The following is a 57,671-nucleotide window of genomic DNA, read 5'->3' as shown; positions in this document are numbered from 1 at the left end:
GTTCACGTTCTGCGACGTGATGCCGGGCGCCAGCCGCGCGATGTCGAGGAAGTTGCGCTCGAAGTTCGGCAGGTTCTGGATCTGCTCGCGCGACACGTTGGTGCTGATCTCCGACGTGCGCGCCGTCGTCCCCTCGGCCTCCGCCTGCACGGTGACGGTCGTGAGCTGCACGGCCGCCTCGGACACCGACAGGTTGAGGTCCAGCGTCTGGCCGATCTGCAGCTGCACCGTGCGCGTCGCGGGCGCGAGGCCGACGCGGCGCGCCGTCACCGTGTAGCGCCCCGGCCGCAGCCCGCCGATGTAGTAGAAGCCGGCCGCGTTGGTGAGCGTGCCGCGCTGCTGGTTGGTGGCGACGTCGCGCGCCACGACCTGCACCTCGGGCACCGCGATGCCGCCCGCACCGGTGACGTAGCCGCGCAGGTTCGACGTCGAGGTCTGGGCGCGCGCGGCGCCCGGCGAGCCGAGCAGCACGAGCGCAGCCAGCATGGACGCGGCATGCAGGAGCGGCCGCGCGCGGCCGGCCGCCGGGCGGGACGGGAGCGGGAGTGCCGGCATCTGACGGTCTCCGGAGAGGGGGAGCCAGCAATACGACACGCACCAGCCCCGGAGCAGCACGCTTGGTGCCGCCACCCTCGCGGCCGCCCGATCAGCGCACGGCCGGCGCGCGCCCGTACTTCCGCAGGGCCGTCAGCAGTCGGTCCACCGGCAGCGCGGTCACGCGGTGCATGTCGGCGCCGGTCATCGTGTCGGCCGCCAGCAGCGCGTTGACGATCGCCTCCTCCGTCGCCTGCACGGTCGCCGCGAACAGCGGGTTGATGCGCGCGTTCGGCAGCATGCCCACGCGCGCGACGCCGGTGTCGGCGGCCGTCCCGGGGTTCGCCGTCGAGAAGGCGACGAAGATGTCGCCCGAGCTGTTCTCGCCGCGGCCACCCATGCGTCCCACGCCGAGCGAGGCGCGCGTGGCGATGCGCTTGAGCTGGTGCGGCAGCAGCGGCGCGTCCGTCGCGACGACGATGATGATCGAGCCCTGTCCGGCGGCGGCATCGTCGTCGTGCGGCACCGGTGGCGTGGCGGGCGCGGCGCCACAGCGCGGCGATCCGCGGCTGATCGTCGTGTCGGGCGAGTCGGTGCACGGCAGCAGGTCCGGGATCTCCTCGCCCACCGGCACGCCCGCCACGCGCAGCTCGCGCCGCGCGCCGTAGTTGCACTGCACCAGCACGCCCACCGTCCACCCGCCCTGCGCGGGCGTCAGCCGCCGCGACGCGGTGCCGATGCCGCCCTTGAAGCCGTGGCAGACCATGCCCGTGCCGCCGCCGACGTTCCCCTCGGCCGGCACCGCGCCGCCGCGCGCGCCGTCGAGCGCCGCGAGCGCGTGCTCGGGCTTCACGTGGAAGCCGTTGATGTCGTTCAGGAAGCCGTCGAACGTCTCCGCCACCACGGGCAGGCCCCACGGCTGGAGCCCCGGGCGCTTCACCTGCCACTGCAGGATCGCGTCGCGCACCACGCCGACGCTGTGCGTGTTGGTGATCGCGACCGGCCCCTCCAGCAGGCCGCTCTCCTGCAGCCACGTGGTGCCGGTCATCTCGCCGTTGCCGTTGAGCGTGAACCACGCGCCGAACACGGGGTCCGCGCTCGCGCGGCCGCGCGGATGCACGACCGTCACGCCCGTGCGCACCGGCCCGCGCCCCACCGTCAGACGCCCGCTCCCGCTGATCAGCGTCGTGTGCCCCACCTCGACGCCGGCGACGTCGGTGATCGCGTCCAGCGGACCGGGCGCGCCGCCGATCAGGGCGCTGATCCCGAGGTCGCGCGCCCGCGGCCGCGCCGGTGCGGCGGCGGTCTGCGCGAGCGCGAGCGTGGGCCCGAGCGCCAGCAGGAGGGTCGCACGGAGGATGGTGGCGGGCATGGGCGAGCGGGCGAGGGTCGGTGGCGGGAGGTCGAGCGCGTGCATGCGATACGGCGCCAGGCGGCGCCCTGTCAAGCACGCGCCGCTTCGGCGGGCCGCCGGCCGCGTGTAGCTTCCGCCCATGCGCCTGCTGACCGTCTCGCCGTCCACGCCCGATCCCGCCCTCGTCGCCGAGGCCGCGCACGTGCTGCGCGCGGGCGGGCTGGTCGCGTTCCCCACCGAGACGGTGTACGGGCTGGGCGCGCACGCGCTCGACGCCGCGGCGGTGCAGCGCATCTTCGCCGCCAAGGGGCGCCCCAGCTTCAACCCGCTCATCGCGCACGTCCCCGACGCCGCCGGTGCGCGCGCGCTGACGACGGCGTGGCCCGACGCGGCCGCGCGGCTGGCGCGCGCGTTCTGGCCCGGCCCCCTGACGCTCGTGCTGCCCAAGCGCGCGCACGTGCCCGACGTGCTCACCGCCGGCCTGCCCGCGGTCGCGGTGCGCGTGCCGGCGCATCCCGTCGCGCTGGCGCTGCTGCGCGCGGCCGCCCTGCCCGTCGCGGCGCCGAGCGCGAACCGCTTCACCGAGCTCTCCCCCACCACCGCGCAGCACGTGCAGAAGGCGCTCGGCGACCGCGTGGACCTGATCCTCGACGGTGGCGCGGCGAGCGTCGGCATCGAGTCGACGGTGGTGGACCTCACGGGCGCGCGCCCGACGCTGCTGCGCCCGGGCACCCTCTCGGTTGCCGCGCTGGCGGAGGTGCTCGGCGACGTGCCGCTGCCCGCGCCGTCGCCCGGACGCGAGGACGCGCCGCGGCCCGCGCCCGGCATGGTGGAGCGCCACTACGCGCCGCGCGCGACCGTGTGGCTGTTCGATGCGTCCGCGCGCGACGCGATGGCCGCGCGCCTCGCGCGCGAGGCGGTGGACGCGCGCGCGGGCGCGCTCCTGCTGTCGCCGTGGGACGCGCGGCCCGCGCCCGCGTTGCCGCTGCCGATGCCCGACGATCCCGCCGCGTACGCGCAGCGGCTGTACGCCGCGCTGCACCAGCTGGACGACGCGGGGTGCGCGGTGGTGCTCGTGGAGCGGCCGCCCGACACGCCCGCGTGGCAGGGCGTGCGCGACCGCATCGAGCGCGCGTCGCGCTAGCCGTCGGCCGCCGCGCGCACGTCCGCGGACACGGGCGTCACGCGCCGGGCCACGCGGCGGGACGGCGTGACGATGGTCACGCCGGCCTTTCGGGAAGGACACGATCCTGGTCGTGCAGCCGCGCCGCTGATGGCGTTGCCGCCCACTCTCAGGAGGACCAGCCGATGCCCCTCTCCCGTTCGATGCGACTCGGCGCCTGCGCGGCGCTCCTCGCCGGCTCCGCCATCGCGTGCGGCGACGACGCGTTCGTCGACGGCCAGACCGGCCCGCGTGGCTCGGGGCGCCTCGTCGTGCAGCTGACCGACGCGCCGTTCCCGTTCGACTCCGTGAAGAGCGTCGACGTCTACGTGGTGCGCGTCGACGCGAAGGCCGAGGCGACGGACTCCGCGGCCGCCGCCGTGGGCACCGCGGACTCGACGAAGGATTCCGGCGGCTGGGTGACGCTGGCCGAGCCGAAGGCCAAGTTCGACCTGCTGACGCTGCGCGACGGCAAGTTCGCGACGCTCGGCGAGAAGGGGCTGCCGGCGGGGACCTACAGGAGCTTCCGGCTCATCATCGATCCGGCGCAGTCGCGCGTGACTATGAAGAGCGGCGACTCCGTCGCGGTGCAGTGGCCGAGCGCGGGCCGCAGCGGGATCAAGCTGCAGCTGGCGAAGGACGTGACGGTCGGCAAGGACTCGACGACCGCGCTGCTGGTGGACTTCGACGTCGGCGAGAGCTTCGTGATGCGCGGGAACTCGCTGAAGAACGGGCTGCTGTTCAAGCCCGTGATCAAGGCCGCCACGCGCTGAGCCGACCGTGGTCCAGATCTGGTGGTAGACGCCGCGCTCCCCAGCGCGTCGAGCGCCGGCTCCCTCTCCCGAGGGGCCGGCGCTCGTGCTTTCGGGGTGTGGATTCGTGCGCCGCGACGGGGTGGCATGGGCGTGCTGCGGCTCCCAGTGATCGCGGCCGCTGCGGAGCCTCACCGCTGCGCGTGAGTCTCCTTGCTGCGATCACCGGTCGCCTTCGCGCGCCCGCGCCCTTCCCGCCCATACATCACTGTCGTCCCGAGTGTGCGCGCAGCGCACCGCGAGGGACCTCGGGGCTCGCCACGCGCGCAGCGCGCTCACCCCGCCCCGACCGTCTCCTCCACGCGCGCGGGCGCGGCCGCACGCGCCGGCGAGAGCACGATGCTGAACGTCGAGCCGACGTTCGGCGTGCTCTGGAGCGTGAGCTGGAAGCCCATCAGCTCGCACAGCGACCGGCTGATGGCGAGGCCCAGGCCCGTGCCGCCGAACTCGCGGCCGGTGGAGGTGTCGGCCTGCTCGAACGCCTCGAACACCGCCGCCTGCCGGTCGAGCGGGATGCCGATCCCCGTGTCCACGACCTCCATCCGCAGCGGCACGCCCGACACCGGGTCCGTGACGACGCGCACCGTGACGCTGCCGCGGCGCGTGAAGCGCAGCGCGTTGCTCACGAGGTTGACGAGCACCTGCCGCAGGCGCGACGGATCCGCCTCCAGCCGTGCGGGCGCGTCGGGCAGGTCGGCGTAGAGCCCGAGCCCGCGGCGGCGCGCGTCCTCCTCGAACGCGCCGACGACGTCGCGCACCAGCGCCTCCAGCGCCACCGTGCGCGAGTCGATGGCGATGCGGCCCACCTCGATGCGCGCGATGTCGAGCAGGTCGTCGATCATCGTCAGCAGGTGCATGCCGTTGTCGCGGACGCGCTCCAGGTAGGTGCGGCCGTCGTCGCCCAGATCCGACGCCCGCGTCTTCAGCAGCACGTTGGAGAAGCCGATGACGCTGTTGAGCGGCGTGCGCAGCTCGTGGCTCATGCGCGCCAGGAAGTCGCTCTTGGCGCGGTTGGCCGCCTCGGCCGACTCCTTGGCGTCGCGCAGCGCGCGCGCGGCGGCGGCGCGGCCCGCGAGGTCGCGGCGGATGACGTTGAGCACCAGCAGCCCGGCCGCGAGCGCGGTGGCGAGGCTGAGCGCGATGCTGCCGATGACCTGCCGCACCCACGCGCGCTCGCCCTCCGACTGCAGCACGAGGACGAGCTCCTCGTTGCGTTCGAGCTCGTCGATCAGCGTCCGGATGCTGTCGCTGAGCACGCGGCCGCGCCCCGAGCGCACGATCGCGATCGCCGATTCGAGGTTCTCGCGGCGGCGGTCGATGGTCTCGCGCAGGAGGCTGAGGCGGCGCCCGACCAGGCCCTCCAGCTGGTTGAGGCGCTCGCGCTGCGGCGTCCCCTCGTCGATGACGGCGCGGAGGCTCTCGACGTTCGCGTCGACCTCGCGGCGCGAGTCCTGGTAGGCCCGCAGGTAGGGCACGTCGCCCGTGAGCACGTAGCCGCGCGCGCCCACCTCGGCGTCGGCGACGCGCGAGTAGGTCGACTCCAGCAGGCGCAGCACGCGGTGCGTCTCGCTGACGGCGGTGGCCGTGTCGAGCAGCCGGTGCATGCTCTGGTAGGCCGCCGTGCCGACCAGCACGAGGAAGAGCAGCCACGCGGCGACGGCCAGCGCGACGGTCCGCCGGATCGACTCCGCCACGGGACGCGCTAGCCGCCGACGCGCCGCAGCGCCCGCTCGATCGCGCGCAGCAGCACCGTCTCGTCGAAGATGGGCTTCGCGACGTACTCGTCGAAGCCGGCCTCCAGCAGCGCCGCCCGGTCGCCGTCCATGGCGTGCGCGGTGAGCGCGACGACGGGCAGCTCCGCCAGCCGCTCGTCGGCCCGCATGCGCAGCAGCACGTCCAGCCCGCTGATGCCCGGCAGCGAGATGTCCATGAGGACGATGTCCGGCACCTCCCCGCGCCCGAACGCGGCCAGGGCGTCGCTCCCGTTCACGTACTCCCGCACGTGGTACAGGTGGCCCAGCAGCGCGCGCACGAGCAGGCGGTTGTCGGCGTTGTCCTCGACGACCGCGAGGACCTTCATCGTGCGCTCATCGCACGCCCGAGTCTGGAGGCAGCGCGTGCACGAGCCACGCGACCAGCTCGTGCACCGCCTGCTCCGCGCGGTCGATCGCGGGCGCGAGCCCGAACAGCTGCTCGGCGCGCGCCGCGTGCTCGACCTCGGCGCACAGCCGCGCGGCGCCGGTGCCGCCCAGCTGCGCGCTCGACGACTTGAGGCCGTGCATCGTGCGCACCAGCGTCTCGGTGTCGGCGGCGACCAGCGCCGTCCGGGCGGCGGCGAAGCGCTCCGGCACCGAGTCGGCGAACAGCGCGATCATCTCGCGCGCCAGCCGATCCCCGCCGAAGCGCCGCAGCCGGTCGATCGCGTCCTGCCCCTCGAGCGCCGCGGTCGCCGGGGTGGCGTCGACCGCGCCGGCGGTCCCCTGGATCACGCCGTCACTCCTCCGACGGGCCGAGCGTCAGCACGTAGCCGGTGCCGCGCACCGTGACGAGCGTCGGCTTCGCGTGGTGCTCGCGGAGCTTGCCGCGCAGCCGCGCCACGTGCACGTCGACGACGTTCGAGCCGGGGTCGAGCGTCAGGTCCCACACCTTCTCGAGGAGCTCGCTGCGCGTGACGATCTGCTCGGCGTGCTGGACGAGGAAGGCGAGGAGCGTGAACTCGCGCGGCGCGAGCGCGACGCGGTGCCCGTCGATCGTGGCGCGCCGCATCGCCCGGTCGATGACGATGCCGCCGAACGACAGCGTCTCGATCCCGCGCGGCTCGCGGCGTCGCACGAGGGCGCGCACGCGGGCCTTGAGGATCTCGTCGTCGAGCGGCTTGGTCAGGTAGTCGTCCGCGCCGGCGTCGAGCCCCTGGACGACGTCGCGCTTGCCGTCGTTGCCCGTGATCATGAGGATCGGCGTCTCGCTGCCTTCCTGGCGCAGCTCGCGCGCGAGGGTGAGGCCGCTGCCGTCGGGCAGCGAGACGTCGAGGAGGATGCCGTCGTAGGCGTGCTCCGACGTCGTGGCGCGGGCTTCGGCGCAGTCCGTCGCGACGTCCACGAGGTGACCTTCCTCGCGCAGCGCGTGGCGGATCAGCTCCGCGAACATCCGATCGTCCTCGACTACCAGTAGCTTGGCCATCGACAGAAGCTCTAGGGCGGTCGGCGTCCGCGGGAGGGGGGCGGGCCGACGTGCAGGAGGCTGGTCGCGTGGGAGCCACGCGCTAGCACGGCTAAATGTGATGCCGGACACACTTTCCGGCCAGATGGCGAACGCGCCATGTCTCGCGCCGGACGTGCTTTGTATGACGCCTCAGCAAGGCAAGAAGGTTCGTGACAATACCTTCATACCTGGTCTCACACGCCGCTCCGAACGCCGCAGGCGGCACGGCGAAAGGCTCGCTGGCCCAGTGCCAGCGAGCCTTTCATCACACTCGCCGTGCGGACTGCCTTACGGCTTCAGTCGCACCTGGACATTGCCGCCGAGGAGCTGCACCTGCGTGCCGTTCGGCGGCGTACCGTTCATGTCCGTGCGGGCCGTGCCCACCTGCATGAACGTCTGGCTGGCCGTCCAGACCTTGATCGCGAAGCGATCGGTCGAGCCAGGCTCACCATTGTCGACCAGGTCGATCTGGAACTGCTGCTGGTTGCCGATGTAGCCGGCCGACAGCGTGTACTCGATGCCGGTCAGGCGGTCTACCGCCTTCACGTTCGAGCCGCCGGTGAACGTCGCCCAGCAGGGCTCCGTGCCGGTCGTCGTCGAGCACCGCTGCGTCAGCGCCGACATCTGGTTGCTCTTGATGATGAAGTTGTAGTCGCGGGTGCCGCTCGGCGCCGAGACCGTCGCACCGTTCACCGTCCCGGTCGCCCGGCCGCCACCAAGGTCGGCCGACTTCCGGTAGATGAAGAGGCTGTTCCCCTGCACGCCGCCGTTCTTCAGGAAGCGCGCGGTGAAGCCGAAGTTGCTGCGCGCGCCGGTGTTCGGGTCGTTGATCGAGCCGCCGCCGGTCGTGAAGCCCGTGCCCGGATCGACCGCCGTCAGCGCGGCATTCGGGACGGCCGCCCGGTAGAAGGCGTTGCTAAGGAGCTCCGCCTGAACGATGTACTGATCCTCCTTCAGGCCAGACACGGAGCAGGACGCCGTACCGGCCCCCGAGCCGCTAGCGGACACTGGCGCGTCGCACTTGACGGCGCTGCTCGGGTCCGTGGTGTACACCGAGAAGCGAACCGTCAGCGGGATGCTCGCCCATGGGACCGACCCCAGGTTGCCGTCCTGACTCTCGCTGACGCTCACCGAGAGCTGAGCGCTCGCGGTGCCGCCAGACCTGTTCGTGCTGACGAAGGTCTGGCCCGTGTAGTCGAGGACCATGTCTTCCTTCGTCACGCCGAGCGATCCCGCGGTGTAGCTGAAGGCGTAGTCGTTGTCCGCGCCGCCCGAGCAGGTGATCGGGTACGACGCCTCCGGAGAGATCGCGGCCGCTGTCGTCGAGCAGGTCGGCTTCGTGTCGAGGACCGCGTCGGTCTGGCCGTTGACAAACCCGGTGTACTTCGGCGCGAACGTGGGGTTCGGATCGCTGTACTGGCGCGGATCCGGAGTCTTCGGGTTCGGTTCGACGTTCAGCGCCGCCTTGGCGATGGTGACGACCTGCGACGGGGACGTGATGAGGCTGTAGTTGTCATCGGCGGCCTTCGTCGCCGTGAGCGCGCACGTGCCGGTGCCGCTCGTGATCTCCAGCTTGCCGGCATTCGGGCCAGTGCTGGCGATAGAGCACGCGGTGCCGGTCGCGGTGAAGCTGGCCGTGTGAATCGAGCTGCCGCCGGTGGCGCTCATCGAAAGCGCCTCACCGAACGTACCCGCCGTCGGACCCGTGACGCTGAGCGCGGCCTGCGCGATCTTGCGCGCGGCCACCGTGCGCTCCACCGGAGCAGCGGCGAGGTAGTTCCCGTTGCCGATCTGCGAGGCGGTGATCACGCAGTTGCCCGTGCCGCTGGTCATCTTGACCGAGTTCCCCGTCTGCGTCTCGCAGACCCCAGAGACTGCGATCGCAACGACGAGATTCGAAGCCGTCGTCGTGGGGCTCACCGTGAACGTGCTGTTGTAGTCGGCCGGGGTAGTCGGCTGCACGAAGGTGATGGTCTGGGGCGCCTTGGCGATGGAGAACTCCTTCGCGTCCTGGCTCGCGCCGTAGTTCGCGGTCTCCGCGTAGCTCGCGCTCGCGCGGTAGTCGCCCGCGTCACGCGGCGTGCCGCTGACCTGCCACGCGCCGTTCGCATCCTTCTTCTGGTACGTGACCGTCAGGCCCTGATTCAACCCGGCGGCGCCCGTGACCGTCGCGGACGCGACCTTGTTCGTCCCGTCGTACACCACCGGCGGTGTCGGGACCTCCACGATCGTCGTCGTGCTGGCCTTCGCGATCGTGGTCGTCGCCGTGTTCGTGGCCGCCTCATAGTTCACGGTCGCCGCGAAGCTGGCCGTCACCTTGTAGCTGCCGGCGTTCGTCGGCGCGGTGGCGCTCGCCGCGTAGACCGTCGGACTCACACCCTCGTAGCTGAAGGTCGGGGTCCCGAGGTTGACGCCGCCCACGCCCGACACCGAGCCGGTGGCCGCGCTCGTGGCGCCGAAGGTCCCGCCCGTCCAGCTCACGCTCACGGTCGGCGTCGCCTTGCCGATGTTGAGGTCGGAGCTCGCCTCGGACGCAGCTTCGTAGTTGGCGTTCCCGGCCTGATTCGCCTTCACCGTGCAGGAACCGGCCTCCACGATCGTGAGCAGACCGGCCGCCGTGACCGTGCACTTGCTCGGCGTCGCGCTCGAGTACAGGACGTCGTTGCCCGAGCCGCCGCCGGTCACCCCGCCCGCGACGCTGAACGGTGCATCACCGAACTTCTTCGTGAACGACGTGAGGTTGAATCCGGCGATGGTCTGCGTCGCCTTCGCCGCAGTGGCGGAGGCGGTGACCTGCGTGGCGGGGAAGTAGTTGTTGTCACCGGCACGGTTGACCTTCACGGTGCACGTGCCGGTACCGCTGTTCATCGTCACCGTGTTGCCCGCGATCGTGCAGACCCCCTCAGTGGTGACCACCACCTGCGAGGTGCCACTGCCACCACCAGGCGTCACGTTGAAGCTGGTGTTGTACGTCGCCGTCGCCGGCACGCCCGTGAGGGTCAGCGCCGCTTGCGTCGCCTGATTGATCACCAGCGTGGCGATGGTCGGGTTGCTCAGCGCAGCCAGCTGGTAGTTGGCATTGTCCAGCGTCGCCTCGACCGTGTAGCTGCCGGCGCTCTTGACGTCCGCCGCCTGTACCACGTTCGCGTTCTGCTTGTAGACCAGGCTGACGCCCGAGAGACCCAAGGGCGCGGTCGTCGCGGTCGCCGCCTTCGCGGAGCCGTCGTACGTATGGCTCAGGTTCGTCAGCGTGATCGAGGCCGTCGCCTTCGCGATGGCGAAGGTGCGCGATAGCGCGCTGCCCGCGTACGCGGTCGCAGCATCGTAGTTGTCGTCGCCTGCCTGGCTCGCCGTCACCGTGCAGCTGCCCGCGCCGGTGATCGAGATCGTGCTCCCGCTCACGGTGCAGTTGCCGCTCGCGCCGTAGGTGACCGTCAGGCCGGAGGTCGCCGTCGCCCCGAGCGCCGGAGCCGCCTCGTTGTACTTGGTGTCGGCGAGCACGGGGAACGTGATCGTCTGCGCGGCCTTCGCGGCCGCCACCGTGCGCGTCAGGCTGCTGCCCGCCGCGGCGGTGGCAGCTTCATAGTTCTCGTTGCCCGCCTGCGCCGCAGTGATGATGCAGTTCCCGGTGCCGCTGGTCATCTTGATCGAGCCGTCCTGCTGCTTCTCACACACGCCGGACACCGATACGGCCACCGGCAGGGGGGACGTCGCCGTGGGGTTCACGGTGAAGCTGCTGTTGAAGACCGCGGGGCTCGTCGGCTGCGCGAACGTGATCGTCTGCGACGCCCTCGCGATCGTGATCGTCTTCGTCTCCGAGGACGTCAGGTAGTTCGTGTTGCCCGCGAACGTCGCCCTGACCGTGTACGTCCCGGCCGCCGTCGGCGCGCCGCTCAGCGCCGTGCCGGCCGCCGTCGAACCGCTGTAGTACGTCAGCGTCGCCGTCGCCCCGCCGATCGCCGCGCCGCCCGCATCCTTCACGGTCGCCGTCGCACCGTTCGCCGAGCCGTTGTACGTGCTGTTCTCCCAGGTGATCACCACCTGCGACGTCGCCTGGGTGATCGCGTACGAGCCGTTCACGGGCGTCGCGTCGAAGTTGCTCGCCGCCGGCCCGGTGATGCTCGGCACGATCGTGTACGTCCCGACGTTCGGTCCCACCGTGGCCGGGTCGTTGGCGCAGCTAATGCCGGTCGTGTAGGTCCCGGTCACCGCACACGCGGACGGCGTCTGCGCGCTGCCCGTGTACGTCCCGGTGCCGCTCCCTGCCGTCGCCGTCACGGCCGCCCTGCCGATCACCAGCGTCTCGGTGGCCTCCGGGGCGTCGTAGTTCGTGTTGCTCAGCGTCGCCTTCACGACGTAGCTGCCGGCGTTCTTCACGTCCGCCGCCGCGACCTCGGTCGCGTTCTGGAAGTACCGGACGGTCACGGCGGTGAGACCGGCGGGGCTGGTCGTCGCCGTCGCCGCCTTCGCCGCGCCGTTGTACGTGTGGCTCAGGTTGGTCAGCGTGATCGACGCCGTCGCCTTGGCGGCGGCGAAGGTCTGCGTGGTCGAGGCACCGAGATAGTTGCCCCCCTCGGCCAGCGTCGCCGTGACCGTGCAGCTGCCGACGCCCGCCTTCATCGTGACCGTGCCGTTGCTGATCTCGCAGGCATCCGTGGCACCCACGGAGAGGGTCACGCCGCCGTCGCCGACCTTGGAGGTCGTCACCGCATAGGTGGCGTTGTAGGCCAGCGTGCCCGGGTTGGTGCTCGTGATGCTCACCGAGCCCTGCGCCTTGTTGACCGTCAGCGAGACCGACTTGCTCGTCGCGATGTAGTTCGGCGTCTCGGCTGCCGTGACCGTCAGGGTGTGCGCCCCCACCGGCAGCACATCGGTGGTCGCCTTGTCGTAGCTCAGCGCACCATCACCGGTGGTCAGTGTCGCGTTCAGCACCCCGGCCAGCGTGGTGCCGTACGTGATCGCGGCCGGGGTAGCCCAGCTGATCACCTGGCTCGCCTTGCCGATCGTAAGGCTTCCGGACTTCGTCTCCGCCTCGTAGTTGTCGTTCACGAGCGAGGCCACCACCGCATAGGTGCCGGCGTTCGTCGGCGCGGTCGTGCTCCCCGCGTACGTCACCGACAGCCCCGTGATACCCGCCGGGTCCACCGCGGCGGTCGCGGCGATCGGCGAGCCCGTATAGGTCGCCGCCGCCCCCGTCGGCACCGTCAGCGTGATCGTCGCCTGCACCTTCGCGATGCTGAAGGTGCGCTCGACGCTCGGCGCCGGCAGGAAGTTCGTGTTGCCGGCCTGGCTGGCCGTCACCGTGCAGCTCCCCGCCTTCACCACGTGCAGCTTGCCGTCGACGATGGTGCAGACGCCGGTCGTCGAGCTCGCGTAGCTGACCGTCAGCCCGGAGCTGGCCGTCGCGCCCAGGGCCGCATCCGCGTCCCCGTACTTCGCCGTCGTCGGCGCCGTGAAGGTGATCGACTGCGTGGCCTGATTGACGACGAGCGTCAGCGAGTTGTCGCTCGCCGCCGCGAAGTTCGTGTTCTCCGCGAAGCTGACCGTCACCTCGTGCCCCGTCGTGCTGCCGGCGAGCAGGTTCGCGTTGGTCACGGTGATCGAGAACGCGCCCGTCGACGCGTTGATGGTGCCCGTGCCGCTCACCGCGGCGCCGCCGCCGGTGGTGGTCACGAGCGCCGTCACCGAGCCGCTCGGCACCAGCCCGCCGGTGGTCTTGAGGGTACCGGTCACCGTCGCCGTGGCGGTCCCGAACGTGATCGCGGGAGCCGTGAGCCCACTGAACAGCGGGGCCGCCTTCCCGATCACCAGCGTGCCCGTGGCATTGGTCGCCTGGTAGTTGTCGTTCGTCAGCGACGCGACGACCGCGTAGCTGCCGGCCGCCGTCGGCACGGTCGTGACACCGTCGTACGTGATCGCGACGCCCGCGAGGCCTGCGGGATCCGTCGTGGCCACCGCCGCCTTCGCAGTGCCGTCGTACGTCGCGTTGAGCGCCGAGAGGCTGATCGTCGCTGCCTTCTTGGCGATGCTGAAGCTCTGCGGGACCGACGCCGCCGCGTTGTAGTTCGTGTTGCCGGCCTGCGACGCCGTCACCGTGCAGCTGCCCGCGCCGGTGATCGTCACCGTGCTGCCGCTGATCGTGCACTTGTCCGTGCTGCCGACGCTGAAGCTCACCGCCAGCCCGGAGCTCGCGGTCGCGCTCACCGTGAAGGCCGCGTCGCCAAAGGACTTCCCCGCGAGCGCCCCGAAGGTGATGGTCTGGTCGGCCTTGCCGACCGTGAGCGTCGCGCCGCCGCTCGACGCCGTGTACGACGCGTCACCGACGAAGCTCGCCGCGACGCCCGTGTTCGTGCCGGCTGCGTACGACCCCGCGTTGATCCCGGTCAGGCTCACGCCGGTGAGCGTGGCGACACCCGAGACGTTCGTCGTCGCGCTGCCTACGGAGTTCCCGTTCAGTCGGAAGGTGATGGTCTTTCCGTTCACCCCTGTGGCGGGACTCCCCGAAGTGAGTGTCGCCTTGAGGGTCGTCGTCCCGCCGTAGGTACCGGTCGCCGCGTCGACCGCGACGCTCGTCGCGACGGCGGTGCCGAAGTTCGCAGTGACCTTCTTCGTGTTGTTGGTGTTCGTCGGAACGCAGATCGAGCGGTTCGCCTGATTGAACGTGATGTCCGTGTCCTTCGACTCTGCAGTCCACTTGTCGAACGGCCGCCCATTCGTCGAGGTGGCATTGGCCACGAACTGGATCGCCGCGCCTTCAAAGCTCCAGCTGCTGTTCTGGCTCAGCAGGAATTCCTGGGTGTACTGCCCGGCAGGCGATCCGGTGCACGTCGTGTTGTCGTACCAGAGGAGACGGTAGCCGTAGTCCAACCCGGTCGGTGCGACGAAGAGCTGCACGTTGCCGTCGGTGAACGTCGTCTGCGCCCGCCGCGCAGAGGTCTGCCCGGTGGCGGTGAGGACAAAGCGCACGCCCAGGTGATGGGCTTCGGGCGAGAACGTGGTGTCGACGAACGCGCCCGCCTGATCGGCCGTCGCGGAGAGCGTGCGATCCTCGTGCACGAGCGGATCCTCGTGCAGCGTGATCTTGATGGTCTCACCCGGCGCGAAGCCCGCGCCCGTGATCGTGACCATGCTGCCAGGGACGTAGTCGTTGCGATCGGTCTGTACCGTCGCCCCACCCGTGTTCGCGCCCTCGGCCGTCACCAGCACGACCTGGCCGCCGGCCGACGTCCCCGTCTGCCCGACGGCGTCGAGCGACAGGCCCGGCGCGCCGCTCGGGAAGTAGAAGCCGAACGACGCCATGTTGTCGTAGGCGAGCTGCGTCCCGCCGTTCGACATGATGGCCATGCCCGTCGCGGTCATCGTGCGGACGCTCGCGTACGTCTTCAGCGCGATGTCGGCCGTCACGGTCAGCCCCGTCAGCCCGCGCACCCAGTCGTAGCGCGTCGCCTCGACGTCGGAGTTGTCCTGCAGCACGACGAGGCCGGGCCCACGCACCGCGTCGAAGTTCGCGCCCGCCCAGCGCGCGAGGTTCACGATCAGCGCGTTCTTCGCGAGCCGATTGGTCGCGCCGAGGTCCGGCGTGCCGGAGTAGAAGGCGCGCCGGCCGAGCAGCGCGAGCTTCAGTCGCCCCGCCACCGTCGCATCGCGCAGCAGCGCGAGCGGCGTCCCCTCCTCGTCGTCCGACAGCGAGGGCACGACGAACAGGGTGTAGGCGAACAGGTCGGCCGTCCGGAGGTCGACGGTGCCGTTGCTGCCGTCGTACGCCTTGTCGACGCCCTCGGGATAGGCGCCGGTGGAGCTGAGGGCGGCGACGACGTTGCCGCACGTCTCGACCTCGTCGGTCGGGCAGTACACGAGCGCCTTCTGGGCGGCGGCGGCGGAGGCGTCGAACGCCAGCGCGAGCAGGGCCACCAGCAGAAGCGCGGGGAGGCGCAGGAGCTTGGACATGGGAGGAGCGGGGCGGAGCGTCGCGCCGTCGGGCGACGGCGGTGCTGCGCGGGGCACGGAGGGGGACCCGCGACGTCGCGGGCGAAGCGTCAGGGAGGACGGGCGACGGGGCGGCTGACGCAGGCCGACCCGGTCAGGGCATCAGGCGACCGGCGGTTGCCGTCAGTCGCACGCGTCCTTCTTGATCACCTCGAGCGCCGCGAGCTGCTCGCGCAGCTCCTTCTCCTCGTCGCCCTTGGCCTTGCCGATGGCGGCCTGGAGGGCGGCCTGCTTGCGCGCGTAACCGCGGCAGGTGGACGCGATCCGGTTGCCGAGGGCGGCGGCGACGTTCGGTCCCGCCGGCGCGGCGGAGAACGCGGGCCCCGCGGGCTCGGTGGGGGCCACGGGAGTGGCCGCGGGCTCGGTGTCGGACGCGCAGGCGGCGACCGCGACGAGCGCCGTGAGGGAGACGGCCGCGAAGAGGAGGGTGCGGGACTGCATGGGAAGAACTCCGGGGGGGTTGGAGCCGCCCCCGTTCCCGCGTCGCGGCACCATGCCGGAGCGGGTGGAGACGGTCGGAGTCCTCCTCGGCGGCCGGGCGGTCTCGACGGGGCGAGATCCCGTGCTTTGCGGACCGGCCTCGCGACCGGGGTGCCTTGTGCGGGAGGGGAGGGACTGCGAAGGGGCTGCGAAGAGGGGCGGCCGGGGGCGGCCGGGGGCGGCGCCGTGACGCCGATCGTGCCGAACGCACTCGCCGGGCCAGAGCGAGCGCGACCATAACCCGTTTTTAGCGCACGCGTTGAGCGATCACGGAGAACCGGTCGACCGGCTCCACGCGGCAGCGATCCCGCATCTGGCGTTGTCACCCCGCAGCATTTGGCCGCCGAGATGACGAAACGGTAATGTGTTGTCCCCCAAGGTGATACGTGTCACCAGGGAGGCCCCCGAATGTTTGTAACAAGGGCGTCATAGTCAAGCAAACGCGGCCGTAAACCCCTGTTTACCGTCCGCCCGCGCCGAGCTGACCCGCGTTGCGACGCTCCCCCCCGCGTCTACATTCCGCGCCATGCTCCCCATCGACCTCTCCGGGCGCCGCGCGCTGGTCGCCGGCGTCGCCGACGACAACGGCTTCGGCTTCGCCATCGCCAAGGCGCTCGCCGCCGCCGGCGCCTCCGTGTGCGTGGCCACCTGGCCGCCCGCGCTCAACATCTTCCTGAACCTCATCGAGCGCGGGAAGATCGACGACTCGCGGCGCCTCGCCGACGGCTCGCTGATGACGTTCGAGCGCATCTATCCCCTCGACGCGACGTTCGACACGCTCGCCGACGCGCCCGAGGAGATCCGCACCAACAAGCGCTACGCGGAGCGCGGCGACTTCTCCATCGAGGGGCTCGCGACGCAGCTCGTCGCCGACTTCGGCGAGAAGCCACTCGACATCGTCGTGCACTCGCTGGCCAACGGCCCCGAGGTCAAGAAGCCCCTGCTCGAGGTGAGCCGGCACGGCTATCTCGCCGCCGTCAGCGCCAGCGCCTACTCGATGGTCTCCATGGTGCAGCGCCTCGGGCCACTCCTGCGGCCGGGCGGCTCGTTCTCGTCGCTGACGTACATGGCGAGCGAGCGGGTGATCCCGGGCTACGGCGGCGGCATGTCGAGCGCGAAGGCCGCGCTGGAGAGCGACACGCGCACGCTCGCCTTCGAGGCGGGCCGCAAGTTCGGCGCGCGCGTCAACGTCATCTCGGCCGGCCCGTACGCCAGCCGCGCCGCGAGCGCGATCGGCATCATCGGCAAGATGGTCGAGTACTGCGAGCGCAACGCCGCGCTCCCCGAGCAGCTGGACGCGATGGACGTCGGCAACACCGCGGCGTTCCTCGCCAGCGACCTCGCGCGCGGCATCACGGGCACCACCGTCTACGTGGACAAGGGCTACCACGCGATGGGCATGGCCGTCGACGCGCTGACGACCGTAGCGGGCGCGGACTGAGTCGCTCCGCAGCACCCGAACGCGACGCGGGGCCGGTCCGCCAGGTGGTGGACCGGCCCCGCGTGCATTCCCATCGGACGGCCGGAGCCGCGCGTCAGTAGCCCGAGAACAGCAGGTGGTTGTTCGTGGTCTTGGCGCTCGACACGGCGCCCTTGGTGGTGCCGGCGAACAGCGCGTCGCGCACCTGCGCCGGCGTCGCGCCGCCGTTCGACTGGAGGTACAGCGCGGCGACCCCCGCCACGTGCGGAGTGGCCATGCTCGTGCCGCTGATGGTGTTGACGTCCGCGTCGCTCCGGTACCAGGCCGATGTGATGCTCACGCCCGGCGCGAAGAAGTCGACGCAGGCGCCATAGTTGGAGAACGACGCCTTCCTGTCGGTCCTGTCCGACGCGCCGATGGTCATCGCCTCGGCGACGCGTGCCGGCGAGTACTTGCACGCGTCCTGCGCGATGCCGATGATGTTGCCGTTGCCGGCGGCGATGGCGTAGCTGACGCCGTCCGCGATGGAGTTCCTGACGGCGTCGTCGAGCGCCGTCGAGGCGCCGCCGCCGAGGCTCATGTTCGCGACGGCCGCGCCCGTGGTGTGATGCTCGGTCACCCAGTTGATGCCCGCGATCACGCCCGAGGTGGACCCGCTGCCCGAGCAGCTGAGGACACGCACCGCGACCAGTGACACGCCCTTCGCGACGCCGTACGTCTCGCCGCCCACCGTGCCGGCGACGTGCGTCCCGTGGCCGTTGCAGTCGTCGGCGGCGCCACCGTCCACCGCGTCGAATCCGCTCGTCGCGCGCCCGTCGAACTCGCCGTGCGAGAAGCGGATGCCGGTGTCGATGATGTACGCGGTGACGCCGCTGCCGGTCGCGGTGTACGCGTACGTGGTGCTCAGCGGCAGGCTGCGCTGATCGATGCGGTCGATGCCCCACGTCGCGCCGGCCTGCTCCGTCGACGCGTACATCTCCTGGTCCTGCTCCACGTACGCGACGTTCGGGTTGCGCGCGAGCGCCCCCGCGGCCTGCGCCGACATGCGCGCCGCGAAGCCGCGGAGCGCGTGCTGGTACGTGTAGCGGATCTCGGCGCCCTGCGACGCCGCGAGGCGCTGCGCAAGGCCCGGCGCGTCGGCGACGTCGCCGTTGAAGACGACGATGTACTCGTCGGGGATCGGCTGGCCGGCGTCGCCGGCGGCCGCGGCGCGCTCGAACGCGGGGCGGTCCTCGACGTCGGCGGCATCGACGCGCGGACCGGCGGGATCGGCGCAGGCGGCGGCGAACAGGGCGGTCGCGGTGCACGCGACACGAGCGGAGCGGGGCGGGAGCTTCATCGGGCCGACCTCGACGCGCACGGAAGGCGGGTCTCCGTCGGCGGGCGGACGCGCGGGCCGACGGAGGTGGTCACCCATTCGTGACCGACGCGCGAACATCCGGGCCAAGCGCGCGGCTGTCAAGAATCCACCCGTTTACTTTGCCACACGAAGTACTTGACACGAGCCGGCGCGCGACGCATCCTCCGCCCATGCCCGCCGCCCCGACGCGCCGACCGGCCGCCGCGCAGGACCCTGCCGATCCCCCGCAGCTCCACGCGCGGGCGATGGACAACCTGCACTTCATCCGCAGCACGATGGAGCGCGCCGCCAGCGTCACCGCCGTGTCGGGGTGGGGCATCGCGGGCACGGGCGTGGTGGGACTCGGCGCGGCGCTGCTGGCCGCGCGCGAGCCGGACGCGGGCGCGCGCCTCATCATCTGGCTCGCCGCCGCACCGCTCGCACTCGGCGCCAGCGTCGCCGGCGCGGTGTGGAAGGCGCGGCGCAGCGAGCTGCCGGCGCTCGTCGGCCCGGCGAAGAAGCTCGCGCTCGCCTTCCTGCCACCGATGCTCGCGGGCGCGCTGCTGACGCTCGCGCTCTGGCGCGCGGGGGCGCTCGACGTCGTACCCGCGCTCTGGCTGTCGCTCTACGGGACGGCGATCGTCGCCGGCGGCGCCTACTCGGTGCGCGCGGTGCCCGCGATGGGCGCCGCCTTCCTCGCCCTGGGCGCCGTCGCGGTGGCGGCCCCGGTCAGCTGGGGCGAGCTGCTGCTGGGCCTCGGCTTCGGCGGGCTGCACCTGGCCTTTGGACCCTGGATCGCGAGGCGTCACGGTGGCTAGATCCGGAGCGGCCCGCCGCGCGGCGGGCGAGGAGCGTCCGGCCGCGCCCGCGCTGGCCGGCGTGCGCGGGGCGGCGGCCGGCACCGCCCCGGAGCTCGACCAGCTGGTGCACGAGCGCGTGCGCCTGGGCATCGTCAGCGCGCTGGCGGTGAACGAGTCGCTGAGCTTCGCCGAGCTGAAGGCGCTGCTGCAGGCGTCCGACGGGAACCTGAGCGTGCACGCGCGCAAGCTGGAGGACGCGGGCTACGTCGCCTGCACGAAGGGGTTCGAGGGGCGCGTCCCCCGCACGGACTACCGGCTGACGGCCGAGGGGCGCCGGGCGCTCGAGCGCTACCTCGACCACATGGAAGCCCTCATCCGCGCCACGCGCGATCGCTGACCCGGCACGTCTGCGGGTCCGCGTCGCGTGTGGCGCATTCTCGTGTCCGCTGACTTTACGATGCAAAGTACTCCACACCTCCAGCTCGCCGGCGGCGGCCGCGTCCCCGCGCACGTCGCGATCATCATGGACGGGAACGGGCGCTGGGCCACGCGCCGCGGCCGGCCGCGCGCCGCCGGCCACCTCGCGGGCGCGCGCGCCGTGCGACGCACGGTCGACGCCGCGCTCCGCGCCGGCGTGCGCACGCTCACGCTCTACGCCTTCTCCGGCGACAACTGGCGCCGCCCCGAGAGCGAGGTGCAGCAGCTGATGCGCCTCTTCCGCCGCTACCTGCACGGCGAGGCCGCGCGCTGCGTCGCGCACGGCGTGCAGCTGACGATCGTCGGCCGCCGCGACCGCCTCGATCCGCTGCTGCGCCGCGCCATCGAAGCAGCGGAGGAGACGACGCGCGGCGGCGACCGCCTGCGCCTGCGCATCGCGCTCGACTACTCGGCCCGCGACGCGATCGTGCGCGCCGCCACGCAGGCCGTCGCGGCCGACGACGAGTACGCGCGCGACGCCTTCGCGCTCTTCGCCGCGCGCCTGGGCGCCGCGATGCACGACGTCGCGCCCACGCCCGACGTCGACCTGCTGATCCGCACGGGCGGCGAGCAGCGGCTGAGCGACTTCCTGCTCTGGGAGTGCGCCTACGCGGAGCTCTGGTTCACGCCGACGATGTGGCCCGACTTCGACGCCGACGAGCTCGCGCGCGGGCTCGCCGAGTATGCCGCCCGCGAGCGCCGCTTCGGCGCGCTCCCCACCTCTCCGCGCACCGCGCACGGCTGACCGATGCCCGCCCTCTCGTCGCTGCTCCCCGCCCTGCCGCAGCCGGCCGTCGCGCGCCGCGCGGTGGGCGCCGCGCTCACCCTCGGCGTGCTCACCGACGCGTTGCTGCGGGCACAGCCCCTCGGGATCAACCTCCTGCTGCTGACGACCGCGCTGGTGGCCGCGCTGGCGTGGCTCGCGCGACGCCGCGAGCAACCGCTCACGCTCGGCGCCGCGCTGCTGGGCGCGCTCGCGCTGGTGTTCGCGGGCGCGGCCGGCTGGCGCGACGCGGAGGCGCTGGCCGCGCTCAACGTGCTCGCGCTGCTGACGGTGCTGGCCGCGCTGGCCGCGGCGGTGCTGCACGGCGACGCGCTCGACGTGGACCACGCGGGCCCGCTGGCGTACGTCGGCGGCGCGGTGATCATGGGCGCGCGCGTGGCCTTCGGCGCGCCGCTGCTGGCGTCGCGCGCGGTGGAGGCGCCGCCGCTCCCCGCGCCGGCGACGCTCGCCGGCATCGGCACGCTCGCGCGCGGCGGGCTGCTCGCCGCGCCCGCGCTGCTGGTGTTCGGCGTGCTGCTCGTCTCCGCCGACCGCGCCTTCGCACGCATGATGGAGCACTTGGTCGCGTGGGACGGCGGGCTGGTGGCGCAGCACGTGGTGGTGATCACCGTGAGCGCGTGGATGGTGGGTGGCTACCTCTACGCCGCGCTGCTCGCGCCGCGCCCCGCACCGATCGCCGACGCGCCGGCGACGACGCTGGAGCACGCGATCGCGCCGATGAGCGACCTCCGCGCGGGGCTGCAGGGCGTGGGCGTCGGCGTGCGCGAGGTGACGGTCGCGATCGCGCTGGTGGACGCGCTCTTCCTGACGTTCGGCGCGCTGCAGGTGGGGTGGCTGTTCGGCGGCTCGCGCGCGCTGGCGACGGCGGGCGTGACGGTGGCCGAATATGCGCGACGGGGCTTCTTCGAGCTGGTGGTCGTCGCCGCGCTCGCGCTGCCGATGCTGCTGCTCGCGCACGGCCTCGTCGGCGAGGGGACGCCGAGCCCGCACTCGCGCCGCGCGCACCGCCATTTCCGCATCGCGGCGGGCGCGCTGATCGCGCTCGTGCTCGTGCTGCTCGTCTCGGCCGCCGACCGCATGCGGCTCTACCTGACGGCGTTCGGGCTCACGGAGCAGCGCTTCTACGCGTCGGCGTTCATGGCGTGGCTCGGCGTGGTGTTCGCGTGGGCGGGCGCGACGCTGCTGCGCGGCCGCGTGGCGCAGTTCGCGCTCGGCACGCTGGTGTCGGGGTGGGCGTGGGTGCTGCTGCTGCACGCCGTGAACCCGGACGCGCGCATCGTCAACGTGAACGCCGTGCGCGCCGCCCGTGGCCTGGATCTCGACGCCGAGTACCTGGCGGGGCTGAGCGCGGACGCGGCGCCGGCGCTGGTGGCGCACGCCGACACGATGCTGGCCGCCACGCAGCGCGAGCCGCGGGCGCGCTGCCAACTGCAGTGGGCCTTCCACCACGCCGCGCGCCGCGCCGAGCGCCGGGGCGACTGGCGCGGCTGGAGCCTGTCGCGCGCCCGCGCGCGCCACCTGCTGCCCGCCGCATGGCTGACGGCGCCGGCGCCCTGCACCCCGGCGCCTGTTCCCCCACCCGCGAGCTGAGTCGCGACGGGGTTGCCGCGCGCGGGGTCGGAGCGAGATTCCCTGCTCCCACCCCGCGTTCCGTGCCCAGTCAGCCCCTTCCCTCCGTCGCCGGCGCGCCCGCCGCGTACGCCGAGCACGCGCCGCCCGCCGCGCTGCGCCCGTTCGTGGCGTGCCTGTGGACGCGCGGCGACGTGCCGGCCGGCGGCGCGCCGCACCACGTGCTGCCCGACGGCTGCGTGGACGTGATGCTGACGATGGGACCGGACGGCGCGGTCGCGGAGGTCGTGGGCACGATGACGCGCGCCTTCCTCGCGCCGGCGGTCGGCGGTACGCGCTTCGTCGCCGCGCGTCTGCGCCCCGGCGCCGCGCGCCGACTGCTCGGCGTCTCCGCGCACGCGCTGACCGACGACAGCGTGCCGCTCGACGACCTGTGGCGCGACGCGGCCGACGCGCTGCTGGACGGCGAGCCGACGCTCGACGCGACGCGCACACGGCTCACGGAGCTGCTGGTGCGGCGCGCCGCGCAGGCCGCGCCGCCGCCGGCCGCCGTGCGCGAGGCGGTGCGCCTGCTCGACGCCTCGGGCGGGGCGACGCGCGTCGAGGAGCTGGCGGCGACGCTGGGCCTCACGCGCCAGGCGCTGGCGCGCGCGTTCGCGGAGCACGTGGGCGTGTCGCCCAAGACGTACGCGCGCGTGGCGCGCATGTGGCGCACGATCGCGCGCGTGGACGAGGCGCGGCGCGTGGGCTGGTCGCCGGTGGCGCACGCGCTGGGCTTCGCCGACCAGTCGCACCTCACCGACGAGCTGCAGGCGCTGACGGGGCGCACGCCGGGCGAGTGGTCGCGCCTCGCGGTGGGCTGAGCATGCGCGCGCCCCGCGTTCCATTTCGCCAAGCGTCGCCGCGGATCCACGCGCAGATTGCGCGCATCCCCGCGCGGCCGCGCCGCGCCACCACGACCGATCGCAGCGAGCGAACTCCATGACCACCAGCGCCTTCCGCAAGCTCACGCCCGTCCTCATCGTCGACGCGATCGAGCCGTGCCTCCCGTTCTGGGTGGACCGACTCGGATTCGCCACGGTCGCGACGGTGCCGCACGGCGACGCGATCGGCTTCGCGATCCTCGTGAAGGACGGCGTGGAGGTGATGTACCAGACGCGCGCGAGCGTCGCGGAGGACAACGCGGCGTCGGTGCCCGCGGCGGGCGCCGCGGCGGATGCGACCGCGCTCTTCTTCGAGGTCGAGGACATCGAGGCGGTCGCCGCCGCCGTGCGGGGGATGGACCTCGTCGTGCCGCGCCGCCGCACCTTCTACGGGATGGACGAGCTGGGCGTGCGCGAGCCGGGCGGGCGCGTGGTGATGTTCGCGCAGCCGGTGGCCGACGCCGCGGGCGCGCCGGCGGAGGGCGCGCAGGCCGTCGAGCCCACGGGCACGTGACCGTCGCGCGGGAGCCGCAGGCGTCCGATCCGCCCACGCCGCGCGCGCGGCGGATCGGCGCCGCGATCCCGGAGCGGCTTCGCGGGCAGCGCGAGCGCGTGGCGCGCACCGCGCTGCTGCTGGCGTTCGAGCTGCTGGTGACGTTCCTGGGCCTGCTGCTGGCGTTCGCGGTGGAGAACTACCGCGACGCCCGCAACCGCGCCGAGCGCGCGCGGCAGGTGTACACGGCGCTGGGGCGCGAGGTGCAGAACTTCGCGACCGTCGCGCCGGTGCTCGCGGACACGATCCAGCGCGCCATCGCGGCGTTCGACGCGGCGCGTGCGCGCGGCGAGCGGCCGGCGCCGCCCGTGTACTACGTGCGCGCCGGCAGCGAGCGCATCCCCACCGAGGTATGGGACGCGACGCGCGCGGCGGGCGGCCTGGATCTGGTGGAGCCGCGCCTCTTCTTCACGCTGGCGGAGTTCTACAACCGCGTGAACTCGATCAGCGACCGCTATCGCCGCTACGTCGAGTACACCGAGCGCGAGGTGCTGCACCGGCTGTCGACGCCGGCGGCGTTCTACGATGCGTCGGGCGCGCTGCGGCCGGAGTACGCGACGTACGTGGACCGGCTGCGCGACGTGCACACGCTGCTCGTGGCCCGCGTGCCCGACGCGCGGCGACTGGCGGCGACGCTGGACTCGTCGCGGGCGCGGCTGCGCTGAGTCGCGCCGGCCCCTGTTGCCTTTGGGGAGGATACGGATGCTCCGGATCTGAACGGATGGGACGGATCGCTCCTCGCAGCGCACGGAGCGTCGCCGCCACACGGGACGATCCGAAGCATCCGTATCATCCGAAGCATCCGTATCCTCTCCAACAGCAAGAGCTCCGGCGCGGTGCGCTCAGCGCTTCCGCCCGAGCACCTCGCGCACGCGGTCGAGCGGGATCGCCTGCACGGTGCCGCCGCGCGACGTGACCGTGGTGGCGGCGAAGATCGAGTCGTAGATCGCCTCCTCGGTCGCGTCGGCCGCCGCGGCGAAGAGCGCCGAGAGGTCGCCGCCGTCGTTCGCGAGCTCGGTCGTAGACAGGCGCGGCGCGTCGAACGCGCGGCGCACCTCGCGCGCGGTCGAGAAGGCGATCACGTAGTCGCCCGAGCCGTTGGACGCGTACGAGCCGGTGCGCCCGAGCCCCAGCAGCGCGCGCGACGCGAGGCGGCGCAGGTTGCGGTCGGACAGCGGCGCGTCCGTCGCGACCACGATCACGATCGAGCCGTCGGCGCTGCCCGGCGGCGGCGCGGGGCGCGCGCTGTCGGCCAGCGCGCGCGTGAATGGGTGCCGGCCGAGCGCCTCGCCCACGCGCGCGCCGCCGACGGTGAGCACGCCGCCGAAGTTGCTCTGCACCAGCACGCCCACCGTCCAGCCACCGAGTCCGCGCGTAAGGACTCGCGAGCTGGAGCCGATGCCACCCTTCCACCCGAAGGCGACCGTCCCCGCGCCCGCGCCGACGCTCCCCATCGCGACCGGCGCCTCGCGCGCGCCGGCCAGCGCCGCGCGCACGTGCTCGGGGCGCAGCGGGCGGCTGCGGATGGCGGCGTTGAGCGTGCCGTCGTTCGTCTCGCCCACCAGCGGGTTGATCGAGCGCACGCGCTCCATCCCCGGCAGCGTGAGGAGCGTGTCCACCATCGCGTCGGCCGCGCGCCACACGCACAGGGTGCACGTGAGCAGGATCGGCGTCTCCAGCTCGCCCAGCTCGCCCACCTGCGTGCTGCCGAGCAGCTTGCCGAAGCCGTTGCCGACGACGACCGCCGCGGGCACGCGCTCGCGATAGAGGTTGCCCGCGTGCGGCAGGATGGCCGTCACGCCGGTGCGCACGCTGTCGCCCTCGACGACGGTCGTGTGGCCGACGCGCACGCCGGCGACGTCGGTGATGGCGTTCCAGCGCCCGGGCGCGAGCACGCCGGGCGCGACGCCCAGGTCGCGGGCGCGCGCGCGCCCCTCGGGAACGACGGGCTGCGCGAGGGCTGGCGCAGCGGCGATCAGGAGCGCGAGAACGGGCGCGAGAACGGGCGCGAGGCGGCGGGTGGTCGTCATGGCCCGCACGCTACGCGCCCGTCGCGCCGCCGGTCAACCACCACCGGCGCGCGTCACACGGCGATCAGGGGCGGCGCCAGAACGGCACCGTCACGCGCACCACCGGCGCGTCCGCGAGGATGAACGCGACGTGCGAGCCCCAGAAGCGCGACGCCGTGACGTCGACCGAGAGCACGTAGTAGCCGCCCGGCACGCCGTCGAACGCGTAGCTCGCGTCCGCCCCCGCGGTCGCTTCGGCCACCTTCGTCGTGGTCGCCTGGCCGTCCACCATCTGGTTGCGGTAGAGCGTGAGCTTCGCGCCCGGCGCCGCCACCAGCTGCGTGCTGTCGCTCGCGCCGGGGAGCAGCACGCGCCCCTCGATGCGCACGGACGACGGCAGGTTCGTGGCGCGCGACGTGTCGGCCGTCGCGACGCCGGCCGTGGGCGTGCCCGGGCCGGCCGCGAGCGCGGCCGCGCCGTCACCATCCATCTCTGCCGCGGAGACGCGCCGGGCACGCCGGACCCGAACGGCATTGCAAGGATGAAGATCGGACAAGATCGGATAACGACGGATGGCTCCGGTGGAGTGCGAGATCCCTCGCCACCACACGGAGCCATCCGCTGTTATCAGACCTTCCTCAGATTTTCATCCTTGCAAATGCGGTTCGCCTTTCGGTTCAGACCTGCTGCGTCTTCCACGTCCCCCGTCGGAACAGGGCGCCGCTGGCCACCGCGAGCGCCGAGAACGCGAGCGCGATGGCGATGAACGCACCCGTCGGGCCCATGCCGAGCGGGCGCGCCAGCACCCACGCGAGCGGGATCTCGAACACCCAGAAGACGGCGAAGTTGAGCCACGTCGGCGTGCGCGTGTCGCCGGCGCCGTTGAACGCCGCCGTGAACACCATGCCGTACGCGTACAGCACGAAGCCCGCGGCGACGATGCGCAGCGCGCGCACGCCCACCGGCACGACCGCGGGGTCCTGCGTGAAGATGTTGATGATGGGCCCCGCCGCGACCAGGAAGAGCAACCCCAGCGTCCCCATGAAGGCCGCCGTGTAGCGCGCTGTCATCCACACGGCCTGCTCGGCGCGCTCGGGGTCCTTCGCGCCCAGCGCCTGGCCCACCAGCGTCGACGCCGCGTTGCTGAGGCCCCACGCGGGCAGGATGCCGAACACCACCACGCGGATCGCGATCGTGTAGCCCGCCAGCGCGTCGCTGCCGAACGCCGCGATGATGCGCACCAGCCCGATCCAGCTGGCCGTGCCGATGATCATCTGCACCGTCGCGGACGACGACAGCCGCACCAGGCTCGCGAGCGCCGCGCGGTCCGGCCGGAAGTGGCGCGCGGCGACGCGCACGCGCAGCGCCTCGCCCTTCACGTCCGCATACGGGCGCGTCAGCCGCCAGAGCGCGTAGCCGGCGCCGATCGCGCGGCCGATCGTCGTGCCGATGGCCGCGCCGGTGACGCCGAGCTTCGGGAACGGCCCCACGCCGAACACGAGCAGCGGGCCGAGCACGATGTTGATGCCGTTCGCCATCCAGAGCGTGCGCATGGCGATGGCCGCGTCGCCCGCGCCGCGGAAGATGGCGTTGGCGACGAACAGCAGGATGATGCTCGCCTCGCCGCCGAGCATCACGCGCGTGTAGTTCACGCCGATGGCGAGCACCTCGTCGGAGGCGCCCATGAGGCGCAGCAGCTCGGGCGCGAAGAACGAGCCGACGGCGCCGAGCACCACGGCGATGCCCGCGCCCAGCAGCACCGCCTGCGCGGCCGCGTGCGCCGCGCCCTCGGCGTCCTTCTCGCCGATGCGCCGCGCGACGACGGCCGTGGCGCCGATCGCGAGGCCCATCGCCAGCGCGTAGACGGCCGCGAGCAGCGACTCCGTCAGCCCGACGCTGGCGACCGCCGCCGCGCCGAGGTGCGCGACGAAGAAGATGTCGGTGACGGCGAAGACGCTCTCCATCGCCATCTCGAGCACCATCGGCACGGCGAGCAGCAGGATCGCGCGGCCGATGGGACCGCGCGTGAAGTCCTGCTGGCTGCCGTGCAGCGCCTCGCGGACGGAGGCCCAGAAGCCGGGCGTCGGCGCGGCCGACTCGGCTGGCGCGGGCGGCAGCGCCTCGTCGAGCGTCTCGTCGTCGGGCAGGAGGTCGGTCGGACTGGACATGCGGTCGTGCTCCGCGTGCGGGAAGACGCGAATCGCCCCACCTGGCTCGCGTTCGGCGCAGGTGGGGCGACTCGCTCTGCAGACGACGGGACGACTATCGTCCCGCGCGCGCGGTCCCTGGCCGATGGATCATCGTCCCATCCCGGTCGTCACGACGACCGAGCAGTCGCCGACGACCGGCGCACGGCGCCGATCGCGGACGAGCTGCCAGATGGGGAGGGCGCGGAAGCGCATCGAGGATCGACCGGCGTCGAAGGAAGTGGGACCGGCGCGTGGCCGGCGGGTCGCCTACGGTAGGGGATACCCCGCCAGCCGTCAACCCGTCACCGGCACGCGTCCGAGCAGCGCATCCGCCTCGGCGCGCTGCTCCGCGGCGAACGCGACGGGTGGCGGCAGCGTCGCGCACCAGCGCCGCGCGGCGGCGCTCGCGGCGGCCGCGTCGCACGCGCCCGCCGGGTCCGTCGCCGACCACGCCGCCTGCTCCAGCAGCAGCACGCCGATCGTCGCGCGGCCGAGCGCGATCGCGAACGACCGCGCGCCCGCCTCGACGTCGGCGCGCGGCGCGGCCGCGAGCGCCGCGGCATGCGCGCCCAGCTGCCCGAGCGCCGCGCCCACGACGGCGACCGACGGCGCGAGCGCATCAGAAGCCGGCAGCGCGCGCAGGCGTTCCTGCAGATCGGCCAGGTGCGGCGCGAGCGCGTCCTCGCGCTCGATCGCGCGCAGCACGTCGAGCGCGAGGACGTTGGTCGTGCCCTCCCAGATCGCCAGCACCTGCGCGTCGCGCAGCAGGCGCGGGAGCCCCGTGTCCTCGACGTAGCCCGCGCCACCGAACGCCTCGAGCGCCTCGCTCGCCACCGCGACCGCCTGCTTGCCGGTGAACAGCTTGGCGACGGGCGTGAGCAGCCGCAGCGCCGCGCGCTCGCCGTCGCTCGCCAGCCCGCACTCCTCGCGGCCGAGCAGCGCGGCGACGTGCAGGACGAGCTGCAGCGCGCCGCGCGCCTCGACCTCCATCGCCGCCAGCGTCTCGGCGTGCAGCGGATGGTCGCGCAGCAGCTTCCCGAACGCGACGCGCCGCGAGGCGTAGTCGCGCGCGAGCGTCACCGCGCGCCGCATCCCGCCGGCCGCGCAGGCGGCGTTCCAGACGCGCGTGACGTTGAACAGCGTGGCGATGCGCCGCACGCCCTCGCCCGCGCCGCCGACCAGCCGCGCGGGCGTGCCGTCGAGCGTGAGCTCCGCCGTCGGCAGCGCGTGCGTGCCCAGCTTCTCCTTCAGCCGGTGCACGACGAGGCCGGGCAGGCGCCCCTCGGCGTCGCGCGCGAGCGGAACAAAGAACAGCGACAGCCCACGGCTGCCGTCGGGCGCGCCCGGCAGCCGCGCGAGCGTCATCGTCATCTGCGACGTCGTCGCGGACGTGAACCACTTGGTGCCGTGCAGCCGCCACGCGCCGTCGTCCGCGGGCTCGGCGCGCGTGCCGGTCATCGACACGTCGGAGCCGCCGGTGCGCTCGGTCATCCACTGCCCCGACGTCCAGAACGCGGCGGGATCGCGCGACGTGAGGTGCGCGAGCGCGTCGCGCAGCACCGCGTCGTCGCCCGCCATCAGCGACAGGCAGCGCGCGGCGCCGTCGGTCATCGCGAGCGGGCAGCTGTAGATCGCCGACGACGGATGGAAGAGGTGCAGCATCGCCATCTGCACGACGCGCGACGCCGCGCCCCACGGCCGCTCGTACGCGACCGCGACCATGCCCTCCTCCGCGCTCGCGCGGTCGAGCGCGCGCCACGCGTCGCTGACCTCGATGCGATCGACGCGGCGGCCCCACGCGTCGTACGGCACGTGGCGCGGCGGCGCGGCCTCCGCCGCGTCGGCCAGCGCGAGCAGGTCGCCGCCCGCGCGCGCGCCGAGCCGTGCGAGCTCCGGCGTCGCGGTCGCGAGCACGTCCGCCGGCAGCAGGCGACGCAGCGCGGCCTGCAGCGCGGCGTCGTCGGCCCAGGGATCGCCGACGCGCGGCGCGTCCTGGAAGAACGCGCCGTGGGTCACGTCTCCTTCACGAACCACGCGCGCGCGCCCGAGAAGTCGAGCACGAGCACGCCGCCGGCACCGAGCGCGTAGTGCGTCTCGACCGCGTGTGTGGCGGCGGGGTTGTCGGTGCGGAGCACGTCGCCCTCCACCTGGTAGATCAGCGGCACCGTCTGCGCGTGCCCCTCGACCGAGAACGAGTAGAGGAGCCGCCCGCCGCGGCGGAAGTCCATGCACACGCCCGGCGCGAAGTCGAGCGCGCTCTCGGCGCGCAGCAGCCGCCAGCGGCCGAGCAGCCAGTCGGGGACCGCGTGCGGATCCAGGGGAAGCGGAGCGTCGTCGTCGGCCATGCCGCAACACTAGCCCGCGGCCGCGGGCGCCGGCAGGGCATGCCGAGCCATTCCGTGCGGGGAGCGGCCCCGGGTACGGATGTTGACTCGGGAAGCCGGTCCACCAGACGTCACCCGGAGGTCCAGATGGCCGGCCAGAAGCGCAACATGGAAGGGAACAACGAGCAGCGACGCGCCGCCGCGCGCGAGGCGCGCGAGCAGGGCAAGTCGCCGAGCGAGATGCACGCGACGACCGGCGCGAGCAAGCAGCGCGCGGAGGTGCCGAAGAACGCGTCGCACCAGGAGAAGCTGGAGCAGAAGCTCCACAGCAAGCAGGGCGGCAACCAGCGCGGCGACCAGAACGAGCGGGCGCGCCCGGGGAACCGCGATAGGGACCCGAAGCGCGACGACAGCAAGTACGAGTAGCGGTCGGCAGCCGTCGGTCGCGGCTAGTAGGCGTCGGGGCGGCGCGCCATGCCGGCGTGGAACGAGGCGGCGAGGCGCGCGCTCATGGCGTCGGCGCCGCCCTCCGCCCGCATCGGCGCGCCGAAGCCCACGACGCGGCGCGACCAGTCAATCCACGCCGGCACCACCGGCACGCCGGCCGACTCGGCGATCACGTAGTAGCCGGACTTCCAGCGCTGCACGCGGCGGCGCGTGCCCTCGGGCGCGAGCGCGAGCAGGAAGCGCTCGCTGCGGCGGAAGGTCTCGACGACCTGCGCGACCGTGTCGTCGCGGCCGCTCGCGCCGCCGCCGTGCCGGCGCACGGGCACGCCCCCGATGCGCCGCAGCAGCGCGCCGAACGGCCCGCGGAAGAGCGTGTGCTTCCCCAGCCAGCGCGGGTCGAGGTCGAGCGCGAACATCGCGAGCACGCCGACCGGGAAGTCCCAGTTGGAGGTGTGCGGCGCGACCACGACCACCATCTTCGCGAGGTCGGGCGGCGCGCTCTCGACGCGCCAGCCCATCGCGCGCAGGCCCAAGCGTCCGAGCGCCTGCAGCCGCGGCGCGTGCCGCCGCGGGACGTTCGGCGGGAGCTCGGGCGCGACGGCGTTCGCGCTCAGCGCGCGACCTCGTCGCTCGCGGGCATCTCGACCGGCGCGCCGGCGGCCTGCCACGCGCGCCAGCCGCCGGCCATCGACGCGACGTTCGTGTAGCCCATGCGCTGCAGCGCGTCGGCGGCGAGCGCCGAGCGGTAGCCGCCGCCGCAGTAGAGCACGATCTCGGTCGCGGGATCGGGGATGCGCCGCTCGGCGTCGCGCTCGATGACGCCCTTCCCCAGATGCTCGGCGCCCGCCGCGTGGCCGGCGGCGTACTCGAGGTCCTCGCGCACGTCGATCAGCCGCGCGCCGGCGGCCTGCCGCGCCCGCGCGGTGTCGACGTCGATCTCGCGGACGCGCGTGCGTGCGTCGTCCACGAGCTTCAGGAATCCCGGCGTGTGGTCCATGCTCTCGCTCCGTGCTCTCGCTCGTGCCGCTGCGGTCGGGTGGCGGGCGAAAGCTAACGGGCGACACGCGGGGCGTTCGCGGATGCGGACCGACACGCCGTCAGCGGCTCGCGCGCCGCCGCGCCCGCGCCGCGTCCGCCTCCGCGGCCAGGAAGCCGAACGACGCCCACTGCCCGCTCGACAGGATGCGCTGGCGCAGCGCCGCGCTCTCCGCCGCGCGCCCCTCCAGCGCGTGCCACGCGGCCACGCCGTACGCCGCCGACAGGTCCGACGGCGAGCCGAGCCCGCCCAGCACCGAGTCCGCGGGCAGCGCGCCCTTGAAGAGCAGCAGCAGGCGGTGGTAGCTCTGGTTCTCGAACACGTCCAGCTCGCGCGTGACGGGCGCCAGCGCCGCGCGCGCCTCCGCGTCGCGGCCCATGCGGCGCAGGATCAGGTAGGTCCAGTACGTCTGCGACACGAGTCGGTCCGGGTTGCCCGACACCGCGAGCCCCGACCGCGCCGCCTGCAGCGCGCGCGCGTCGTCGCCCTGCAGGTAGCGCGCGAGCGCGAGGTGGTACCAGACGTTCGACTGCAGCGTGCCGATGGGCTGGTTGCGCACGTTCGGCTGGCCATCCGGCTCGATCTCGTCGGGGCGGCCGCGCATCAGCGTCGCGGCGCGCTCCAGGTCCGCGACGGCGCGCGGCAGGTCGCGCACGGTGAGATACCGGTGCCCGCGATGGCGGTAGATGCGCGGATCGTCGGGATGCTCGGCCGCCGCGCGCGTGAGCACGTCGATCGCGTCGCGGTAGCGCCCCAGGTAGCCGAGCCGGCGCGCGACCCAGATCTTCGCGTCGGCGCTGTTGGGGGACGCGGCGAGCATCGCGCGCGCGGAGTCGAGCTGCGCCTCCATGCGCCGCTGCGTCGCGGGCGCGAGCGCGGGCCGCCGCAGCGTGTCGCCGAGCAGCGACACCGCCTCGACGGGCGGCGGCGGCTGCAGCGCCGGCACGCTGTCCGCCGCCTGTCCGAGCATCGCGACCGGCTCGCCCTCGCTCATCGCCGGCGTGCCGATGACGTAGAGCACCTCGCCCGCGAACGGCGCGCGCACCGTCGCCACCGTCGCGCCGAAGAAGTCCGTCACGCGGCCGATGGGCGCGCCCTGCGGCACCGTCGTCCCGCGCTCGACGCTCGCGTGCCACACGCCCGTCGCGGGGCTCGTCAGCACGACCGTGCGCGCGAGGTACAGCGGCGCGGCGACACGCTCCTCGGCGCGCAGCGCGCCCAGCGCCGGCAGCATCCCGAGGTGGCGCATGAGGCGGATCGCGCCCTCCTCGTTCGCGCGCACCATCTCGGGCTCGGGAAGGCCGAGGTAGCCGGTCTCGGTGGTGATGGACGGCTTGCCGCGCACCTGCGCGGTGTTCTGCGTGTAGAGGCTGCGCGCGCGGTCGCGCGGCCGGTCGTCGTTGACGACGACGTGGTCGTGGCCCCATGCGAGCGCCATCTCGCGCGACAGCGAGTCGACGCGCGCGTCGAGGCCGAGCCGGCTCCAGTAGGTGTACGGGCGCAGCGACTCGTTGCCGTCGCCGGCGTGCATGTCCACCAGGTAGTCGCTGCGGTCGATGACCTCGGTGGTGATGGCGTGCGCGATGCGCTCGCTCACCGTGCCGTCGGCGCGTCCGGGATAGACGCGGTTGAGGTTCTTGCGATCGACCGGCGAGTAGTAGACGGTGCGGCCGAGGAAGCTCGGCATGTTCGCGACGTGGACGAGGATCAGCGTGCCGCGCAGCGCCGCGGGATCGAGCCGCGCGCGCAGGCGCTGCAATGCGATGATCGGCGCGACCTCGCTGCCGTGCGTGCCCGCCACGAGCGCGAGCACCGGTCCCGTCTCGCGTCCGCGCAGCACGCTCACCGGCACGCGCGTGGCGCCGTCGCTGCCCGCGGGCACGTCGAGGAAGCCCGACGCCGCCTCCCCGGCGCGCACGGCGACGGGGCCGACGCGGAATGGCGCGTCTCCCTGCGCGTGGAGCGGCGACAGTGGCGTGGCGAGAACGGCGAGCAGGGCGAGCGTCGCGGCGCGACGGACGACGATGGCGGGCATGGCGGGGTGGGCGGAGGACGCGCAAACGTGCCTTCCGTGCGCGCCCTCCGCTACCGCGCCGGCCCGCCTCACGGCGCCTGGCCGGCGCGGAACACCTTGACGTCGAAGTCGGTCCCCGCCTCCTCCATGGTCGCGCACAGCACGTGGACGCCGTCGGTGCGGACGTTCACGAGGCCGTACACCAGATCGCTCGCCAGCGGCAGGAACGCGAGCTTGCGATAGTCCTGACCGCGCACGTCGGGACGCACATCGGTGAGGCCGAGGTCGACCTGCTCCGGCTGTCCACCGGCCGCCGGGCGGACCCGCACGCCGCTGGCGTAGCAGAGGGCGACCGAGCGCGCGAGCTCCGTCGAGTAGAGCAGCGGCGGCATGCGCGCGCCCTTCTCGTCCACCGCCTCGCGCCCGTAGCGCGCCGACGCACCCATGAGCACCGGCCGCGGATGGGCGTGCGACTCGTTGTCACCCGACGAGATGACCGTCGCCCGCGCCTGCATCGCGGCGATGAAGTCCAGCTCCACCTTCTCGGCGCCGTGGTGGCACGCCTTGGCCACGTCGACCGCGAAGTCCGCGGCCGGCACGTAGCTGAGCAGCAGCCGCTGGGACGCGTCGTTCAGATCGCCCGTCAGCAGGACGCGTACGTCGCCGTAGTCCGCGCGCAGCACGATCGAGTGCCCGTTCTTGGTGACGCCGGTGGCGCCGAGCACGCGCAGGCCGCGCGTGCCGTCGGTGAGCGTCTCCATCACCGGCCCGAGCACGTGGATCGTCACGTCGCCGTCACCGGGCGCATAGCCGGGCAGGTGTCCGTCGTCGCGCGAGAGTCGGGCGACGCTGCCCTCGAGGCGGCCGACGAGCGCCGCGAACGCCGCGTAGCGCGGAGCCAGCGGCCGCGGTGGCTTCCGGAACGACGTCTTGCCGCCGAGCAGCTGCGTGACGAAGCGTCCGCCGCGCCTGATGCGCTGACCGGGGATCGGGAACGCGGGGACCTCGCCCGCGACCTCGTCGCCGGTCTTCGGTGCGGCGGCGAAGTTCGCGATGCCGCTGTGGAAGAAGCGCGCGATGCGCACCGGGAACGGATCGCGCATCGGCACGCGCCCGGTGAAGACGTTCGCGAGCCCGCCGTAGTGGTCCTCGTCGGCGTGCGTGAGGATCACCGTCTCCAGCTCGACGGCGTCGCGACCGAGGTCGTCGAGGAACTTCCACCGTAGGAAGTTCGCGGCGCCCTTCCGCGTCATCTGCTGCTCGGCGGCCACGCCGCCGTCGATCAGATGCCACCGATCGTCGGGCGTGCGCATGAGGACACTGTCGCCCTGACCGACGTCGATGACGTAGAGCTCGAGGAGCGGGTTCGCCGGCATCAGGTCGTCCGCGCGCACCCAGCCAGTGGGCGGTTCGGCCTCGCCCTTCTTCGGCAGTGGACGGCCGCGCGCCCGCGCGCGGATGAAGCCGTCCTCGACGGCGCCGGTCACGTGGACCGGATCGCCCCACAGCAGCTCGGTGATGCGCTTGCCGTCGTCGCCGACCAGCTCCGACGTGAAGGGCCTGACGTAACGCGTGGGCACGAGGTACCCCCTGGCGAGGGATCGCTGCAGGCAGTCGCGGCGTCGCGGCCCCTAGCGTATCCCCCACGGCAGAGGACGACAAGATCCTCGCGCCCGTCCGCAGCGCCCTGCCAGCGCCCCACCAGAGCCTGACGGCGATCAGCCGTTCGTGGGCGGCGCCGCCGGCGTCGAGGAGGGCGCCGGCGGCGTCGCCGGCGGCACCGTCGGCGGCGGCGTGGGCGACGGCGTGGGCGACGGCGTGGGTGACGGCGTCGTGTCGGGCCGCGCGGTCGTGTCGCGCGGCGCGGCGCTGTCGGTCGCGGGGGCCGCGGCCTGCGCGCTCTCGGCGGCCGCCGCGGCGCGGATGCTGTCGCGGCGCGCGCTGGCGCGTGCCACCCTCGCCAGCGAGTCGCGGCGCAGCTGGTCGCGGGCGCGCTCCTCGGCGATGGTGAGCGTGCTCTCGGAGATCACCTCGCCGGTCGCGCCGCCGGCCGAGACGGAGTCGAGCCAGGCCTGCGTGCTCCCCTTCTCCTCGCTGCCCTGGAAGACCGCGAGGCCGGCCGCGCCCGCGCCCAGCACCGCGACCGCCAGCGCCGCGAGGCCGAGCGGGCGCAGGCGCGAGGGGCGAGGCCGGGGCGCGGGCGGCGGGACGGCCGGCATGCCGACCACGGGGCCGCGGGCCGCGAGGGGCGGCTCGACGTGGCGCGGGATCGCGACCGTCTCCCCGACCACCGGCGGCGCGTGGGGATGCGCGTGCGCGTAGTCGTGGCCGTAGTCGTGGCCGTAGTGGTGGACAGGCTCGTGGTCCGGGTGCGCGTCCGGCGCGAGCTGGGCGAGCATCTCGTCGGCGCCGCGCCACCGGTCGCCCGGCGACTTGTGCAGCGCCCCCTCGACCGCGAACACGAGGTGGCGCGGGAGCCCCGGCCGCAGCGTCGAGAGCCGCGGCAGGTCCTGCTCGCGCTGCTTGAGCACGATGGAGTAGAGGCTCTCCCCGGCCCAGGGCGGCTGGCCGGCGAGCATCTCCCAGCCCAGGAGGCCGAGGGCGTAGACGTCGCTGGCGGGATCGGGCTCGCGGCCGTCGATCTGCTCGGGCGCGAGGTAGGCGGGCCAGGGGGCGAGCGCCCCGTCGTCGTCGGCCGGGGGCGCGGCGAGCGTGGCGCGCCCGTCGGCGTCGAGGAGGACGCGCTCGGGGGTCAGGCCGCCGTGCGCCTCGCCCTGCGCGTGTCGCGGCGCCAGCACGGTCGCCACGTCGGCCAGCAGCCGCGCCGCGCGGTCCGGGTCGAGCCTCGGCTCGGCACGCAGGAGGTCGCGGAGGTTGCGGGGGAACGAGTACGGCGGCATCGTCGCGGGGTGAAGGGCCTCGGAAGATGCCCGCAGTCGCGCACGGCATGTGCCATCCGCCTGCCGTCACCCCCAGCCGTCACCCCCAGCCGGAGGAGTCGCCCGCATGGATGCCATGGATGCCACCATCCCGCGCCGCTCGATCGTCGACCGCATGCGCGGCGCCGCGATGTTCGACGTCGCGACCTACGAGGAGGTCGAGGCCGACACGAGCGCCACCGGGCAGGCCGCGGTCGTGGTGGTCCTGGCCGCGATCGCGGCGGCGATCGGCAACGCGTTCCGCGGGGGCCCGGGGATCCTCGGGGGCCTCGTGAGCTCGCTGATCGGTTGGGCGGTGTGGTCGGGGATCACCTACATCGTGGGCACGCGCGTCTTCAAGGGCACGGCGACGTGGGGCGAGCTGCTGCGGACGCTCGGCTTCGCGCAGGCGCCGGGCGTCCTGATGGTCGCGGCGATCGTCCCGGTGCTCGGCGTGCTGGTGAAGATCGTGATCTGGCTCTGGATGCTGGGCACCGGCATCGTCGCCATCCGGCAGGCGCTCGACTTCGACACCGGCAAGGCGGTGATGACGGCGCTCGTCGGCTGGCTGGCGTCGATCGTCGTGTTCTGGGTGCTGGCGGGGATCTTCGGGGCGGCGCTGTTCTAGAACGGTGCGGCGGGCCGCGGACTGCGGACTGCGGATCCTTGACCTGCCAACGGCATTGCAAGGATGAACGTCCGAGAAGATCGGATAACGACGGATGGCTCCGCGGAGGGCGAGGAATCTCGCGCCACACGGAGCCATCGGTCGTTATCAGAACTTGTCCGATCTTATCCTTGCAACGCCGTTCGCCGTTCGGGTCCGGCGCACCGACGCTCGGCTACCACTTCGTCTTCTGCTCGTCCATCGCGTCGTCGTCCATCACGACCGCCGGGCGCGCGGGATCGCGCGGCTCCGCGGTGCCCGGCACGATGATCGGCAGCCCCGCCGCGCGCAGGATCGCGTTCACCTTCGGCAGCGTCTCGTCGAGCGACTTCCGCACCTTCTTCAGCTCCACCTCGAGCGAGCCGCTGAGGCGGTTGAACACCTCGTAGCTCTGCTTCGTCGGCTTCGCCTCGGTGCTCGACACCACGCCCGTCAGCGCCGCGATCTTGTTGTTCAGCTTGATCGGGAAGTTGAGCGGGTCCTGCGAGCTCTGGTTCTTCGTCTGGTAGATCGCCTCCTCGGGCGCCGTCAGCTCGGTCATCAGCGTCGACGACGCCTGCTGGAACTCCGCCGCCTGCGCCTTGCCGGCGATCAGCTTCGTGCGGTCGGCGACCTGCGCGCGCACGTTGCGCACCGTGCGCACCGCGTTGTTGGCGTCGCTCACGCGGTCGCGGATCTGCGTCAGGAAGCGGAACTGCTCCTGCAGGTCGGCCAGCGTCGCCTCGGAGCGCGGGTCCTTCCGCACCACGAAGGTCTGCGTGTGCGGCTGCGCCTCGCCGTCCACCGTCATGCGCACGCTGTACGTGCCCGGCGGCGCGATCGGGCCGTTCGTGTTGCCGGCCCACATGATCATGTTCTCGAACCGCACCGCGTCGGGATAGCGCAGGTTCCACGAGAAGGTGTTGAGCCCCGCGCGGTTCGGCACCCGCGGCGGCCGCGGCCCCGAGCGCGCGAGCGCCTCGAAGTCCACCGCCCCGCCACCGCCGCCGCCCGCGCCGCTCCCCTCGTTCGTGCGCATCAGCTTCGTGGCCGAGTCGCGCGAGATGCCCGTGGCGACCAGCGAGTCGAGGCGCTGCGTGCGCCGCTGCGCGCCGCGCACGCTGTCCGCCGCGGTGGCCGAGTCCTGGTCGCTGGTGAAGGCGCTGATCGTCTTGCCGGCGGCATCGAGGAACTCCATCCGCACGCGCTGGTTGGGCTGCGTGAGGTGGTAGTACAGCGTCACGCCCGACGGCGCGGTGTTGCCGCCGCCACGCCCGCCGCCGCCGAAGCCGCCGCCGCCCCAGTTCACGCGGTACGCGTCGCGCGGCTTGTACAGCGTCGTCTTCGCGATCGTCTGCGGCGTCACCTGCCGCAGCGCGGACACGTCGTCCATGATCCAGAACGAGCGGCCGTGCGTCGCGATCACCAGGTCCGCGTCCTTCACCACGAGGTCGTGCACCGGCACCGGCGGCAGGTTGCGCCGCAGCGTCTGCCAGTTCGCGCCGTCGTCGAACGACACCCACACGCCGCGCTCCGTGCCCGCGTACAGCAGGCCGCGACGCACCGGATCCTCACGCACCACGCGCGTGAAGTCCTCCGCGCCGATCCCGTTGACGATCTTGGTCCAGGTGGCGCCGCAGTCGGTCGTCTTGTGGATGATCGGGCGCTTGTCGTCCTGCTGGTAGCGGTTGCTCGCCACGTAGGCGGCGCACGCCGCGTAGTGCCCCGGCTCGATCATCGAGACGCGCGTGAAGTCGCCCATGTCGGGCGGCGTCACGTTCTTCCAGTTGGCGCCGTTGTCGCGCGACATCCAGACGTAGCCGTCGTCGGTGCCCGCCCACAGGAGCCCCTTCTGCAGCGGCGACTCGTCGAACGTGAAGATCACGCCGTACGTCTCGACGCCCGTCTGGTCCTTCGTGATCGGGCCGCCCGAGGCGCCCATCGTGCGCGGGTCGTGGCGCGACAGGTCGGGCGAGACGCGCGTCCAGCTCTGCCCCTCGTCGGTCGAGCGGAAGAGGAAGTTGCCGCCCGCGTACAGCACGCCCGGATCGTGGCGCGAGAAGACGATCGGGAACGTCCACTGGAAGCGCACCGGGATGTCCTCCGACGAGTAGCCCATCGGGTTGTCCGGGTACACCGTGACGTTGCGCTCGAACTCCGTGCGCCGGTCCTTGCGCGTCAGCAGGCCGCCGTAGCTGCCGGCGAAGATGACGTCCGGCTTGGTCGGGTGCGGCGTCACGTAGCCCGACTCGCCGCCGCCCGCGTCGTACCAGTCGGCCATCGTCACGCCACCCTCCTTGCGGCTCGGGCCGCAGAGGGTCGAGTTGTCCTGCTGCGCGCCGCAGACCTTGTACGGGAACTCGTTGGTGGTGCTGACGTGGTAGAACTGCGCCGTGGCGTAGCTCTGCGCCGTCCAGCTGGCGCCGCGGTTCAGCGAGACGTTCGCGCCGCCGTCGTTCGCCTGCACCATCCGGTTCGGATCGTTCGGCGCGATCCAGAGGTCGTGGTTGTCGCCATGCGGCGGGTTGAGCGTCTCGGGGAAGGTCACGCCGCCGTCCTTCGAGCGGAACATGCCCACGTTCAGCCCGTAGACGACGTTCGAGTCCTTCGGGTCGGCGTAGAGCTGCGAGTAGTACCACGCGCGCTGGCGCAGCTTGCGGTCGCGGTTGATGTAGCTCCACGACTGGCCGCCGTCGTCGGAGCGGTACACGCCGCCCGAGTCGTGCTCGATCTGCGCCCAGATGCGGCTCGGCTTCGCCGGCGAGACGGCGAGCCCGATCTTGCCGATGGTGCCCGTCGGCAGGCCGCGCGCGGTGCCGGTGAGCTTCGTCCACTTCGCGCCGCCGTCGGTGCTCTTCCAGATGCCCGAGTGGATGCCGCCGCTCGACATCGACCACGGCGTGCGGTACGCCTGCCACATCGCGGCGTACATCACGTCCGGGTTCGACGGATCGAGCGCGATGTCGATCGCGCCCGTCGAGTCGTTGACGAACAGCACCTTCTGGAACGACTTCCCGCCGTCGGTGCTCTTGTAGACGCCGCGGTCCGGATGCGCGGAGAACACGCGCCCGAAGACGCCGAGCCACACGACGTTCGCGTTGGTCGGATGGACCCGGATGGTGGAGATGTACTCGTCCTTGAAGCCGAGCATCGTCCACGTGCGGCCGCCGTCGGTCGTCTTCCACAGGCCGTCGCCGTGCGACGTGTTGCCGCGGATGTCGGTCTCGCCGCCGCCGACGTACACGACGTCCGCGTTGGACGGGTCGACGGCGATGGCGCCGATGGTGCCGCCGAAGTAGCGGTCGGAGGCGGGCTGCCAGGACATGCCGCCGTCGGTGGTCTTGAAGACGCCGCCGCCGGTGGTGCCCATCCAGTACTCGAGCGGGCGCTGGACGCTGCCCGCCACGGCCACCGAGCGGCCGCCGCGCGGCGGCCCGACCTCACGCCACCGCAGCGCGGCGAACGCGGCGCTGTCGAAGCGCAGGGACTGCCCCGCCGCGAACCGGGCGGCCGGCTCCGGCGCCGGCGCGTTGATCCGCGAGCGCGTCGGCTGCTGGGCCGCGACGGCGGACGGGCCCGCGAGGAGGGTGAGGGCGAACGGCAGGGCCGTCGCGAGCGCCAGCGCGGGCAGCGCGGCGCGGCGAGGTGCGGATCGGGTCACGCCTGGGACCTCCGAGGAGGGAAGAAAGAGAGGAATCCTGCCGAGGGTGCGCGGCTCGACAGCGTCACGCAAGGCCACGCCGGAACGTTGAGGCCGCGCGGCGATGACTCCCCTGTCATCCCTGCCCGGGTACTCCGGCGGCGCGCGTCGTTCGGCGCGCCCGTGGTAGTCGGTTGCCGGCCCTGGTGCGCTGCCGTGCGCAGGGCCGGCATCGGTGCGCGGCGCCGCGGGCCTGGGGGAGGCGGCGGCTCGGTATTCCGCGGGTCGGAGCCCCGCTCGCGCTGCGCGCAGCGGGTCTCCTCTGCCGCGGAACACAGGTCGCTCGGCGCCTCCCCCAGGCCCGCGGCGCCCGGGCGTCTGCGTTTCGCATCCGGCTTGCCTCGCGCGGCCGCGCCGCGCACGCGGCGGCCGAGCGTGCGCGTGCGCACCGAGGACGCTCGGGGTGAGGGGGCGTGGAGGGGCCGCCGAGCGACCTGGAATTGGCGCGAGCGGAGACCCGACGCGCGCAGCGCGGTCGGGGCTTCGCCGCGCCAATTCCCGAGCCGGTGGCCCCTCCGCGCCCCCGAGCCGACGCGACGACGCCGGCCCTGGAGACGTTGAGCGGCGTCCGTCGTGCAGAGGAGAACCGCCCGCGCCGCGCAGCAGCCCCGCTCACGATGAACGCACACGAACCATGGCCGACGACCTGACCCTGCTCGCCGAGCGACCGCACCGCCGCCTCAACCCGCTCAGCGGCGAGTGGGTGCTCGTGTCGCCGCACCGCGCCAAGCGGCCGTGGCAGGGCCAGGTCGAGAAGCCCGCCGTCGCCGCGCGGCCCGCCTACGATCCGACGTGCTACCTGTGCCCCGGCAACGCGCGCGCGGGCGGGCACCGCAATCCCGACTACACCGGCACCTTCGTCTTCGACAACGACTTCGCGGCGCTCGTGCCCGGTGGCGACGACGTCCTCGTGAACGACGGCGACCTACTGGTCGCGCACGCGGAGCCCGGGCGCTGCCGCGTCGTCTGCTTCTCGCCGCGCCACGACCAGTCGCTGCCCGACCTCCCGCTCGCGGACGTGCGGCGCGTGGTCGACGTGTGGGCCGACGAATACCTCGCGCTCGGCAGCGATCCGCAGGTCGCGCACGTGCAGATCTTCGAGAACAAGGGCGAGGCGATGGGCGCCAGCAACCCGCATCCCCACGGGCAGATCTGGGCGCAGCGCACGGTGCCGATGCACGTCGCGCGCGAGCTCGATCGGCAGCGCGCGCACCACGCGCGCCACGGCCGCACGCTGCTCGGCGACTACCTCGCGCTGGAGCTCGCGCGCGGGGAGCGCGTCGTCGTGGCGAACGACCACTTCGTCGCGCTCGTGCCGTTCTGGGCGGTGTGGCCGTTCGAGACGCTCGTCGTGAGCCGGCGCGCGGTGCCGCACGTGGCCGCGCTCGACGACGCGGAGCGCGACGCGCTGGCCGACGTGCTCGGACGCCTCACGCGCCGCTACGACCGCCTGTTCGACGTGTCGTTCCCGTACTCGGCCGGGCTGCACCAGGCCCCGACCGACGGCGCCGCGTATCCCGAGTGGCACCTCCACCTGCACTTCTATCCGCCGCTCCTCCGCTCGGCGACGGTGCGCAAGTTCCTCGTCGGCTACGAGATGCTGGGCGAGCCGCAGCGCGACCTCACCCCCGAGACCGCGGCGGAGCGGCTCCGGGCGCTGAGCGACGCGCCGTGAAGCGCTGCGAGTATCGTGCTGCGTGCTGTGTGCTGCGTGTACGGCCTCGGGACGCTTCGGCGCGCTGGACTCTATGGTCTGTTGGTGAGGATTCGGATGCTTCGGATCTGAACGGATCAGACGGATCGGCCCTCTCAGGGCACGGGACGTCGCCGTCGTGCGGCGCGATCCGGCGCATCCGTCTCCATCCGAAGGATCCGCATCCCTCCCAGAGGGAACTGGGTCCGGGGCGACAGTGGATGCCACGGAGCACGCAGCGGAGTCAGCCCAACCGCTCGAGCAGCCAGGTCGCCGCGTCGTCGATGGCCCGCGCCGGGAGGTAGTGCCCCGCGTCGTACCACCGCAGCTCCTTCGGCTCCTGCGCGGCGTCGAACAGGCGCTGCGCCTGCGCGGGCGAGACGGTGGTGTCGCGGCGGCCGTGCGCCATCAGCAGCGGGCGGCCGTCGAAGCGCCGCACCGCGCGCAGCGGATCGGCGAGCGTGCGGATCACGCGCGCGAACGGCGTCCCCTCGGGCAGGTCGCCGCCGGCGGCGAGCACCAGCGCGCGCACGCGCGGCTCGGCCGCCGCCACCAGCACGCCCAGGAACGACCCCATGGAGAAGCCCACGATCGCGAGCCGCTCGCGGTCCACCTCCGAGCGCGCGCCGAGGTAGCCGAGGGCGAGCGACGTCTCGCGCTGCGCGGCGCGCCAGCTGCCCGCGAGCGCGAGCGGGTTGCCGAACGCGGAGCGATCCACGGCGCGCGCGTAGCCGCCGCTCCCCCACTGCGAGCCCTGCCCCTCGGCGATGCGCTCGCCGTGCAGCGGCAGGTCGATGGCGAGGGTGGCGATGCCGCGCGCGAGCAGCGGCGCGCCCACCGTGTCCGCCATCTGCTCCTTGCGCGACGTGAAGCCGTGCAGGAGCACCGCGCCCGGCGCGGGCCGCTCGCGCGATGCGCCCTCCGGGAGCAGCAGCACCGCCGGCACGCGCTCGTCGTCGCCCTCGCGCCCGAACGTCAGGTCGACGCGCCGCCCGCCGCGGATCGCGCGCTCGTCCCGCAGGTCGTGGGTCAGGCGCGCCGGCATCGCGCGTGACGCGCCCGATCACGCCGCATGCTACGGCGCATGCTATGGCGCATGCTCGGGCACGATCATCGGTGGGCTGCCGGGCAGGCCCGGCTCCGGCATGCGGTCGGCGTCGCCCCGGGTCGCGCGGTCCATCTGCGCGAGGTCGAACTTGGGCGTGCGGTCCATGTAGAGCAGCCCGTTGGCCTCCTGGTACGTGTCGGTGAACTGCGTGTAGCAGAACCCCGTGAACAGCCCGATGCCGTTGACCACGCGCAGCAGCGCCGCGTAGCGCGCCTGGAACTCCTCGGCGGTCGCGCAGCGCGAGTAGCCCCACGTGCGGTCCTCGTCGGCCGCGTAGGCGATGCCGCCGAACTCCGACAGCACCACCGGCAGCTTGGCGTGCGTCTCGACGTCGTTGAGCACCAGGAGCCGATGGCCCGGGCGCTCGCGCTGGAAGATCTGCGGCAGCTCCACCTCGGGGCGGTAGCGGCGGCGGATGCGCTCCGGATCGTGGTCGTAGTCGTGGATGCCCACCAGGTCCGTCGCCACGCTCTCCCAGCCGTCGTTGCCGACCACCAGCCGCGAGCTGTCCACCGTGCGCGTGAGGTGGTAGAGCGCCTCCACCCAGTGCCGCTGCTCCGGCATCGACGGCAGGTCGGGGACGCCCCAGCTCTCGTTGAACGGCACCCACGCCATGATGCACGGATGGCTGGCGTCGCGCCGCATCACGTCGAGCCACTGCTTCGTCAGCCGGTCCACCGCCAGGCGCGTGAACCGGTACGGGCTCGGCATCTCCTCCCACACCAGGAGCCCGAGCCTGTCCGCCCAGTACAGGTAGCGCGGATCCTCGATCTTCTGGTGCTTGCGCACGCCGTTGAAGCCCATCGCCTTCGCCATCACGACGTCGCGCCGCAGCGCCGCGTCGCCCGGCGCGGTGAGCCCCGTGTGCTCCCAGTAGCCCTGGTCGAGCACGAGCTTCAGGTGGTACGGCCGCCCGTTGAGCACGAAGCGGTCGCCCTGCATCCCCACCTGCCGGATGGCCGTGTAGCTGCGCACCGCGTCGATCCGCTCGCCGCGCTCGCCCCACAGCTCCAGCTCCGCGTCGATCAGCGTCGGCTGCTCGGGACGCCAGATCAGCTCGTTGCGGTAGTCGTCGATCCCCGGGTCGGAGAGCGCGATGCGGCGGTGCACCTCGCCCGCCACCAGCTGGTAGGTGTCGTCGGCCAGCAGCTGCCCCTTCGCGGTCAGGCGCACCTTGAGCCGCAGCCCCGCGCGGCGCGCGCCCTCGAGGTGGACGTCCAGCCCCACCGCCCAGTGCTCCAGGCTCGCCGTCCAGCGCAGGGACCCGATGCGCGTCGCCGGCACCTTCTCCAGCCACACCGTCTGCCAGATGCCCGACGTGCGCTGGTACCAGATCGAGTGCGGCTCCCGCTGCCAGTCCTGCTTCCCGCGCGGCTTCGCGAGGTCGTGCGGATCGTCCTCCGCCTGCACCACCACCGTCTGCGGCCCGTCGGCGGTGAGCGCGTCGGTGATGTCCACCGACCACGGCGTGTAGCCACCCTCGTGGTCCTGCAGCGGGACGTCGTTGATCCAGACCGTCGACGCGTAGTCCACCGCCCCGAAGTGCAGGATCAGCCGCTCGCCCGCCTCCAGCGCCGGGGCGTCGAACCGACGGCGGTACCAGCACACCCGGAAGAAGTCCTTCGCCTCGATGCCGCTGGCCGGCGTCTCGGGCGCGAAGGGCACCAGGATCTCGCGGTCGAAGGGCACCTCCTCCGGCGTGCGCCACACGCCGTCCGGATCGAGCGCGAAGTCCCACCGGCCGTTCAGCGACCACCAGGCGTCGCGCTCGAGCTGCGGGCGGGGATAGCCATGGGAGGCCGGATCGGGGACGAGGAAGTCGGGGAGCGGGCGCGTCATGCCGGATCGGGCGGGTGGGACGAGGGGCGGCTGGGACATGAACGCGCCCGCGGATCTCGTTCGCGGGCGCGCCGGGCGGCGGCGCGACAGCCGCAAGGCGCACGCCGCCCCCGCGTGGCACCCCGCGTCACCGCCCCCGCACGAGCCGGGGGCTCGCCCTCCGCCTCCGATCCGTACATTGAAGCGGTGTGCGCCGGACGCACGGCGCCGCCGCCGGTCCCCTCCTCCTCTCCCCGCATGCCGCAGTCCCCCTCCCCCGCCGCCCGGCCCGGCCGCCGCGGCCCGGTGGCGCTGTCCGCCACGCTGGCCGCGACCCTGACCGCGCTCGTCGCGCTCGGCGCCTGCCGGCCGACGCCCAGCACCACGCCCACGCCGCAGCGCCCGACCGCGGGGGGCGCGAACACCCCGACGCCGGCCACCCCGGCGCCCGGCACGCCGGCGCCCGGCTCTCCGACGCCGGGGACGCCGTCGCCCACGCCGGGCGGCGCCCCGGCCGGCGGCCTCCCGGCCGGCCTCGCGGGGCTGCTCGGCGGCGCCGGCGGCGCGCCGGGGGAGCCCAGCCCGCGCCCGTACGCCATGGTCGTCACGCCGGGCGCGCGCACCACGCGCGGCCTGCTGACCACGCACCAGCTGCGCGGCCGCCTGCTGTTCGAGATCCCCGCGGCGCAGCTCAACCGCGACATGCTCGTCGTGCGCTCGCTGCGCGGCTCGCAGCAGCCCATCGGCGGCATCCCGGGGACGACGCTCGCCGGCAGCCGGCTCGTGCGCTGGGAGCGGCGCGAGAACCGCATCCTGCTGCGCGGCGCGAACTACCAGAACGTCGTCGGCGACACGACCAACGCGATCGTGCGCGCGCTCGACATCATCGCGTACGCGCCGATCATCGCCGCGTTCAACGTCGAGAGCTACGGCCGCGACTCCGCCGCCGTGATCGACGTCTCGCGGCTCTTCCTCGGCGGCGTGCCGGACCTGATCCAGGGCGTGCCCGGCGGCGCGCCGGATCCGTCGCGCTCCTTCATCGAGCGCGTCGCGACGTTCGAGAAGAACGTCGAGATCGAGGCGTCGCAGACGTTTGCGTCGTCGCCGCTCGGCGGCGCGACGGCCGCCAACCCGCTGGCGGCGCTGTTCGCCGCGCCACGTGGCACGGAGGTCTACCACTTCTCGATCGTCCGGCTGCCGGACGTGCCCATGCAGCCGCGCCTGTTCGACGAGCGCGTGGGCTTCTTCAACACCACGCAGGCCGACTTCGGCACGCGCGAGCAGCGCGTCGCGCGCCGCACCTTCGCCAACCGCTGGCGCCTCGAGTGCTCGGACCGCAAGGAGGGCAACCTCTGCGTGCCGCGCCGCCCGATCACGTACTACGTCGATCCCGCCACGCCCGCCTGGCTCGTGCCGTGGGTGAAGAAGGGCATCGAGGAGTGGAAGCCCGCGTTCGCCGAGGCGGGCTTCGCGGACGGCATCGTCGCGCGGGAGGTGCCGAGGGACTCGATCGGCATCCTGCAGGGCGAGGACGCGAGCGTGTCGATGGTGCGCTGGCTCCCGAGCGCGAGCGAGAACGCCGTCGGCCCCAGCACGGTCGATCCGCGCAGCGGCGAGATCCTCGACGCCGACGTGCAGATGTACCACAACATCATGAACGTCTTGCGCGGCATCTACGTCGCGCAGGTCGGGCACCTCGACCCGCGCGCGCAGAAGCTCCCGCTCCCCGACTCGCTCATGGGCCGGCTGGTGCAGAACGTCGTCGCCCACGAGGTGGGCCACACGCTCGCGCTGCGCCACAACATGAAGGGCAGCTCGATGTACCCGCTCGACTCCGTGCGCTCGAAGACGTGGACCGCGCGCATGGGCCACAGCCCGAGCATCATGGACTACGCGCGCTTCAACTACGTCGCGCAGCCCGAGGACGGCATCGCGCTCGAGGCGCTGATCCCGAAGGTCGGCCCGTACGACCGCTTCGCCATCAAATGGGGCTACGCGCCGCTTCCGGGCGCGCCCGAGGCGCAGCGCGTGGCGCTGGAGCCGCTCGTGCGCATGCAGGACACGCTGCCGTGGCTGCGCTACGCGGGCGACGAGGGGCTGCAGGGCGCCGATCCGGGCGAGGCCAGCGAGGCCGTCGGCGACGCCGACGCCGTGCGCGCGACCGCGCTCGGGCTGCGCAACATCCGCCGCGTCGCGAAGCTCGTCGAGGGCGCGTCCACCGCGACGCCGGGCGAGACCTACGCCGACCTGCGCGAGCTGTACGGCTACGTCGTCAACCAGTGGGCGACGGAGCTCGGCCACGTGGCGCGCATTCCCGGCGGCCTCGCCAAGCAGGAGAAGGTCGTCGGCCAGCCGGGCGAGGTGTGGACGCCGACGTCGGCGGCGAAGCAGCGCGCGGCGGTGGCGTTCCTCAACGAGCACGCCTTCCGCACGCCGGCCTACCTGCTCGACGCGTCGATCCTGCGGAAGATCGAGCCCACCGGCTCGCTCGACCGCATCGGCAGCGCGCAGCGGCGCGTGCTGAACGTGCTGCTCGACAACGGCCGCCTGCAGCGCATGATCGAGAACGAGGCGCTGCCCGAAGGGGCGCCGGTCTACACGCTCGGCGCGATGCTGGGCGACCTGCGCCGCGGCGTGTGGAGCGAGCTGGCGAGCGGCGCGGCGATCGACCCGTACCGCCGCCGCCTGCAGCGCACGTACCTGGAAGTGCTGGGCGCGAAGATCAACCCGACCGCGCCCGCGGTGCCCGCCGGCGTCCCGGCGCAGCTCGTGGCGCTCCTCGGCGCGCAGAGCGCCCCCGACGCACGCGCGCTGCTGCGCGGCGAGCTGGTGGACCTCGACCGCCAGCTCGCGTCCGCGGTGGGCCGCACGAGCGACCGCACGTCGCGCCTGCACCTGCTGGACGCGCGCGCGCAGATCGACCGCATCCTGAATCCGGAACGGTAGCGGCGAGCGGCGAGCGTCGAGGGGGCTCCTCCGTCGGGACGATTCGTCCTGGCTGAGGAGCCCCCTTCGCCGTTCATCATGAGCGCCGAGCGCCGGGCGCCGAGCGGAGCCTCTCACTCGACGCTCGACGCTCGACGCTCGACGCTCGCCGCTCGCCGCTCGACGCTCGACGCTCGCCGCTACTTCGTCTTCCGCTGCTTCGCGCGCACCTCGTCCAGCACGCTCGCCTTCACGCCGCGCTTCTTCAGCCCGTCGATGACGCTCTCGCGCTCCGCCTCGGCCGCGATCTCGTCGCCGCCCTCGGACAGCGCCTTCGCGTACTTGGCGCCGTACTCCGCGAAGTCGATGTGCCCCAGCGTGCGCGCCGCCTCGCCGGGCCGCTCGGCCAGCGCGTCGTGCAGCAGGTCGCGCGCCTCCTCCAGGTCGGGCTCCAGCCCGCGGAACTGCAGGCGCGCCTCGCCGTCCCCCTCGCGCAGCTCCTTGAACGTCACCGCCTGCGGCAGCGCCAGCGCCACGCGCGCGTGCGTCGCCACCGGATGCTTCGCGAAGCGCTCCACGGCTTCCTGCAGCGTCGCGTTGGCGTCGTCGAGCGCGCGCGTGCCGTCGAACGCGAACGCGCGCCCCACGTCGGCCGTGAACAGGTCCTGGCCGAACACCTCCTCCTCGTAGCCGCGCGGCGGCAGCACGCGCAGCTGCAGCGGGTTGGAGACGATGTCCTCCTCCGCCAGGTGCAGCGCCGCCTGCACCACGTAGCGCCCCGGCTCCGCGACGTAGAAGCCGTCGCGCCCGGCCGAGAGGTACAGCGACGCGTAGATCGCGTCGCCGGGCTCCAGCACGCGCTTCTTCGAGTGCCAGCACATCGTCGCGTGCGGCGTGTGCACGCGCGCCTCGCCCCCCTCGCGCTTGAGGGCGATGGTCATGCTGTCCGTCGTCTCGAGGATCCGCGCGTCCACCAGCTGCGGCTCGTCGGTGATGTTGGTGAGCTTGAGCTCCACCACCACCTGGTCCAGGAACTGGTGCGTGGCCGCGTGCGCCTTGGGCTGGTCGCCCTGGTTGGTGCGCAGCTCGAACGCGAACGTCGGCGTGTCGCTGCGGCGCACCTGCTCGAAGCCGTGGTTCGTGAACCACGCCGCGTTCCCCTGCTGCACGAAGCGCTCGGGCGCGTGCCGCATGAACAGCAGCTCCTGGTCGCTGAAGCGGTACTCGAAGCTGCCGAAGAACGCGCTCTGCCCGCCGGTCACGTTGTAGGGGTAGTTCATGAAGCTGCGCCCCTGCGGCTCGTTGACGAGCGGGATCCAGCTGTTGCCCCACGCGGGCGGATGCACCTTCTGCCACGCGTGCGCGAGGTTGAAGGTGTGTCCCAGCTCGTGCACCGCGGTCCAGAAGCGCATGCGCGCCACCCACGCGGCGGGCGCCGGGTCGCCGGCGGGCGCATCCTTGATGAAGGACTCGCTGAACACCGCGGTCCCCTGGCGATGGTTCGGCCCGATGTCGTCGAACATGATCCCGCCCAGGCTGCTCCCCTGCTCCGACATCGACGCGAACAGCGTCCACACCGCCCACTGCGGCCGGTTGGCGAAGCGCGACCAGAAGCGCTGCATCGCGTCGTGCATCTCGGCTTCGTTCCACCGCGCGTTCGCGCCGGCGTGCACGATCGGGATCGGGCTGTCCCCCGAGCGCGTGACGTTGAAGCCGGCGCGCTGGAACACCTTCTCGATCGTCAGCGTCTCGCTCGGCAGCGACGACGGCCGGCGCGGGTGCGCGTGCGTCGCGATCTGCGTCACGGCCGTCGCGCCGGCGACGGTGTCGTACTCCAGCTCACAGGGGCGGTAGTAGGCCGAGTCCCACTTGTAGGTGCGGACGCGGGTCGCGGCGCCGCCGCCGGTGAAGGTCACCGTCGCCGACCGCGACGTCGGGAAGGGCGTGCGCACCGCGGTGATGCGGACCTGCGTGTGCGGCAGCGCCGACGCGGTGCCGTCCTTGTAGAAGATCGGCCCGACCCAGCTGCCGTCGGCCTGCCTGGTGAGGCGCGCGATCCAGTGGATGCGCTCCGTCAGCAGCTGGAAGATCGTCCCGCTGGCCACCATCTGCGGATAGCGGCCGTCCACGTCCAGGCGCAGCGTCTCGCGCAGGATGGCGGCGGTCGCCGCGGCCGGCTCGGCCATCGCCGCGCCGTTCTCCGTGCGGGCGCCCGGCCCGGGCACCGGCCCCGGGATGGGCTGCGGCACCGTCGGCGGCAGCGGATTCGGGACGGGCCCGATCGGCTGCAGCTGCGACCACTGATACAGCCCGCTGACGTTGTAGAGGATGGGGATGACGGGCGTGACGGGCAGCGGCTGCTGCGCCGCGGCGTCGAAGCCCGCCGCGGTCTCCAGCGCGTCGAGCGCCATCGCCTCGGCGCCGCCGTCGCCGCCGGGCGGCGCGTAGTCCTGCGTGAACTCGGTGCGGCGCGGGCGGACGGGGCGGTCCTTCTGGGGTGTCATGCGGCGCTCCTCGCGTCAGGGGTACGGCGTGCGACACGTCGTGCTGCCCGGAGCTACACGTAGCCGAAGGCCTCCGCGGTGCAGACGACGTCCATCTCGCCGGCGGCGTCCACCGAGACGCCGACGTAGGGCGTGCGCGCGACGTTCACGCGCACCGTGTGCGTGCGCCCCCGTCCCGGCAGCTCGACGCGCAGCGCCATCGCGCCCGCGGGCACGGTCACCTCCCGCGCGACCGCGAGGCCGAGCTGCGTGCGGGTGCGGACGTTGGGCTCGTCGAGCACCACGGCGTCGTCCGCGTGGACGACCACGCGCTCGCCGACGAACCCCTCGCGCAGGTGCAGGTGCAGCGTCGGCATGCGGGCTCCGGGTCGGGTGGCCGCGGCGCGTGCGGCGTGCCCCGCGCCGCACCTGCGCGTGCAATGCGGCGCCGAGGCGCCGGCACGCGACCGCCGGGCATGGAACCGTTGCGGTCGCGTCATGCTACGGCGCATCGTGCGACCCGCCTAGCCGGTCAGAGTGTCCCGTTTCCCGGCGGTTCTGAGCATGCTCGTCCTTGTCGTGCACAACGACGCGCTGCGGTCGCTCGCGGGAAAGGCCGCCGCGCGGCTCGCGTCGCCGCCGCTGGTGCTGGACGCGTCGCCCGACGCCCGCGTGGACGCCGGGCGCGCGCTGGTGGCGGCGCTGCGCGACTCGCGCGATCCGCACGGCGGGCTGCTGGTGCACGACTTCGCGCCCGACGCCGAGGCGTCGGCGCGCTGGCTGGACGCGGTCGGGGGCGCGTGGCCCGCGCTGACGGTGCTGGCGCTGCTGGGCTCGCCTGCGGGCGCCGCGCTGCACCAGCTGGTGGGCCACCCGCGGCGCTTCGCCTGCGCCGACGTGGTGCTCGGCCGCGAGATCACGGCGCCCGCGCTCGGCGACCGGCTGGCGGAGGCGACGCGGGCGCTGGGCCAGGCCGCGACGGTGCGCGCGCTGGCGACGGGGTGGCCGCTCGACGCGCTGCTGCTGGGGCTCGCGCGCCACGCCTTCGCGATGACCGGCGACGGCCCGAGCTGGCCGACGCTCGACGCGCTGCTGCGCACCGCGGGCGTGAGCCGCGGCACCTTCGTGCGCCACGCCGCGGCCGCCGGCTTCCGGCCGCCGCTGCGCTTCCTGCAGCTGCTGCGCGTGCTCGGCGTCGCGGCGGCGGTGCGCGGCGGCGAGACCGCCGCGTCGGCGGCCGCGCGCTTCGGCTACGGCTCCGCCGACACGCTGCGCCGCCACTTCGCGGGCCTGACCGGGCTCACGCCGCGCGACGCGCGGCACGTCGACGCCGACGACCTGATCGCGCGCATGCGGGCGGCGGGCGGCGCGTGACGTGCTCGCGCGGTATGTTCGCCCGCGCCCCGGCTCCACGTCCACCACAACGGAACGGGAGGACCCCGATGCGTCATCCGCTCACCGCCGCGCTCGCGCTGCTGGCCGGCGCGGCCTGCGCCACCAGCAGCACGAGCAGCAGCAGCGGCAGCACCACCACCGTCGCCACCACCACGACCACCGTCGCGACCGGCGCGCGCGGCGACACGACGATGAGCTTCTTCCTCACGAGCGCCGGCCCGGGCGACGGCGCCAACCTCGGCGGGCTGGCGGGAGCGGATGCGCACTGCGCGCGGCTCGCGGAGGCGGCGGGCGTGCGCGGGAAGACGTGGCGCGCCTACCTGAGCGCGGCCGCGCAGGCGGCGCAGGCGGCCGTCAACGCGCGCGACCGCATCGGCACGGGGCCGTGGCACAACGCGCGCGGCGTGCGCGTCGCCGCCAACCTCACCGAGCTGCACTCCGAGGCCAGCGGCCTGGGGAAGACGGGATCGCTCACCGAGCGAGGCGACACGGTGAACGGACGCGGCGACACGCCGAACCGCCACGACATCCTCACCGGCTCGATGCCCGACGGCACGGCCTACACGGACGCCGCCGACCACACCTGCGGCAACTGGACGCGCAGCGACTCGACGGGAAGCGCGCAGGTCGGCCATCACGACCGCCAGGGTGGCGGCGAGCGGCCGACCTCGTGGAACTCGGCGCACGCGTCGCGCGGGTGCAGTCAGGCGAACCTGCGCGCGACCGGCGGCGACGGGCTGTTCTACTGCTTCGCGCGCTGAGCGGGCGCCCGGCGCGCCGAGCGCTACTTCCGCGTCAGCAGCACGAGCGCGACGGCGTGCGGCTCGAGGTCGAGCGGCACGTCGACCGACTCGGCGTAGGCCATCTCGGTCGTGCTGGACGGGACGAGCGACGTCTGCGCGGGGTTCGTGTAGACGTTGTTCGTCTTCGAGTCGATGACGTAGACGGTCGCGCGCATCCGGCTGCCGCCGACCGCCGACCTCGGGATGCCCTTGATGTGGACGTTGAACGCGCCGGGCTGCGTCGGCGTCGTGCGCCAGTGGTAGTTCCACACCAGCACCGCGATCCCGTCGCCGGGCTTCATCGCCGCCACCGCGTGCGTGCCGATGCCGAGCGAGTTGACGTAGCTGGACGTGGCACTGATGCGCGTCTTGCGGGCCGAGAGCTCGCGCGCCAGCAGCAGGGCGTTGCCGTACGGGTAGGGCGTGGCCGTCTGCACGTTCGCGAGCTGCGACTTCATCGGCAGCGAGCCGTGGTGGATGGCCCAGTTGAACACCTCGTCGACGCCGCTCTCGTAGAGGTAGAGCGCCTTGGTCAGCTGGCCGGCCGGCTGCAGCGTCACCAGCTGCGCGTCGGTGAAGCGCACCGGACGCGTCGAGCCGCCGAACACGCCGTACTCGGTCACGAACGTCGGGATCGACGGCAGCCCGTGCTTCGCCATCGCCGCGTCGATGCGCTGGCGCACGTCGCCCAGCTGCGCCGGACGGTCGGTCTCGCCGTAGACGTGGAAGGTGAAGACGTCGAGGCGCTTCGCCGGGTCCGGATCGGCGGCGTACGCGGCGAGGAAGCCGTCGGCGTACTGCAGCATGTTCACCGTGTTGCTGGTGAACGCGCCGTTGGTGATCAGCAGGCGGTCCCCGTTCCCGAGCCCCATCGCCGCGTTGGCCGCGTTCACGGCGCGGTAGTAGCGCTGGTACATCGGGTAGTACGTCGCCATCGTCTCGTCGCCGGCGTCCGGCTCGTTGCCGACCTGGATGAAGCGGATGTTCGGGTACTTGGTCTTGTAGTAGACCAGCGTCTCCTTCAGGAACGTCTCGAACGCCTCGCCCTGCGGCAGCTTCCACTGCGAGGTCGGGTTGTAGGCGCTGAGCGCGACGAGCACCTGCTTCCCCGCCGACGCGTAGAAGCGCAGCGCGTCCTCGGCGCCGACGCCGCTCGACTCGTACGGATAGTTGTAGTCGACGTTCCCGTTGTTGTAGACGTAGCGGACCTGGATCCAGGTGCGCACGACGTCGTGGTCGAGCCGCCGCATGTAGTCGCGCGTCGCCTCGCCGGGCAGTGGGCTCGACGTCGAGTGCGTGCTCGCGCGCTCGAAGCGGATGACGTCGCCCTGCGGCTCCGAGGCGTCGACGACGATGCGGCTCTGGCTCTCCGCCGTACCGACGTCGGCCGACGCGCCGTCGCGCGGGAGGAGCGCGCGCTCGACGGGCGTCGGGTCGGCGCACCCCCAGGTGACGGCGGCGAGCAGCGGTGCGAGGATGCGACGGGGAACGGCCACGGACATGCGGCAACCTCCGGACGATGGTCGGGACGGGAACCGGCGGCACGAGCGGTGACGCCGGGCGATGCTACTGCTTCGTGCGCTCACGGATTTGCGGCTCGCGCACCCTTTCACCGTCGCGCGCGCGACGACGCGTACGAGGCGCGCCTGGCCGTGCGAACCTGGGTTGCAAGCGAGTCGATGCACGGGCGAGGGCGCGCGGAGCGGCCGTGGACGCCGCCGCGACGCCAGCAAGGAGACGTGATGCGCGGAGCGCGATCATGGCTCCGCAGCGGCCGGCGTCGCAGCGGCGGGAGCGGCTGCCCCGCGCGCCCGCGCCGGCGCACCGAACTCGCCCCCTCGAACTCAGCGCGCCGCCGCCGCGACCACCCGTCCCGCGTCGTAGCGATCGACGGCCTGCATCGCGGCCTTGATGTAGCCCAGCGCGAACGCCATCCCCGCGTGCCACGGCGCGCCGCACGTCATCTCGGGCGTGTGGTCCGGGATGATCACGCCGTCGAACTGCACGTCGCGCAGGATCGACAGCACGCGGATCATGTCGAGGTCCCCCTCGTCCACGAACACCTCCTGGTAGTGCGGCACCTTGCCGCGCACGTTGCGGAAGTGGACGTAGGCGATCTTGCCCAGACGGCCGTAGTGCTCGGTCGCCTCGTACACGTCGCCCTCGGCCATCTCCTGCAGGGAGCCGAGGCAGTACTCCAGCGCGCTCGACGAGCTGGGGACGAGATCCAGCATGCGCTGGTACTTGCCGGGCGTGTTCACCAGCCGCGCGCCGCCGCGCAGCGCATCCGTCGGCGGATCGTCCGGGTGCAGCGCCATGCGCACGCCGTTCTCCTCGGCCACCGGCAGGATCTGCTGCAGGAACCACTCGAGCCGCTGCCAGATCTCGTCGCTGCTGATGGGCGCGACGACGCCCTCGGGCGCGTCGGGGTCGTAGACCATGTTCCACACCATGCCGTTCGGCAGCGGCGTGGCCTTGTCAATCTTCGACTCGTCGTAGACCAGCGCCTTCGCGCCGCCGCGGCCGTACGGGCCCTTCGTCCAGCCCCACACGCCCGCGATGCTGAAGTTGTAGCCCATGATGGGAATGCCCGCGCGGCCGATCGCCTGGATCGTGCGCTTCAGGTTCTCCATCTGCTGCACCTTCTTCGGGCCGTCGAGCAGCACGTCGTGCCAGTGCGAGGGATCGAAGTTCTCGATCGCCTCCCACGTCAGGCCCGCGCCCTCGATCTCCTTCTTGATCGCGACCAGCTCCTCGTAGGTCCAGGGCCGGTCCTGGTTCTGCGTCACGCCCCAGCCGAGCGTCGGCGGGCCGCTGGTGAGGTTGGGCGTCGCGCCCTTGAAGTAGTCCACCAGGTGGACGATCAGGTGCGTCACGCCGGCCTGCTTCGCGAACGCGAAGTTGTCGGGCGTGAGCAGGCTGCGGTACAGTCCGAGTCCGAGCTTCATGTCGATCAGCGGCGGGAGGAAGCGCCGGCCGTGCGGCCGGCCGGCGCGTCGTCGGTGCGGAAGGGCGAGGCCGGGAGGCCGTCGGTGTCGGTCAGGTTGGCGATCGGGAAGTCGCGCCAGCCGTAGCGCGCCGCCGTCGGCGCGCGCAGGGCGGGGCTCCAGGCCAGCACGCGCGCGCCGCGCACGACGGCGCGCGCGGGCACCCAGCGGCCGTCGGCGCCCGCGAGCTCGAAGCCCGCGAGCGTGTCGCCGCGCGCCACCAGCGTGCGCGCGTGCGAGAAGGTCAGCTCGGCGGTGTCGCCACGCACGCGCAGCGCCTCGAAGCGCGGGCCGGCCCACGCGACGGGCTCGCCGTACGCGAGCGCGCGTGCCGCGCGCGCCAGCCGCGCGCCCACGACGTCCTTGCGCGTGGGATGCAGGTCGTGCGGCTCGCCCTGGTCGTGCGAGACGATCATGCCGACGTTCGGCACGGTGCGCGCGACGTGCAGCTGCGCGGCGCGGAGCTGCGCCCAGTTGGCGCGCGGCGTCTCGACGGTGTCGGGCAGGTAGCCGGGGAGCTGCACGAAGAGGAACGGGAAGTCGCCCTGCCCCCAGCCCGCGCGCCAGCCGTCGATCACGGCGGGGAAGAGCGCGCGGTACTCCGTCGCGCGCCCCGCGTTCGACTCGCCCTGGTACCAGATCGCGCCCCTGATGGCGTACGGCTGCAGCGAGGCGATCATCGCGTTGTAGAGGATCGCAGGACGCTTGGGCGCCTTCGGCAGCGGCAGCTTCCGCAGCGACGGGTCGCGCTGCTCGGCGTCGAAGCGCGCCAGCAGCGGCTGCAGCGCGGGCACGCGGTCCATCGCCGGGCGCGACGCCCAGGTCTCGGCGGTCGTGCCGCCCCAGTACGAGCCGATGATGCCCACCGGCACGCCGAGCCGCCGCCGCAGGTCGCGCGCGAAGTAGTACGCGACGGCGGAGAAGCCCGCGACGGTGGCCGAGTCGGCGCGCGTCCACGTCCCGCGCCGCGGCGCGGCGATCGGCGCGTCGGCCGAGTCCTGGCCCACGAGGAAGAGGCGCAGCCCCGAGTCTGGCGCCTGCGCGAGCACCGTGTCGGCGCCCGGCACGCGGCGCGTCACGAGGCCCATGTTCGACTGCCCGCCGGCGACCCACACCTCGCCCACCAGGACGTCGCGCGCGCGCGCCGTGTCGGCGCGGCCGGCGGCGACCAGCACGTGTGGGCCGCCCGCCGCGAGCGGCGCGAGCCGCACGCGCCACGCGCCGTCGGCGCCGGCGACCGCGGTCGCGCGCTGGCCGGCGACGGTGACGGTGACGCGCTCGCCCGCGGGCGCCGTGCCCCACACCGGCAGGCGCACGCCGCGCTGCAGCACCGCGCCGTCCACGAACAGCGGATGCAGCGTCACCTGCGCGTGCGCGGGTGCCGCCAGCGTGAAGGCGCCGAGCGCCGCGAGCGCGCGGAGCGCGAAGGTCATACGCCGCTGAAGGCGCTGAAGCCGCCGTCCACCGGCAGCACCGTGCCCGTCACGAACGAGGCCGCGTCGCTGCACAGGAACACCACCGCGCCGATCAGCTCCTCGGGCGCGCCGAAGCGGCCCATCGGCGTGCGGGCGATGACGGTCTTCGCGCGGTCGGTGTAGCTGCCGTCCTCGTTCACCAGCACGCCGCGGTTCTGGTGCGCGAGGAAGAAGCCCGGCGCGATCGCGTTGACGCGCAGCCCCGCGCCGCACTTGCGCGCCAGGTCCACGGCCAGCCACTTCGTGAAGTTGTCGATCGCCGCCTTGGCCACCGAGTAGCCCAGGACGCCGCTGATGGCCTGCATCGCCGCCATCGAGGAGATGTTGA

General features: G+C 73.3%; 45 protein-coding genes (2 of these 45 only partly in view). 16 read left to right on the top strand and 29 right to left on the bottom strand.

What is annotated here, in order from left to right; genetic code table 11:
* Positions 1-486: the beginning of a TonB-dependent receptor gene (locus rosag_RS01000; RefSeq protein ID WP_284348133.1), read on the bottom strand. It extends 2,487 nt beyond the left edge of the window; only the first 486 of its 2,973 coding nucleotides appear in the window; the start codon lies at positions 484-486; the stop codon falls past the left edge of the window.
* 160 nt (positions 487-646) lie between these two features.
* The gene (locus tag rosag_RS00995; protein WP_284348132.1) at positions 647-1,906 is read right to left on the bottom strand and encodes a DmpA family aminopeptidase; all 1,260 of its coding nucleotides are present in this window, start codon (positions 1,904-1,906) and stop codon (positions 647-649) included.
* A gap of 121 nt (positions 1,907-2,027) precedes the next feature.
* Between rosag_RS00995 and rosag_RS00990 the strand changes: the two genes are divergently transcribed.
* Together rosag_RS00990 and rosag_RS00985 are read left to right on the top strand one after the other, a co-directional pair.
* On the top strand, positions 2,028-3,032 hold the full coding sequence (locus tag rosag_RS00990; protein WP_284348131.1) for an L-threonylcarbamoyladenylate synthase: 1,005 nt from the start codon (positions 2,028-2,030) through the stop codon (positions 3,030-3,032).
* Between the two features lie 164 nt (positions 3,033-3,196).
* Positions 3,197-3,823: a DUF4382 domain-containing protein gene (locus tag rosag_RS00985; protein ID WP_284348130.1), complete on the top strand. Its 627-nt coding sequence runs from the start codon at positions 3,197-3,199 to the stop codon at positions 3,821-3,823.
* A 314-nt stretch (positions 3,824-4,137) separates the two neighbouring features.
* Here rosag_RS00985 and rosag_RS00980 read toward each other — a convergent pair whose 3' ends face one another.
* The 6 genes from rosag_RS00980 to rosag_RS00955 all read right to left on the bottom strand — a co-directional run bounded on the left by rosag_RS00980 (position 4,138) and on the right by rosag_RS00955 (position 15,490).
* A complete protein-coding gene (locus rosag_RS00980; protein WP_284348129.1) occupies positions 4,138-5,556 on the bottom strand; it encodes a sensor histidine kinase in 1,419 nt (472 codons plus the stop codon).
* 8 nt (positions 5,557-5,564) lie between these two features.
* Positions 5,565-5,942: a response regulator gene (locus tag rosag_RS00975; protein ID WP_284348128.1), complete on the bottom strand. Its 378-nt coding sequence runs from the start codon at positions 5,940-5,942 to the stop codon at positions 5,565-5,567.
* A 7-nt stretch (positions 5,943-5,949) separates the two neighbouring features.
* A complete protein-coding gene (locus tag rosag_RS00970; protein WP_284348127.1) occupies positions 5,950-6,351 on the bottom strand; it encodes an Hpt domain-containing protein in 402 nt (133 codons plus the stop codon).
* A gap of 4 nt (positions 6,352-6,355) precedes the next feature.
* Entirely contained in the window at positions 6,356-7,042 is a 687-nt protein-coding gene (locus rosag_RS00965; protein WP_284348126.1) for a response regulator transcription factor, read from the bottom strand.
* Between the two features lie 309 nt (positions 7,043-7,351).
* Positions 7,352-15,010, bottom strand: coding sequence for an MBG domain-containing protein (locus rosag_RS00960; RefSeq protein WP_284348125.1), 7,659 nt, complete (start codon positions 15,008-15,010; stop codon positions 7,352-7,354).
* Between the two features lie 162 nt (positions 15,011-15,172).
* Positions 15,173-15,490, bottom strand: a complete 318-nt coding sequence (locus tag rosag_RS00955; RefSeq protein ID WP_284348124.1) for a hypothetical protein — start codon at positions 15,488-15,490, stop codon at positions 15,173-15,175.
* A 565-nt stretch (positions 15,491-16,055) separates the two neighbouring features.
* Here rosag_RS00955 and rosag_RS00950 point away from each other — a divergent pair.
* The gene (locus tag rosag_RS00950; RefSeq protein ID WP_284348123.1) at positions 16,056-16,970 is read left to right on the top strand and encodes an enoyl-[acyl-carrier-protein] reductase; all 915 of its coding nucleotides are present in this window, start codon (positions 16,056-16,058) and stop codon (positions 16,968-16,970) included.
* Positions 16,971-17,064: 94 nt separating this feature from the next.
* Here rosag_RS00950 and rosag_RS00945 read toward each other — a convergent pair whose 3' ends face one another.
* Positions 17,065-18,288 carry a S8 family peptidase gene (locus tag rosag_RS00945; protein ID WP_284348122.1) on the bottom strand — a complete coding sequence of 408 codons (1,224 nt, stop codon included), beginning with the start codon at positions 18,286-18,288 and terminating at the stop codon, positions 17,065-17,067.
* Between the two features lie 191 nt (positions 18,289-18,479).
* Between rosag_RS00945 and rosag_RS00940 the strand changes: the two genes are divergently transcribed.
* The 7 genes from rosag_RS00940 (at position 18,480) to rosag_RS00910 (ending at position 24,059) form a co-directional block, all read left to right on the top strand.
* Complete coding sequence (locus rosag_RS00940) at positions 18,480-19,106, top strand: hypothetical protein (protein ID WP_284348121.1); 627 nt, start codon at positions 18,480-18,482, stop codon at positions 19,104-19,106.
* Positions 19,099-19,485 carry a winged helix-turn-helix domain-containing protein gene (locus tag rosag_RS00935; protein ID WP_284348120.1) on the top strand — a complete coding sequence of 129 codons (387 nt, stop codon included), beginning with the start codon at positions 19,099-19,101 and terminating at the stop codon, positions 19,483-19,485. Before rosag_RS00940 ends, rosag_RS00935 begins: the two co-directional genes overlap by 8 nt.
* A 60-nt stretch (positions 19,486-19,545) precedes the next feature.
* On the top strand, positions 19,546-20,310 hold the full coding sequence (gene uppS / locus rosag_RS00930; protein WP_284348119.1) for a polyprenyl diphosphate synthase: 765 nt from the start codon (positions 19,546-19,548) through the stop codon (positions 20,308-20,310).
* 3 nt (positions 20,311-20,313) lie between these two features.
* The gene (locus tag rosag_RS00925; RefSeq protein ID WP_284348117.1) at positions 20,314-21,939 is read left to right on the top strand and encodes a DUF4153 domain-containing protein; all 1,626 of its coding nucleotides are present in this window, start codon (positions 20,314-20,316) and stop codon (positions 21,937-21,939) included.
* Positions 21,940-22,001: 62 nt separating this feature from the next.
* Positions 22,002-22,781: a helix-turn-helix domain-containing protein gene (locus rosag_RS00920; protein ID WP_284348116.1), complete on the top strand. Its 780-nt coding sequence runs from the start codon at positions 22,002-22,004 to the stop codon at positions 22,779-22,781.
* A 118-nt stretch (positions 22,782-22,899) separates the two neighbouring features.
* Positions 22,900-23,355 (top strand): VOC family protein, encoded by a 456-nt coding sequence (locus tag rosag_RS00915; protein ID WP_284348115.1) that lies wholly within the window; start codon positions 22,900-22,902, stop codon positions 23,353-23,355.
* Positions 23,352-24,059, top strand: a complete 708-nt coding sequence (locus tag rosag_RS00910) for a hypothetical protein (RefSeq protein WP_284348114.1) — start codon at positions 23,352-23,354, stop codon at positions 24,057-24,059. Before rosag_RS00915 ends, rosag_RS00910 begins: the two co-directional genes overlap by 4 nt.
* Positions 24,060-24,236: 177 nt before the next feature.
* Here rosag_RS00910 and rosag_RS00905 read toward each other — a convergent pair whose 3' ends face one another.
* The 5 genes from rosag_RS00905 to rosag_RS00885 form a co-directional block, all read right to left on the bottom strand.
* Entirely contained in the window at positions 24,237-25,424 is a 1,188-nt protein-coding gene (locus rosag_RS00905; RefSeq protein WP_284348113.1) for a P1 family peptidase, read from the bottom strand.
* Positions 25,425-25,488: 64 nt separating this feature from the next.
* Complete coding sequence (locus rosag_RS00900; RefSeq protein WP_284348111.1) at positions 25,489-25,893, bottom strand: hypothetical protein; 405 nt, start codon at positions 25,891-25,893, stop codon at positions 25,489-25,491.
* A 187-nt stretch (positions 25,894-26,080) separates the two neighbouring features.
* Positions 26,081-27,571, bottom strand: a complete 1,491-nt coding sequence (locus rosag_RS00895; RefSeq protein WP_284348110.1) for an MATE family efflux transporter — start codon at positions 27,569-27,571, stop codon at positions 26,081-26,083.
* A gap of 315 nt (positions 27,572-27,886) precedes the next feature.
* Positions 27,887-29,608: an acyl-CoA dehydrogenase family protein gene (locus tag rosag_RS00890; protein ID WP_284348109.1), complete on the bottom strand. Its 1,722-nt coding sequence runs from the start codon at positions 29,606-29,608 to the stop codon at positions 27,887-27,889.
* Positions 29,605-29,937, bottom strand: coding sequence for a hypothetical protein (locus rosag_RS00885; RefSeq protein WP_284348107.1), 333 nt, complete (start codon positions 29,935-29,937; stop codon positions 29,605-29,607). The genes rosag_RS00890 and rosag_RS00885 overlap by 4 nt, the downstream gene beginning before the upstream one ends.
* Positions 29,938-30,063: 126 nt before the next feature.
* Between rosag_RS00885 and rosag_RS00880 the strand changes: the two genes are divergently transcribed.
* Positions 30,064-30,342 carry a hypothetical protein gene (locus tag rosag_RS00880; protein ID WP_284348106.1) on the top strand — a complete coding sequence of 93 codons (279 nt, stop codon included), beginning with the start codon at positions 30,064-30,066 and terminating at the stop codon, positions 30,340-30,342.
* A 23-nt stretch (positions 30,343-30,365) separates the two neighbouring features.
* Here the strand turns inward: rosag_RS00880 and rosag_RS00875 are convergent, their stop codons facing one another.
* From rosag_RS00875 to rosag_RS00855, 5 genes are all read right to left on the bottom strand, one after another.
* On the bottom strand, positions 30,366-30,896 hold the full coding sequence (locus rosag_RS00875) for a 1-acyl-sn-glycerol-3-phosphate acyltransferase (protein WP_284348105.1): 531 nt from the start codon (positions 30,894-30,896) through the stop codon (positions 30,366-30,368).
* A gap of 77 nt (positions 30,897-30,973) precedes the next feature.
* Positions 30,974-31,360, bottom strand: coding sequence for a rhodanese-like domain-containing protein (locus rosag_RS00870; RefSeq protein WP_284348104.1), 387 nt, complete (start codon positions 31,358-31,360; stop codon positions 30,974-30,976).
* A 100-nt stretch (positions 31,361-31,460) separates the two neighbouring features.
* Entirely contained in the window at positions 31,461-33,434 is a 1,974-nt protein-coding gene (locus rosag_RS00865; RefSeq protein ID WP_284348103.1) for a succinylglutamate desuccinylase/aspartoacylase domain-containing protein, read from the bottom strand.
* Positions 33,435-33,502: 68 nt separating this feature from the next.
* Positions 33,503-34,993, bottom strand: coding sequence for a ComEC/Rec2 family competence protein (locus tag rosag_RS00860; protein WP_284348102.1), 1,491 nt, complete (start codon positions 34,991-34,993; stop codon positions 33,503-33,505).
* Between the two features lie 138 nt (positions 34,994-35,131).
* Positions 35,132-36,313, bottom strand: a complete 1,182-nt coding sequence (locus tag rosag_RS00855) for a serine/threonine-protein kinase (RefSeq protein WP_284348101.1) — start codon at positions 36,311-36,313, stop codon at positions 35,132-35,134.
* Positions 36,314-36,428: 115 nt separating this feature from the next.
* On the opposite strand from rosag_RS00855, the gene rosag_RS00850 reads away from it, so the two are divergent.
* Entirely contained in the window at positions 36,429-36,959 is a 531-nt protein-coding gene (locus rosag_RS00850; protein WP_284348100.1) for a YIP1 family protein, read from the top strand.
* Between the two features lie 214 nt (positions 36,960-37,173).
* On the opposite strand, the gene rosag_RS00845 is transcribed toward rosag_RS00850, so the two are convergent.
* A complete protein-coding gene (locus tag rosag_RS00845) occupies positions 37,174-40,638 on the bottom strand; it encodes a WD40/YVTN/BNR-like repeat-containing protein (RefSeq protein ID WP_284348099.1) in 3,465 nt (1,154 codons plus the stop codon).
* A 673-nt stretch (positions 40,639-41,311) separates the two neighbouring features.
* Here rosag_RS00845 and rosag_RS00840 point away from each other — a divergent pair.
* Complete coding sequence (locus rosag_RS00840) at positions 41,312-42,352, top strand: UDP-glucose--hexose-1-phosphate uridylyltransferase (RefSeq protein ID WP_284348098.1); 1,041 nt, start codon at positions 41,312-41,314, stop codon at positions 42,350-42,352.
* A 262-nt stretch (positions 42,353-42,614) separates the two neighbouring features.
* On the opposite strand, the gene rosag_RS00835 is transcribed toward rosag_RS00840, so the two are convergent.
* Positions 42,615-43,415 carry an alpha/beta hydrolase gene (locus rosag_RS00835; protein ID WP_284348097.1) on the bottom strand — a complete coding sequence of 267 codons (801 nt, stop codon included), beginning with the start codon at positions 43,413-43,415 and terminating at the stop codon, positions 42,615-42,617.
* A gap of 42 nt (positions 43,416-43,457) precedes the next feature.
* Positions 43,458-45,317, bottom strand: coding sequence for a glycoside hydrolase family 2 protein (locus rosag_RS00830; RefSeq protein WP_284348096.1), 1,860 nt, complete (start codon positions 45,315-45,317; stop codon positions 43,458-43,460).
* 237 nt (positions 45,318-45,554) lie between these two features.
* Here rosag_RS00830 and rosag_RS00825 point away from each other — a divergent pair, with 237 nt between their 5' ends.
* Positions 45,555-48,242: a zinc-dependent metalloprotease gene (locus tag rosag_RS00825; protein WP_284348095.1), complete on the top strand. Its 2,688-nt coding sequence runs from the start codon at positions 45,555-45,557 to the stop codon at positions 48,240-48,242.
* Positions 48,243-48,421: 179 nt separating this feature from the next.
* On the opposite strand, the gene rosag_RS00820 is transcribed toward rosag_RS00825, so the two are convergent.
* Both rosag_RS00820 and rosag_RS00815 read right to left on the bottom strand, forming a co-directional pair.
* The gene (locus rosag_RS00820; protein WP_284348094.1) at positions 48,422-50,725 is read right to left on the bottom strand and encodes a hypothetical protein; all 2,304 of its coding nucleotides are present in this window, start codon (positions 50,723-50,725) and stop codon (positions 48,422-48,424) included.
* Positions 50,726-50,778: 53 nt separating this feature from the next.
* On the bottom strand, positions 50,779-51,081 hold the full coding sequence (locus rosag_RS00815; RefSeq protein WP_284348093.1) for a hypothetical protein: 303 nt from the start codon (positions 51,079-51,081) through the stop codon (positions 50,779-50,781).
* Between the two features lie 187 nt (positions 51,082-51,268).
* Between rosag_RS00815 and rosag_RS00810 the strand changes: the two genes are divergently transcribed.
* Entirely contained in the window at positions 51,269-52,078 is an 810-nt protein-coding gene (locus rosag_RS00810) for a helix-turn-helix domain-containing protein (RefSeq protein WP_284348092.1), read from the top strand.
* 73 nt (positions 52,079-52,151) lie between these two features.
* On the opposite strand, the gene rosag_RS00805 is transcribed toward rosag_RS00810, so the two are convergent.
* Positions 52,152-52,307: a hypothetical protein gene (locus rosag_RS00805; RefSeq protein ID WP_284348091.1), complete on the bottom strand. Its 156-nt coding sequence runs from the start codon at positions 52,305-52,307 to the stop codon at positions 52,152-52,154.
* Between rosag_RS00805 and rosag_RS00800 the strand changes: the two genes are divergently transcribed.
* On the top strand, positions 52,291-52,860 hold the full coding sequence (locus tag rosag_RS00800) for a hypothetical protein (protein ID WP_284348090.1): 570 nt from the start codon (positions 52,291-52,293) through the stop codon (positions 52,858-52,860). The genes rosag_RS00805 and rosag_RS00800 overlap by 17 nt on opposite strands.
* A gap of 23 nt (positions 52,861-52,883) precedes the next feature.
* On the opposite strand, the gene rosag_RS00795 is transcribed toward rosag_RS00800, so the two are convergent.
* The 4 genes from rosag_RS00795 to rosag_RS00780 form a co-directional block, all read right to left on the bottom strand.
* Complete coding sequence (locus rosag_RS00795) at positions 52,884-54,383, bottom strand: cellulase family glycosylhydrolase (protein WP_284348089.1); 1,500 nt, start codon at positions 54,381-54,383, stop codon at positions 52,884-52,886.
* Between the two features lie 342 nt (positions 54,384-54,725).
* Positions 54,726-55,829 (bottom strand): mannonate dehydratase, encoded by a 1,104-nt coding sequence (locus rosag_RS00790; RefSeq protein WP_284348088.1) that lies wholly within the window; start codon positions 55,827-55,829, stop codon positions 54,726-54,728.
* 5 nt (positions 55,830-55,834) lie between these two features.
* Entirely contained in the window at positions 55,835-57,301 is a 1,467-nt protein-coding gene (locus rosag_RS00785; RefSeq protein ID WP_284348087.1) for a sialate O-acetylesterase, read from the bottom strand.
* On the bottom strand, positions 57,298-57,671 hold the 3' portion of the coding sequence (locus rosag_RS00780) for an SDR family oxidoreductase (RefSeq protein WP_284348086.1). 445 nt of this gene lie beyond the right edge of the window; only the last 374 of its 819 coding nucleotides appear in the window; the start codon falls outside the window, past its right edge; it ends in the stop codon at positions 57,298-57,300. Before rosag_RS00780 ends, rosag_RS00785 begins: the two co-directional genes overlap by 4 nt.

The organism is Roseisolibacter agri (assembly GCF_030159095.1).
GTDB classification, from domain to species: Bacteria; Gemmatimonadota; Gemmatimonadetes; order Gemmatimonadales; family Gemmatimonadaceae; genus Roseisolibacter; species Roseisolibacter agri.
Note: the sequence above shows the minus strand (reverse complement) of the source record. Positions and strands in the feature narration are given on the sequence as shown.

Coding starts and splice junctions, on each gene's coding strand:
- rosag_RS00995 (WP_284348132.1), bottom strand. CDS start 1,906: ATGCCCGCCACCATCCTCCGTGCGACCCTCCTGCTGGCGCTCGGGCCC.
- rosag_RS00990 (WP_284348131.1), top strand. CDS start 2,028: ATGCGCCTGCTGACCGTCTCGCCGTCCACGCCCGATCCCGCCCTCGTC.
- rosag_RS00985 (WP_284348130.1), top strand. CDS start 3,197: ATGCCCCTCTCCCGTTCGATGCGACTCGGCGCCTGCGCGGCGCTCCTC.
- rosag_RS00975 (WP_284348128.1), bottom strand. CDS start 5,942: ATGAAGGTCCTCGCGGTCGTCGAGGACAACGCCGACAACCGCCTGCTC.
- rosag_RS00965 (WP_284348126.1), bottom strand. CDS start 7,042: ATGGCCAAGCTACTGGTAGTCGAGGACGATCGGATGTTCGCGGAGCTG.
- rosag_RS00960 (WP_284348125.1), bottom strand. CDS start 15,010: ATGTCCAAGCTCCTGCGCCTCCCCGCGCTTCTGCTGGTGGCCCTGCTC.
- rosag_RS00955 (WP_284348124.1), bottom strand. CDS start 15,490: ATGCAGTCCCGCACCCTCCTCTTCGCGGCCGTCTCCCTCACGGCGCTC.
- rosag_RS00950 (WP_284348123.1), top strand. CDS start 16,056: ATGCTCCCCATCGACCTCTCCGGGCGCCGCGCGCTGGTCGCCGGCGTC.
- rosag_RS00945 (WP_284348122.1), bottom strand. CDS start 18,288: ATGAAGCTCCCGCCCCGCTCCGCTCGTGTCGCGTGCACCGCGACCGCC.
- rosag_RS00940 (WP_284348121.1), top strand. CDS start 18,480: ATGCCCGCCGCCCCGACGCGCCGACCGGCCGCCGCGCAGGACCCTGCC.
- uppS (WP_284348119.1), top strand. CDS start 19,546: ATGCAAAGTACTCCACACCTCCAGCTCGCCGGCGGCGGCCGCGTCCCC.
- rosag_RS00925 (WP_284348117.1), top strand. CDS start 20,314: ATGCCCGCCCTCTCGTCGCTGCTCCCCGCCCTGCCGCAGCCGGCCGTC.
- rosag_RS00915 (WP_284348115.1), top strand. CDS start 22,900: ATGACCACCAGCGCCTTCCGCAAGCTCACGCCCGTCCTCATCGTCGAC.
- rosag_RS00905 (WP_284348113.1), bottom strand. CDS start 25,424: ATGACGACCACCCGCCGCCTCGCGCCCGTTCTCGCGCCCGTTCTCGCG.
- rosag_RS00900 (WP_284348111.1), bottom strand. CDS start 25,893: ATGGATGGTGACGGCGCGGCCGCGCTCGCGGCCGGCCCGGGCACGCCC.
- rosag_RS00895 (WP_284348110.1), bottom strand. CDS start 27,571: ATGTCCAGTCCGACCGACCTCCTGCCCGACGACGAGACGCTCGACGAG.
- rosag_RS00885 (WP_284348107.1), bottom strand. CDS start 29,937: ATGGCCGACGACGACGCTCCGCTTCCCCTGGATCCGCACGCGGTCCCC.
- rosag_RS00880 (WP_284348106.1), top strand. CDS start 30,064: ATGGCCGGCCAGAAGCGCAACATGGAAGGGAACAACGAGCAGCGACGC.
- rosag_RS00870 (WP_284348104.1), bottom strand. CDS start 31,360: ATGGACCACACGCCGGGATTCCTGAAGCTCGTGGACGACGCACGCACG.
- rosag_RS00865 (WP_284348103.1), bottom strand. CDS start 33,434: ATGCCCGCCATCGTCGTCCGTCGCGCCGCGACGCTCGCCCTGCTCGCC.
- rosag_RS00855 (WP_284348101.1), bottom strand. CDS start 36,313: ATGCCGCCGTACTCGTTCCCCCGCAACCTCCGCGACCTCCTGCGTGCC.
- rosag_RS00850 (WP_284348100.1), top strand. CDS start 36,429: ATGGATGCCACCATCCCGCGCCGCTCGATCGTCGACCGCATGCGCGGC.
- rosag_RS00840 (WP_284348098.1), top strand. CDS start 41,312: ATGGCCGACGACCTGACCCTGCTCGCCGAGCGACCGCACCGCCGCCTC.
- rosag_RS00835 (WP_284348097.1), bottom strand. CDS start 43,415: ATGCCGGCGCGCCTGACCCACGACCTGCGGGACGAGCGCGCGATCCGC.
- rosag_RS00830 (WP_284348096.1), bottom strand. CDS start 45,317: ATGACGCGCCCGCTCCCCGACTTCCTCGTCCCCGATCCGGCCTCCCAT.
- rosag_RS00825 (WP_284348095.1), top strand. CDS start 45,555: ATGCCGCAGTCCCCCTCCCCCGCCGCCCGGCCCGGCCGCCGCGGCCCG.
- rosag_RS00820 (WP_284348094.1), bottom strand. CDS start 50,725: ATGACACCCCAGAAGGACCGCCCCGTCCGCCCGCGCCGCACCGAGTTC.
- rosag_RS00815 (WP_284348093.1), bottom strand. CDS start 51,081: ATGCCGACGCTGCACCTGCACCTGCGCGAGGGGTTCGTCGGCGAGCGC.
- rosag_RS00810 (WP_284348092.1), top strand. CDS start 51,269: ATGCTCGTCCTTGTCGTGCACAACGACGCGCTGCGGTCGCTCGCGGGA.
- rosag_RS00800 (WP_284348090.1), top strand. CDS start 52,291: ATGAGCTTCTTCCTCACGAGCGCCGGCCCGGGCGACGGCGCCAACCTC.
- rosag_RS00795 (WP_284348089.1), bottom strand. CDS start 54,383: ATGTCCGTGGCCGTTCCCCGTCGCATCCTCGCACCGCTGCTCGCCGCC.
- rosag_RS00790 (WP_284348088.1), bottom strand. CDS start 55,829: ATGAAGCTCGGACTCGGACTGTACCGCAGCCTGCTCACGCCCGACAAC.
- rosag_RS00785 (WP_284348087.1), bottom strand. CDS start 57,301: ATGACCTTCGCGCTCCGCGCGCTCGCGGCGCTCGGCGCCTTCACGCTG.